Source organism: Sinorhizobium sp. BJ1, from assembly GCF_002531555.1.
Classification (GTDB): Bacteria; Pseudomonadota; Alphaproteobacteria; order Rhizobiales; family Rhizobiaceae; genus Sinorhizobium; species Sinorhizobium fredii_B.
Genome location: NZ_NWTH01000028.1, coordinates 1 through 55,235 on the forward strand (window position 1 = coordinate 1; position 55,235 = coordinate 55,235).

At 62.0% G+C, this 55,235-nt stretch carries 60 protein-coding genes, 3 tRNA genes and 1 pseudogene (1 of these 64 running past the window's edge); 16 read left to right on the top strand and 48 right to left on the bottom strand.

Going from position 1 to position 55,235, the window contains the following annotated elements:
• The 3 genes and pseudogenes from CO676_RS35760 to CO676_RS26500 all read right to left on the bottom strand — a co-directional run.
• Window positions 1-61 (bottom strand): annotated as a pseudogene (locus tag CO676_RS35760) (elongation factor Tu); the annotation flags it as partial.
• 261 nt (window positions 62-322) lie between these two features.
• Window positions 323-396 (bottom strand) — tRNA-Gly (locus tag CO676_RS26495).
• A gap of 23 nt (window positions 397-419) precedes the next feature.
• A tRNA-Tyr gene (locus CO676_RS26500) sits at window positions 420-504 on the bottom strand.
• Between the two features lie 216 nt (window positions 505-720).
• Between CO676_RS26500 and CO676_RS26505 the strand changes: the two genes are divergently transcribed.
• Window positions 721-1,596, top strand: a complete 876-nt coding sequence (locus tag CO676_RS26505; protein WP_097523263.1) for an RNA methyltransferase — start codon at window positions 721-723, stop codon at window positions 1,594-1,596.
• A gap of 4 nt (window positions 1,597-1,600) precedes the next feature.
• Here the strand turns inward: CO676_RS26505 and CO676_RS26510 are convergent, their stop codons facing one another.
• A complete protein-coding gene (locus tag CO676_RS26510; RefSeq protein ID WP_041415341.1) occupies window positions 1,601-1,876 on the bottom strand; it encodes a hypothetical protein in 276 nt (91 codons plus the stop codon).
• Between the two features lie 152 nt (window positions 1,877-2,028).
• Window positions 2,029-2,649, bottom strand: coding sequence for an FMN-dependent NADH-azoreductase (locus tag CO676_RS26515; protein ID WP_097523264.1), 621 nt, complete (start codon window positions 2,647-2,649; stop codon window positions 2,029-2,031).
• Window positions 2,650-2,809: 160 nt separating this feature from the next.
• Between CO676_RS26515 and CO676_RS26520 the strand changes: the two genes are divergently transcribed.
• On the top strand, window positions 2,810-3,751 hold the full coding sequence (locus CO676_RS26520; protein WP_097523265.1) for a LysR family transcriptional regulator: 942 nt from the start codon (window positions 2,810-2,812) through the stop codon (window positions 3,749-3,751).
• Window positions 3,752-3,965: 214 nt separating this feature from the next.
• Here CO676_RS26520 and CO676_RS26525 read toward each other — a convergent pair whose 3' ends face one another.
• The 6 genes from CO676_RS26525 to CO676_RS26550 all read right to left on the bottom strand — a co-directional run bounded on the left by CO676_RS26525 (window position 3,966) and on the right by CO676_RS26550 (window position 9,618).
• On the bottom strand, window positions 3,966-4,241 hold the full coding sequence (locus tag CO676_RS26525; RefSeq protein ID WP_245424478.1) for a hypothetical protein: 276 nt from the start codon (window positions 4,239-4,241) through the stop codon (window positions 3,966-3,968).
• A gap of 19 nt (window positions 4,242-4,260) precedes the next feature.
• The gene (locus CO676_RS26530) at window positions 4,261-4,560 is read right to left on the bottom strand and encodes a hypothetical protein (protein ID WP_097523267.1); all 300 of its coding nucleotides are present in this window, start codon (window positions 4,558-4,560) and stop codon (window positions 4,261-4,263) included.
• A 142-nt stretch (window positions 4,561-4,702) separates the two neighbouring features.
• A complete protein-coding gene (locus CO676_RS26535) occupies window positions 4,703-4,942 on the bottom strand; it encodes a hypothetical protein (protein ID WP_097523268.1) in 240 nt (79 codons plus the stop codon).
• Complete coding sequence (locus CO676_RS26540; RefSeq protein WP_097523269.1) at window positions 4,939-5,175, bottom strand: hypothetical protein; 237 nt, start codon at window positions 5,173-5,175, stop codon at window positions 4,939-4,941. Before CO676_RS26540 ends, CO676_RS26535 begins: the two co-directional genes overlap by 4 nt.
• On the bottom strand, window positions 5,172-5,843 hold the full coding sequence (locus tag CO676_RS26545; RefSeq protein WP_245424482.1) for a hypothetical protein: 672 nt from the start codon (window positions 5,841-5,843) through the stop codon (window positions 5,172-5,174). Before CO676_RS26545 ends, CO676_RS26540 begins: the two co-directional genes overlap by 4 nt.
• Before the next feature lie 259 nt (window positions 5,844-6,102).
• The gene (locus tag CO676_RS26550) at window positions 6,103-9,618 is read right to left on the bottom strand and encodes a hypothetical protein (protein ID WP_144340200.1); all 3,516 of its coding nucleotides are present in this window, start codon (window positions 9,616-9,618) and stop codon (window positions 6,103-6,105) included.
• Window positions 9,619-9,785: 167 nt separating this feature from the next.
• Between CO676_RS26550 and CO676_RS26555 the strand changes: the two genes are divergently transcribed.
• The gene (locus CO676_RS26555; RefSeq protein WP_097523272.1) at window positions 9,786-10,007 is read left to right on the top strand and encodes a hypothetical protein; all 222 of its coding nucleotides are present in this window, start codon (window positions 9,786-9,788) and stop codon (window positions 10,005-10,007) included.
• A 9-nt stretch (window positions 10,008-10,016) separates the two neighbouring features.
• On the opposite strand, the gene CO676_RS26560 is transcribed toward CO676_RS26555, so the two are convergent.
• The 18 genes from CO676_RS26560 to CO676_RS26640 form a co-directional block, all read right to left on the bottom strand.
• On the bottom strand, window positions 10,017-10,256 hold the full coding sequence (locus CO676_RS26560) for a hypothetical protein (protein WP_097523273.1): 240 nt from the start codon (window positions 10,254-10,256) through the stop codon (window positions 10,017-10,019).
• 12 nt (window positions 10,257-10,268) lie between these two features.
• Complete coding sequence (locus CO676_RS26565; RefSeq protein WP_097523274.1) at window positions 10,269-13,103, bottom strand: hypothetical protein; 2,835 nt, start codon at window positions 13,101-13,103, stop codon at window positions 10,269-10,271.
• Window positions 13,104-13,168: 65 nt separating this feature from the next.
• Complete coding sequence (locus CO676_RS26570; protein ID WP_097523275.1) at window positions 13,169-15,670, bottom strand: hypothetical protein; 2,502 nt, start codon at window positions 15,668-15,670, stop codon at window positions 13,169-13,171.
• The gene (locus CO676_RS26575) at window positions 15,667-17,352 is read right to left on the bottom strand and encodes a hypothetical protein (protein WP_097523276.1); all 1,686 of its coding nucleotides are present in this window, start codon (window positions 17,350-17,352) and stop codon (window positions 15,667-15,669) included. The genes CO676_RS26570 and CO676_RS26575 overlap by 4 nt, the downstream gene beginning before the upstream one ends.
• Window positions 17,349-20,147 (bottom strand): hypothetical protein, encoded by a 2,799-nt coding sequence (locus tag CO676_RS26580; protein WP_097523277.1) that lies wholly within the window; start codon window positions 20,145-20,147, stop codon window positions 17,349-17,351. The genes CO676_RS26575 and CO676_RS26580 overlap by 4 nt, the downstream gene beginning before the upstream one ends.
• A 1-nt stretch (window position 20,148) precedes the next feature.
• Window positions 20,149-20,706: a hypothetical protein gene (locus CO676_RS26585; protein WP_097523278.1), complete on the bottom strand. Its 558-nt coding sequence runs from the start codon at window positions 20,704-20,706 to the stop codon at window positions 20,149-20,151.
• Complete coding sequence (locus CO676_RS26590) at window positions 20,703-22,793, bottom strand: hypothetical protein (protein ID WP_097523279.1); 2,091 nt, start codon at window positions 22,791-22,793, stop codon at window positions 20,703-20,705. The genes CO676_RS26585 and CO676_RS26590 overlap by 4 nt, the downstream gene beginning before the upstream one ends.
• Window positions 22,790-23,440 (bottom strand): hypothetical protein, encoded by a 651-nt coding sequence (locus tag CO676_RS26595; RefSeq protein ID WP_097523280.1) that lies wholly within the window; start codon window positions 23,438-23,440, stop codon window positions 22,790-22,792. Before CO676_RS26595 ends, CO676_RS26590 begins: the two co-directional genes overlap by 4 nt.
• A gap of 75 nt (window positions 23,441-23,515) precedes the next feature.
• Window positions 23,516-23,797: a hypothetical protein gene (locus CO676_RS26600; RefSeq protein ID WP_097523281.1), complete on the bottom strand. Its 282-nt coding sequence runs from the start codon at window positions 23,795-23,797 to the stop codon at window positions 23,516-23,518.
• Between the two features lie 69 nt (window positions 23,798-23,866).
• Entirely contained in the window at window positions 23,867-24,802 is a 936-nt protein-coding gene (locus CO676_RS26605) for a phage capsid protein (RefSeq protein ID WP_097523282.1), read from the bottom strand.
• Between the two features lie 164 nt (window positions 24,803-24,966).
• A complete protein-coding gene (locus tag CO676_RS26610; protein WP_097523283.1) occupies window positions 24,967-25,881 on the bottom strand; it encodes a hypothetical protein in 915 nt (304 codons plus the stop codon).
• Window positions 25,878-26,258 (bottom strand): hypothetical protein, encoded by a 381-nt coding sequence (locus CO676_RS26615; RefSeq protein ID WP_097523284.1) that lies wholly within the window; start codon window positions 26,256-26,258, stop codon window positions 25,878-25,880. The genes CO676_RS26610 and CO676_RS26615 overlap by 4 nt, the downstream gene beginning before the upstream one ends.
• Window positions 26,259-27,878 (bottom strand): portal protein, encoded by a 1,620-nt coding sequence (locus tag CO676_RS26620; RefSeq protein ID WP_097523285.1) that lies wholly within the window; start codon window positions 27,876-27,878, stop codon window positions 26,259-26,261. It abuts the gene before it with no gap.
• Window positions 27,878-28,006, bottom strand: coding sequence for a hypothetical protein (locus tag CO676_RS36850; protein ID WP_268812398.1), 129 nt, complete (start codon window positions 28,004-28,006; stop codon window positions 27,878-27,880). The genes CO676_RS26620 and CO676_RS36850 overlap by 1 nt, the downstream gene beginning before the upstream one ends.
• Entirely contained in the window at window positions 27,996-28,478 is a 483-nt protein-coding gene (locus CO676_RS26625; RefSeq protein WP_097523286.1) for a hypothetical protein, read from the bottom strand. The genes CO676_RS36850 and CO676_RS26625 overlap by 11 nt, the downstream gene beginning before the upstream one ends.
• The gene (locus CO676_RS26630) at window positions 28,466-30,088 is read right to left on the bottom strand and encodes a hypothetical protein (protein WP_097523287.1); all 1,623 of its coding nucleotides are present in this window, start codon (window positions 30,086-30,088) and stop codon (window positions 28,466-28,468) included. Before CO676_RS26630 ends, CO676_RS26625 begins: the two co-directional genes overlap by 13 nt.
• 368 nt (window positions 30,089-30,456) lie before the next feature.
• Window positions 30,457-31,131 (bottom strand): hypothetical protein, encoded by a 675-nt coding sequence (locus CO676_RS26635; protein ID WP_097523288.1) that lies wholly within the window; start codon window positions 31,129-31,131, stop codon window positions 30,457-30,459.
• Between the two features lie 540 nt (window positions 31,132-31,671).
• Entirely contained in the window at window positions 31,672-31,911 is a 240-nt protein-coding gene (locus tag CO676_RS26640) for a hypothetical protein (protein WP_097523289.1), read from the bottom strand.
• A 140-nt stretch (window positions 31,912-32,051) separates the two neighbouring features.
• On the opposite strand from CO676_RS26640, the gene CO676_RS26645 reads away from it, so the two are divergent.
• Window positions 32,052-32,258: a hypothetical protein gene (locus CO676_RS26645; RefSeq protein WP_097523290.1), complete on the top strand. Its 207-nt coding sequence runs from the start codon at window positions 32,052-32,054 to the stop codon at window positions 32,256-32,258.
• Here CO676_RS26645 and CO676_RS26650 read toward each other — a convergent pair whose 3' ends face one another.
• From CO676_RS26650 to CO676_RS34805, 14 genes are all read right to left on the bottom strand, one after another.
• The gene (locus tag CO676_RS26650; protein ID WP_245424480.1) at window positions 32,259-32,960 is read right to left on the bottom strand and encodes a hypothetical protein; all 702 of its coding nucleotides are present in this window, start codon (window positions 32,958-32,960) and stop codon (window positions 32,259-32,261) included.
• Window positions 32,961-32,989: 29 nt separating this feature from the next.
• The gene (locus CO676_RS26655) at window positions 32,990-34,900 is read right to left on the bottom strand and encodes a hypothetical protein (protein ID WP_097523291.1); all 1,911 of its coding nucleotides are present in this window, start codon (window positions 34,898-34,900) and stop codon (window positions 32,990-32,992) included.
• A 67-nt stretch (window positions 34,901-34,967) separates the two neighbouring features.
• Window positions 34,968-35,201 carry a hypothetical protein gene (locus CO676_RS26660; RefSeq protein ID WP_097523292.1) on the bottom strand — a complete coding sequence of 78 codons (234 nt, stop codon included), beginning with the start codon at window positions 35,199-35,201 and terminating at the stop codon, window positions 34,968-34,970.
• A gap of 48 nt (window positions 35,202-35,249) precedes the next feature.
• Window positions 35,250-35,522 carry a DUF2158 domain-containing protein gene (locus CO676_RS26665; protein WP_097523293.1) on the bottom strand — a complete coding sequence of 91 codons (273 nt, stop codon included), beginning with the start codon at window positions 35,520-35,522 and terminating at the stop codon, window positions 35,250-35,252.
• Entirely contained in the window at window positions 35,522-35,938 is a 417-nt protein-coding gene (locus CO676_RS26670; protein ID WP_097523294.1) for a hypothetical protein, read from the bottom strand. The genes CO676_RS26665 and CO676_RS26670 overlap by 1 nt, the downstream gene beginning before the upstream one ends.
• 35 nt (window positions 35,939-35,973) lie before the next feature.
• Window positions 35,974-36,471, bottom strand: coding sequence for a hypothetical protein (locus CO676_RS26675; protein ID WP_097523295.1), 498 nt, complete (start codon window positions 36,469-36,471; stop codon window positions 35,974-35,976).
• 3 nt (window positions 36,472-36,474) lie between these two features.
• Window positions 36,475-36,666, bottom strand: coding sequence for a hypothetical protein (locus CO676_RS26680; RefSeq protein ID WP_097523296.1), 192 nt, complete (start codon window positions 36,664-36,666; stop codon window positions 36,475-36,477).
• Between the two features lie 27 nt (window positions 36,667-36,693).
• A complete protein-coding gene (locus CO676_RS26685; RefSeq protein WP_097523297.1) occupies window positions 36,694-36,978 on the bottom strand; it encodes a DUF2312 domain-containing protein in 285 nt (94 codons plus the stop codon).
• The gene (locus CO676_RS26690) at window positions 36,975-37,304 is read right to left on the bottom strand and encodes a hypothetical protein (protein WP_097523298.1); all 330 of its coding nucleotides are present in this window, start codon (window positions 37,302-37,304) and stop codon (window positions 36,975-36,977) included. The genes CO676_RS26685 and CO676_RS26690 overlap by 4 nt, the downstream gene beginning before the upstream one ends.
• Before the next feature lie 5 nt (window positions 37,305-37,309).
• Complete coding sequence (locus CO676_RS26695; protein ID WP_097523299.1) at window positions 37,310-38,428, bottom strand: toprim domain-containing protein; 1,119 nt, start codon at window positions 38,426-38,428, stop codon at window positions 37,310-37,312.
• Window positions 38,425-38,898, bottom strand: coding sequence for a hypothetical protein (locus CO676_RS26700; protein ID WP_144340201.1), 474 nt, complete (start codon window positions 38,896-38,898; stop codon window positions 38,425-38,427). The genes CO676_RS26695 and CO676_RS26700 overlap by 4 nt, the downstream gene beginning before the upstream one ends.
• 134 nt (window positions 38,899-39,032) lie before the next feature.
• Window positions 39,033-39,965 carry a phage Gp37/Gp68 family protein gene (locus tag CO676_RS26705; protein ID WP_097523301.1) on the bottom strand — a complete coding sequence of 311 codons (933 nt, stop codon included), beginning with the start codon at window positions 39,963-39,965 and terminating at the stop codon, window positions 39,033-39,035.
• Window positions 39,958-40,185 carry a hypothetical protein gene (locus CO676_RS34800; protein WP_144340202.1) on the bottom strand — a complete coding sequence of 76 codons (228 nt, stop codon included), beginning with the start codon at window positions 40,183-40,185 and terminating at the stop codon, window positions 39,958-39,960. Before CO676_RS34800 ends, CO676_RS26705 begins: the two co-directional genes overlap by 8 nt.
• Window positions 40,178-40,387 (bottom strand): hypothetical protein, encoded by a 210-nt coding sequence (locus CO676_RS34805; protein ID WP_127630048.1) that lies wholly within the window; start codon window positions 40,385-40,387, stop codon window positions 40,178-40,180. The genes CO676_RS34800 and CO676_RS34805 overlap by 8 nt, the downstream gene beginning before the upstream one ends.
• A gap of 172 nt (window positions 40,388-40,559) precedes the next feature.
• Between CO676_RS34805 and CO676_RS26710 the strand changes: the two genes are divergently transcribed.
• The 9 genes from CO676_RS26710 (at window position 40,560) to CO676_RS26735 (ending at window position 44,385) form a co-directional block, all read left to right on the top strand.
• Window positions 40,560-41,102: a hypothetical protein gene (locus CO676_RS26710; protein WP_097523302.1), complete on the top strand. Its 543-nt coding sequence runs from the start codon at window positions 40,560-40,562 to the stop codon at window positions 41,100-41,102.
• Window positions 41,103-41,409: 307 nt separating this feature from the next.
• Window positions 41,410-41,712: a hypothetical protein gene (locus CO676_RS26715; RefSeq protein WP_097523303.1), complete on the top strand. Its 303-nt coding sequence runs from the start codon at window positions 41,410-41,412 to the stop codon at window positions 41,710-41,712.
• Entirely contained in the window at window positions 41,709-41,870 is a 162-nt protein-coding gene (locus tag CO676_RS35450) for a hypothetical protein (protein ID WP_179875654.1), read from the top strand. The genes CO676_RS26715 and CO676_RS35450 overlap by 4 nt, the downstream gene beginning before the upstream one ends.
• Window positions 41,870-42,133 carry a hypothetical protein gene (locus CO676_RS26720; protein WP_097523304.1) on the top strand — a complete coding sequence of 88 codons (264 nt, stop codon included), beginning with the start codon at window positions 41,870-41,872 and terminating at the stop codon, window positions 42,131-42,133. The genes CO676_RS35450 and CO676_RS26720 overlap by 1 nt, the downstream gene beginning before the upstream one ends.
• Window positions 42,130-42,405 (top strand): hypothetical protein, encoded by a 276-nt coding sequence (locus tag CO676_RS26725; protein WP_097523305.1) that lies wholly within the window; start codon window positions 42,130-42,132, stop codon window positions 42,403-42,405. Before CO676_RS26720 ends, CO676_RS26725 begins: the two co-directional genes overlap by 4 nt.
• Entirely contained in the window at window positions 42,402-42,548 is a 147-nt protein-coding gene (locus CO676_RS35455; RefSeq protein WP_179875655.1) for a hypothetical protein, read from the top strand. The genes CO676_RS26725 and CO676_RS35455 overlap by 4 nt, the downstream gene beginning before the upstream one ends.
• Before the next feature lie 129 nt (window positions 42,549-42,677).
• Window positions 42,678-43,868: a hypothetical protein gene (locus CO676_RS26730; protein WP_097523306.1), complete on the top strand. Its 1,191-nt coding sequence runs from the start codon at window positions 42,678-42,680 to the stop codon at window positions 43,866-43,868.
• Window positions 43,865-44,038: a hypothetical protein gene (locus CO676_RS35460; RefSeq protein WP_179875656.1), complete on the top strand. Its 174-nt coding sequence runs from the start codon at window positions 43,865-43,867 to the stop codon at window positions 44,036-44,038. The genes CO676_RS26730 and CO676_RS35460 overlap by 4 nt, the downstream gene beginning before the upstream one ends.
• An 89-nt stretch (window positions 44,039-44,127) precedes the next feature.
• On the top strand, window positions 44,128-44,385 hold the full coding sequence (locus tag CO676_RS26735; RefSeq protein WP_097523307.1) for a hypothetical protein: 258 nt from the start codon (window positions 44,128-44,130) through the stop codon (window positions 44,383-44,385).
• Window positions 44,386-44,408: 23 nt separating this feature from the next.
• Here the strand turns inward: CO676_RS26735 and CO676_RS26740 are convergent.
• Window positions 44,409-44,484: transfer RNA gene (locus tag CO676_RS26740), tRNA-Thr, on the bottom strand.
• A gap of 155 nt (window positions 44,485-44,639) precedes the next feature.
• On the opposite strand from CO676_RS26740, the gene CO676_RS26745 reads away from it, so the two are divergent.
• Complete coding sequence (locus tag CO676_RS26745) at window positions 44,640-45,410, top strand: NAD kinase (RefSeq protein WP_097523308.1); 771 nt, start codon at window positions 44,640-44,642, stop codon at window positions 45,408-45,410.
• A gap of 100 nt (window positions 45,411-45,510) precedes the next feature.
• Window positions 45,511-45,999 (top strand): hypothetical protein, encoded by a 489-nt coding sequence (locus CO676_RS26750; RefSeq protein WP_014764085.1) that lies wholly within the window; start codon window positions 45,511-45,513, stop codon window positions 45,997-45,999.
• 62 nt (window positions 46,000-46,061) lie between these two features.
• On the opposite strand, the gene prfB is transcribed toward CO676_RS26750, so the two are convergent.
• The 3 genes from prfB to CO676_RS26765 all read right to left on the bottom strand — a co-directional run bounded on the left by prfB (window position 46,062) and on the right by CO676_RS26765 (window position 51,299).
• Window positions 46,062-47,193 (bottom strand): peptide chain release factor 2 gene (gene prfB / locus CO676_RS26755; RefSeq protein ID WP_097523309.1). Its coding sequence is split into 2 segments (ribosomal slippage): window positions 46,062-47,123 and window positions 47,125-47,193, totalling 1,131 coding nucleotides; the frame shifts between segments, so codons are not numbered across the junction.
• 108 nt (window positions 47,194-47,301) lie between these two features.
• Window positions 47,302-49,755, bottom strand: coding sequence for a penicillin-binding protein 1A (locus tag CO676_RS26760; protein ID WP_097523310.1), 2,454 nt, complete (start codon window positions 49,753-49,755; stop codon window positions 47,302-47,304).
• 326 nt (window positions 49,756-50,081) lie between these two features.
• Entirely contained in the window at window positions 50,082-51,299 is a 1,218-nt protein-coding gene (locus CO676_RS26765; RefSeq protein ID WP_179875657.1) for an N-acetylmuramoyl-L-alanine amidase, read from the bottom strand.
• Window positions 51,300-52,080: 781 nt separating this feature from the next.
• Here CO676_RS26765 and CO676_RS26775 point away from each other — a divergent pair.
• Window positions 52,081-54,858 (top strand): ribonuclease E/G, encoded by a 2,778-nt coding sequence (locus tag CO676_RS26775; RefSeq protein WP_014764081.1) that lies wholly within the window; start codon window positions 52,081-52,083, stop codon window positions 54,856-54,858.
• 86 nt (window positions 54,859-54,944) lie between these two features.
• Here the strand turns inward: CO676_RS26775 and CO676_RS26780 are convergent, their stop codons facing one another.
• Window positions 54,945-55,235: the end of an aminotransferase class I/II-fold pyridoxal phosphate-dependent enzyme gene (locus CO676_RS26780; protein WP_097523312.1), read on the bottom strand. 867 nt of this gene lie beyond the right edge of the window; the window shows 291 of its 1,158 coding nt (coding positions 868-1,158); its start codon lies beyond the right edge, outside the window; its stop codon occupies window positions 54,945-54,947.

The window sequence follows — 55,235 nt, forward strand, 5'->3', positions numbered from 1 at the left end:
CGTGGCCAATCGTGCCGATGTTGACGTGCGGCTTGTTGCGCTCGAATTTGCTCTTTGCCATGGGTACGCTTCCTGTGGTCAAATACGATGGATCAGCCGGCTGGACCGGTTTGTGCAGCCGTTTAAGGGTTTCGCGGCATTTGCGCAAGACTTAATTGCGTCCGCCGAAACGGCAAGATCCAGGCTGTTCGAAAGGCCGTCGCAAAGAATCCCCGAACCTTCGCGAACAGACTTTACGAAAACCGGAATCGTAGCGCCGCCAAGTGCATACAGGACTTCTTTAAAGTCGCGTGCCAATAGTTGCCGATATGAAAAAAGAAGTTGGAGCGGGTAGCGGGAATCGAACCCGCGTATTCAGCTTGGAAGGCTGCTGCTCTACCATTGAGCTATACCCGCGGGCCTTCGATCCTGAAGCAGAATGGTGGAGGGAGTTGGATTTGAACCAACGTAGGCTGAGCCAACGGATTTACAGTCCGTCCCCTTTAACCACTCGGGCATCCCTCCATTATCCTGTCGGGATCAATCGACCAAGCTTTTGAGATCGTAGAAGAACCGGCGCCGTTCGTGCCGCCTCGCGATCTGCGCCGGGTATATGACCGCCCACATTCTTCCTGTCAACAGGAGCGAAACGGAAAATTTCAGAAATTCTCCACAGGCACGGACGACCACGGATTTGCGAAACCATTTCCAAGACAGCACGAACCTTACTATAAGGTGCGCATGAGCAAGGACAAGACCGGCGACAAGAGCGCCAAAGACAGCCATTACGCCACTCTCCGGCGCGCGCACCGCGACGCCCGCCGCGAACGTGGCGAGATTCCGACACCCCGCCCCGACAAGCGCCGGAAGCTGCCGGTCGACTGGAAGTCACCGGCGCTCGCGCCCGATGAGGTGCTCCTCTATGGGCTGCACACGGTCCGCGCCGCTCTCGACAATCCGGAGCGCACGATCATCCGCCTCAGCGTGACGCAGAACGCGGCAACACGGCTGGAACTCGGCGAACTTTCCGCACTCCCCTTCCCGGCCGAGACCGTCACGCCGCAGGATCTCGACCGGGTCCTCGGGCCGGATGCCATCCACCAGGGCGTGATGCTTGAGACGCGGCCGCTGCCGCACCGAAAGCTCGAGGCGCTCAGCGAGTGCCCGTTGATCCTCCTGCTCGACCAGGTGACCGATCCGCACAATGTCGGCGCCATCATGCGCTCGGCAGTCGCCTTCGAGGCTGGCGCGCTGATTACCACCATGCGCCACAGCCCGACGGAATCGGGCGTGCTGGCCAAGTCGGCGTCGGGTGCGCTGGAACTCATCCCGTATATTCAGATCACCAATCTCGCCGATACGATCGATGCGTTGCACAAGCTCGGCTTCCAGACGATCGGCCTCGATTCGGAGGGTCCGCAGCCGCTGGAGGACACCTTCTCGGGCGAAAAGATCGCTCTCGTACTGGGGTCGGAAGGCAAGGGGCTGCGTCAGAAGACGCGGCAGACCGTCACGGCGCTGGCGCGACTCGAGATGCCGGGCGCCATCAAGTCGCTCAACGTCTCGAACGCCGCCGCGATCGCCATGTACGCGGCGAGGCAGCATCTGAAAGCCTGACACTTCAGTCTATTGCAGCGCCGGTCGTCGTGAGGTGAGCCGTGGGACAGCCGTCGCGCACCTTCTTCCAGGTCGTTACGTTGAGATTCATCTCGCAACGCGCCAGATAGGCGATGCCGTCGACCCGGATGCACGCGACCTGGCCGAGCTCATATTTCGCCCCGTCGCGATTGCGACAGGTGCAGCGCCGGTCCGGCGGGGACGCAGCCACACTTTCGGCGACCATGGCGACAGCTGCCAGCGACAATGCCAGAACGCGCAGAGCAATCGGGCTTTTCATTCCGCCAGAATAGCGCAAATCCAAGCAGAAACGAAGAATGCCGGCCGCTTGCGCAGCCGGCATTCTTCCGCAACAGACCGGCACCTGATTGAAGCGGAATGCGGCAGAAACACCGCAAGCACACTCCGTTCCAGCGCCGGCCGACATAATCGTTAGCTGGCCAGCCGCAGAACGTTGCCTTCAGCGATCGTCTTTTCAGCTTCGGCAATGGCGAACTGCTTCTGGTCGGCGCCAAGGTTCAGGCCTTCGGCGCGGACGAACTCGACGTCGGTGATTCCGAAGAAGCCGAAGACGGTGCGCAGATAGCTTTCCTGGTGGTCCATGGCCGCGGCCGGACCGGCCGAGTAGTGTCCGCCGCGCGTCGAGGCGACGATGACCTTCTTGCCCTTGGCAAGACCCTCCGGACCGGCTTCGGTGTAGCGGAAGGTCTTGCCGGCGACGGCCAGGCGATCGATCCAGGCTTTCAACTGGCTCGGGATCGAGAAGTTGTACATCGGCGCGCCGACAACGATGGTGTCGGCGGCAAGGAACTCCTCGAGCATCTCGCGTCCGGCTCGGACATCCGAAGCCAGCGCTGGGTCGACGCCATTGAGGTCGGCAGGCGCCATGATCTGTGCGCCGGTCAGATGCTGCAATCGCTCAGAGACGAGGTCGCGATAAGTAACTTTCGCATCGGCCCGATCGGCCTTGATCTGCGAGACGATCGCCGCCGTCAGGCGACGGGAAACCGAATGTTCGCCGAGAATGCCGGAGTCGATATGGAGGACGTTCATGGGAGGCACCTTTGTTTCGAGTTGCGGTGCACAACATATGATTTGAAAACAATCGCCGGATAAGAGAGGGAATGTTTGACATTCCGTTTCCTGAGGGAAACAATCAATGCATGCCAGAGCGGTTGCGAGTGCCTCTTCGTCCGCTCTGATGGAGGTTGGGATGCAGGACCTGAACGATATCGCCCTTTTTGCCGCCGTCGTGAAGAACAACGGCTTCAGCGCCGCGGCGCGCGATCTGAATATCCCGAAATCCAAGCTTAGCAAGCACGTGGCGCGACTTGAAGATCAACTGGGTGTCCGCCTTCTCGAGCGCTCCACCCGCAAGCTGCGCGTGACGGAAATCGGCCGCGTTTTCTACGAACATGCGCAGGGGCTGCTCGATGGCGTCGCTGCGGCCGAAGCCGAAGTCGCCGCCGTGCGGGCAGAACCGAGTGGCGTGGTGCGGCTCGGCTGCCCGCTCGGCTTCGCGCCGATGTTGGCCGATATCCTCCCCGGCTTTCACCGCCGCTATCCCGGTGTGCGGCTGCTGATCACCGCGACGAATCGCCGTCTCGACCTGATCGAAGAAAGATTCGACGTGGCGCTTCGGGCTCGCGACCAGCTCGATACCGACAGCCAACTGATCGTGCGCAAGTTCGGCGAGGTGCGATCGCGGCTGGCCGTGAGCCCAACGCTTCTCGCCCGGCTCGGAGAAATCACGACCTCCAATCTCTCCGAGATGCCGACACTTTCCATGAACGAGCAACATCCGAGTGACGTTTGGCGCCTCTTCCACGCCGATGGGGGATCGATCGAGATCGCACACCGGCCGGTGATCGGCTGCAGCGACTTTGTCATCCTCGAACGCGCCGCGATCGAGGGCATGGGCATTGCTCTGCTGCCGGACCACATCTGCGAACGTGCCTTCCGCACCGGCGTGCTGGTTCCGGTGCTTCCCGAGTGGACGTCCGGCAACGTCATGGTCCACCTCGTCTTCCCCTCCCGCCAGGGCATGTTGCCGGCAACGCGCGCGCTGATCGACTACCTTGCGGAAAACCTGATCAAAGCTATGCAACGCTGCCGTGAGGTCGATCCGAGGCCGGCACAATCATTCGATATTTGAGGGAAGCGCAAAGCGCCGACCAGCCGTGTCCGGCGCCGTGACAGATGTTCCGAAGGCTTGGAGAAATGGTGCCCCCAGAGAGACTCGAACTCCCGACCTACTGATTACAAATTATATCAAATTCGAGACTTAACAACCACTTAGCTGCAATGCCTTGTCCGACTTTGCGGCTGCAGATGGGATCGTTGACGATAGAGTATCGGGCCGGACGAGATTAACTAGCCGGCCCTCCCTTAAACCATCCGAGCACTTTCAGCAGGTTCTCATAGAGTGATACGGCGGCGACGAAAACCGCGAGTATCGACAGGATCAGCAAGCGCATGAAGCGGCCCACGGTGCGCAAATCCCGCACGAGCTTGAAGCCGTCGCGCACGTCCTCTGCCGGTAGCTCGACGACAGCCTTGAGCGTTTCAAGTTCGTCCTCCCGAAGGGTCGCCAGCCATTCGCGAGCGTCATGGGGCAGCTCAATAAGTTTGGTGGGCGCGCTCACGTGATCATCCATCCTTCGGCTACAGCACCGAGACTTTGCAATTAGGCGCCGTCGCTCCTGTCAGGGAGACGAAGACGTTACCGGCGGACGTGAACACCAGCTGCTGCTTAACGTCGCTGTCTCCGTCAACATCGGCGGCCGCCAGCTTACTGTCGGGCACAGGCACGATCTCGCCGCCGTCGACCTGCGTATGGACGCGCAGTGTGCCGCCGCCAAGGCTGCCGCTGTAGCTCAAGACGCGGTAGCCAGCATCGCTTCGGGCGTCGATCCCGAAGCTCTCCGGCGCAGCCGTATCGGCAGTGAATGTCTTGGTAGGCATCGTGGCCTCCTATTTGCGGCAGCCGGGATCCTGCCGGCATTGCCTGTTGTTGGACGAGATTGCCGGCCCGGCCGTTGCATCCTGGGACGCCGCCCTGGCCGCTTCCGCGCTAGTGAAGCGAATGAACTGGTAGCCGGAGCCCTCAGTCGCAGGCACTGTCTGGCAGGCCGCTGTCGCGCATGAACACAAGGCAACGATCGCGATCCGAAAGCTTCCTGAAATCCGCATTGCTCTTCTCCAGATGCTGGATCCGCTCCAGCGCGTTCTTGCCGGCCTCAATGGCGAGCGCCTGGCGCTCAACGCGCTGGCCGTACATGCAGGACGGCACGGCCATCAGGGCCGCGCCGACGATCGCTCCAATACCGCCGGTGACCCACTTCATCGCCGCTCCTCCTGACGCATGACCTCTGGGTCACTCGGTAGGACGGCCGGCCGCGGCCGCATCCAGATGTTGATAAGGAAGGCGCCGGCGATCACCCAGCGCTGATACTCGGCCGGGATAAGCGCCAGCAGCTCGGGCGAATTCAGGAGATCCGGCGCGACGATCGCCAACGTCAAGACGAGGTTAAGGATCCAGGTGCGGAAACGGAAGATGCGCTCAAACAGCTTTTTCATGCCCGCGCTCCGAAGAGCTTCGTCAGCAGCTGCGCGAGCCCAGCCCAGAGCGAGGGTCTTACGGCCGGGATAGGTACTGGGGCGGGCGCCGCGACCGGCGGCTTTGGCAGCGGCGTCAGAGGCTCAGCGTCCGCAGCCGCAAGAACCTGTCGGAGCACCGCCTCGACGCGCTCAGGCTTCACCAGCGCCTTGTTGAGCCCGTCGCCGGCGTAGTAGCTCTGGCCGCGCTTCAGATCGCGATGCGCACCCCTGCACGCTGCGAGGACAGGGAAGCTCGCCCATTCCTGTGCCAGCGCCTTTCCGAAGACGGAGATCGACATATCTCCGGCGATGAACTTGTCATACCCGCGGCGAAGCAGCAGGTAATATCCAAGCTTATCCTGCAGATCACTGTCGAAGAGGAGATCGCCCCGCAATGCCGGGATCTCCTGGGCGATGCCGATCAAGGTCGCGCGCATGAACTGATAGAAGCCGGCGGCGCTTGAAGCCGTCGAATAACCCCAGCTCCTTTTTACCCAGGCCTTGTTCCCCCAGTTCGCCTGGGCATCGACAATCTCACCATACGTCATGCTTGTGAGCGGCACGGGCAGCCGGTCCTGCCTATTGCCGAAAATCGTGTCGTACCCCATAGGCGCCTCGATACCGCCGACGAAGTCGAGCAGCAACATCGCCGGCGCCGGCACGATGGTCGGAAGTGTCTTGCGCATTTGAAAAGCTCCAGCATCCTCTATGCTGAAGTCTAATCGGGAGCAGGTAGGGTCAAATGGGATGGCGCGGACGCTTGGTCAGGCAGCTATCATTGATAGCTCCCGCCGCTTGTTTGCCTTGTTCGACGGCAGATGGAAGAAGGCAGCGCACGGTAAAAAGCAGGGGGCAAAGAAAAACCCCGCTCGATAGCGGGGCTCCCCAAGATGTGTGTCGCTGGGCTCACCCAGCCGCGACCAGATCAGCGCCCTGCTTGTCTCCCGAAAACACCAGTAGCGCACGGCTAAGCGCGCCGACGAGGGATCTTTTGTCTCCCCTAATATCACCCTCGATGTGGATCATGCTGTTGTGCCAGATATCTACAAGGCTGTCTTCGCTGACTTTTCGGCCGTCAAGTTCAACCGTATTGGACAGGAGCCACGTCGGCACGCCACAAGCTCCGGCCAGCTCGGCGACAGTGGTTGCCGGCGCAATAACCAGATCGAGTTCGGACATTAGCGCGGCCACGCCGTCAATGTCGTCGAACTGATCAAGATCCGAGAAGTTGATCAGCTTGCCGGGGAACCGTTCTTCCACCCACGCCAGTTCTTCGCTGCACTCGTCGTATTGTAGATTGACGAATTGCACGCCCTCGATCTCGAAGATAGGCGCGAGTTCCTCGACGTTCAGATAGTGAAGGTTTCGCGAGAACGTCGAGACGCTGCTGCGCCAGTTGATCCCGACGAGCAATCGGCCCTGCGGAAGCCTACGCCTGAAATCTTCCGCTCGTTTTGCGTCTTCGACCAGATACTTCTCGCCGTGGAAGTCCGGATAATCGCGGCGGTACTTCGCCAACAGGTCAACCGTGAGGATTGCGCGGTCGCTTTTCAGCAGATGCTCATGCCCGACATTGTCGAGGATGTAGCGCAAATCATACGCCGGAAGTTGCGAATAGAGGTTGATATCCCGCAACACGCCATGCCGAAGGACACGCGCTACCGGGATGAAATCCAGATCGGGAAACGACCTTTCCATGATCGATTGTAGCCGAGGATCACAGGCGATCGAGAAGCGTCCGAAATCAGGATCTTTGGCAATGTCCGAGTAGATTTGCGCCGCACGGATTTCGTCTCCAGGGCCAAATACGCTCAGGAAGAAGACGTTTTCTGAACTGAAATCACCATCAACGATCTCAGGGTCGGTGTAGTGCTGCGGATAATTCTTGCGAACATCCCTATGAGGCGAGATATCCCGCTGCGACAGCATCGCCTCATGTATCCTCCTCGCGCCGTTCAGGATTTTGCGCAGAGACATTTCGCCAACGTCAAGCTTTCTCTCGTTCGCAGCCTCAATAAGCTCTTCGCCCCATGCGATATTGCCGGATATAACCGCGACCCTCATAGCTTCGCGGTAGGCGTTAACGTGTTCGTATTTCGTGATGGCCCGGGTGCAGATATCACGCGCCTTGTCAAACTCGTCTTGATACGAATAGGCTTGGCTCAGCGCTACCAGTAGGGGCAGGCTTTCGCCCTTATCTTCGATTAGCTCTAGGATGATCGGAAGCGCCCTCTCTGGACGCTCCAGAATAATCCATGCCTTCGCCTTTTCGAGCGTTATGTCGTTGTCCAGAGACATGATCGAGAAAAAGATCTTCTCAAAACTGTCAACGCCGCATTGGTCCTCAAGCCGCTCCGCCAGCATCATCGTGTTTCCGAGGTTCTCCGGCGAGGCGACTGCGGACCCCATTGCCGCCCACAGAAACTTCTCGCGGTCAAACGGCTCGACGAAGCGGATGTCTTCCGCAATCCGGCTCAAATTTCTTCCCCTATTCCTCGGAAAGCCGGCTTTGAAGTCGAACTCAGCGAGCAGTACGGCGGACGAAAACTCAAATCTCAAGTTCGCCGCTCCGATAAGCAGTTGAATTGCCTCTTCGTAATACTGGTTGCTGGTCAGGAGTTGATAGCACCCGTCAAAAACGTCATTCAGCCTGCGAGTGCGGAAAGCGAACTGCAGGAGCGCCAATAAGGCGGAAGCTTCAGCATCGGTCATGCGGTGCGACTTAGGTTGCTCGCCATCCTCGGACTGCGCCGCCCGGCTCAGGGCTAATCCCTGCCTCAGTAGGTCGTATGCGTCCTGATCAACCTTGTTTTCTTCTAGATGCCATGAGAAGTGCTGCAACAACTTGTCACTAAATGCCCTCATCAGCGGCATGTTGAGGATGTACGCGAACACGTCGCTAGGCACCACAACACGGACCTTGCGCAGAAATTCCGATACCTCGTCCCAGTTAGACAGCAAGCCGACTATGCGGCAAATAAACGCAACCTGAAACACTCTCGCAGAATTGTCCGCGAGGATGACGTGAAGATTTAGATTTCGTACCACCACGAGAATATCTCGCGCGCTCAAGTGCGGCAGCACCTCTTGGCTAAGAGCCATCGGCCAATCGTCCGACTTAGATACTCTCCTCAGGAGGTTTTCCCTGTCCTTCTGGGCCTTCGGGACCGTCAACGGAGATCTACGCAGTTGCCGCTCTCCAATGATTCTCATGCACGCAGCCGCCAACCCCGCGTGACCGTCGGGACTGGCGAGGTATCTCGCGTACAGCAGATATGTGCCGGCAAAGACTTGCAAAGAGTTCAGCTTGGCGCGACGGCGCTGATAGACCTTCCAGCCCCTCCGCTCAGAACACCTATCGTCAGTAACACCCCACCCGGCATAAAACGGCAACCCGACAGTCGTCACCGGAATATTACGCATGACGGCTTCCATCCCGACCAGCGAAGAAATCGTGTACACGCGCTTCACCGATTTCATCAGATCCAGAAGGCCGACTGACGGCGGTACAATAATCGCCATCTTGGCTATCTGGCGGCGATTCTCTTTATATCGCTCCGGCTTGTTGTAAACGTCAGGATGAGGCCGATAGACAATGTCGCAGCCTGGATTTTCGCTTCTCGCCAAGGCAACCAATGATTCGGATGTCCATCTGTCAGGATTGCCGTAAACAATGGAGGCATCCCCGGGCACCTGGCCGATGACAAGCACAACCTCTCTGCGACGGATCGAAAGAAACTCCTCGGCCGCCCCACGCAAGCCGTTGTATTTGGTCAGGTTCGTTTCAAGGATGAAATCGAGATGCTTCCTCGCCAGCCGCAGGAACTCGGGATCGCGGAGCCGAGGATCGGAATTTAGAATATCCTCCAGCTCGGACGGTTGGCGCGGGTTGAAGTATAGCCCCTTGCTGTCGACGACCAGCGAGTAAGGCGTCGAATGGTTCGCGCCCAGTTCGACCGATCGGATAAAGCCATCTTCCATCCGGTAGATGTTATATCCGAGCCGCCTGGCCAGGCGCGTTACCGCGGGGCTTGCGTCGTTGTACCCCCAGATCATCAGGTCTCGCGATAAATTCCGGCACTCCCAAAGCAATTTCGCTGCGCTTGCCGGGTTCATTTTCCTTGGGAGGTACGCAGTCCGGAACTCGCTCATGTAGTCGCTGACGAATCCAAACTTCCAATGATTGAAGCCCATCATCAGCATGATCGGAGGGCCGGCATTCTCACGGGCGACCTCCCAATTCTTGCCAACGAAGGTTGTTCGCCGTAATGCATTTTCGTCAGCAAAAACCTCATCGTGAGGCACAACCCTGTAGGGATATGCCGGCGCGGCTTTCTTTGGCGCAGCCTTTTTCGGAACTCGCTTTGTGAGCTTCGATAGACCCTTGGCAAGGGCTACGACGTGTGAGAAAACCGCTGGCACTTCAACCCCGAACGCTTGAAAGTTTAAGGATTGCGGGGTTTAAACAAGGATACTCTTCTTTGTCAAACGCGAGATACAGGCGAACGCCACATACAACGACTGCGAGAATTATCCCGGTACGGTATTCGCGCTGGAAGCCTCCATTCGAGGAGGATGAAGGGATAGAGGTGATCGAGGCGCTTGAAGACTACCGCAACGACGCCCGATGGGACGAACCGGTGGCCGACCGCGAGCCCCGATTGCTGCCAGCCGGCACAAACTCGCATCTGGGCGAGTATGCGGACAGAGAGCCTGACGACGACATTGACGATAGCTTTGACAAGGAAATGGAACTCCTGAAGGAGGCGGACACCAGGGACGCTTTCGTATCCATGGTGCACCAGGATTAGCCCCCCCCTCTATACGTCTTTTCCACCTGCAAACAGTTCGCTGCGGTCGATTTGGGTTTTCGCGGCGTTCTCAATGGCAGTATCCCGGACGGCTTCAAGCTTGGCAAGCGTTGCTAGGTGATCACCCAGTACCTGCTCCATCTTATCGTCCGGTTGCGCGATAAGCTGCGTATGGAGGCGCTCGGTTTCTTTCGCGATCTCATCACACAAAGCCGAGATGTTGGCGAGAACTTCAGAGTCGATAGCCATGTTGTTTTCTCCTTACGGTGCTGTTGCGAGGACCACCCAGGCACCGGCGCTCTTGCGCCAACGCTCTGGCTGCCCGCTGACGATGGTTTCGAGGATTGCTTCGTCGCCATCTCTCCCGAGGGAAGCGGTGGGGGCGGAAGTTACGAAGTACCTCTGCTTGTCGCCTATGGTCGCGCCCTTCGCCACGCCGGTCCCGGTAATCCGGTTTGGCAGGAGCTGCCCGAAGTATGCGCCGACAAACGAAGGCTGCATTTCTCCCGATACGGACGGTGAGAAATAGTTCACCGCCGAAAGCTGGGCGTTGAAGAACGAAGGCGCGATCACCCTGACGGCAACTGCGTCGCCGAACAGGTAGAAGTTACGGCGAGCCTTGGTCGATGCGTCGTCGTTATCTTCGAAGGAGGGCTCCTTTAAGACGACATCGACACAGCCATTGATGATGCGAATGTTATCGCCATTAGCATCATCAAGCTGGTTTCCTTCCTTGAACGATCCGTCAACATGCAAACCACGCACCGCACGGCCGTAAATGTCGTATATACCAGAGCGACGGAAGTTCCTGCTGGAGACGACACCCTTGGCGCGGCCGGATGACGCGTTGTTGCAAAGCAACCCGACGTAAAAGCCTTCGGCATACCCGTTGAGATCGATGTCACCTGTGTATTTCTCAACGGTTGCCAGAGTTCCCGAGGCGGCAGCCACAAAGCTTGGCGTTATCGACAGAACGACAGTCGTCGCCGATTGCGCCGCAGCCTTCGTCAGCACCATCGTGCGTCCGCCAACCGTAATAGTCGATCCAGCTACGACATCGAAAGCCAGGCTTTGCAGGGTCACGGTCTGATCACCGATCGAAAGGGTAGCACCAAGAGTGTGCGAACCGCTCTGGCCAGTAAGGCGCGTTGCATAGCAGGACGTGTTGTAGTCGGTACGCAAGCACGTATCGACAGTGTCGATTTTAATTTTCTTGCCGCATCCGACGAGTTCCGTAGCGAACGGAACCTTCGTTCTGCCGGTAATTTCAACGTCGTCGCAGGCCTGCAGGAAGATCGCAGGCGTGAGAATGTCCTGAAAGCCATCATTCTCGTGCGTGATGTCGACCCCGTTGACGCGAAGGCCTGTCATCAGCCTCGCATCGATCGCGCGGGCCGAGGCACTCAACGCTCCGCGGCGGATAACGAGGTTGCTGAATGTGACCAGGGAACCTTCGTTGATCGCAATCCAGAGACCACCCGCGCGGGTTCCAGATAGCCCCGACATGAGAACGCCGGCAATCTGATAGTTCAGCAGTGTGCAGTTGTCGAAGCTGATGTTCTTCAGGATTTGGCCCGCGCTATCCCCCTGTGCCACCAGACCCCCGACGTCGCCAGCCGCCACGACGATCGGCGTCCTTACGCCATTAATGAAGACATTCCGGATGTCATAATCGTGGACACCAGAGAGGTATATGCAACCCAATCCGGCGTCTGGAGCGGGATTCTCCATGAAGACGCCGTCGATCTTGATGCGGCGGGGATGCCAAGACGCGGTGACGGCTGACGTGTCCGGAGCCGCCGGGTCAAAGTTTCCGCCCCAATGGTTCATGAATGCATAGGATATAAAGCCTCTGAACTTGAAGTTCTTGAAAGTGCAATCATGAACATTTCCGTAGAGGCCGAAGATGCTTCGACGACCCACACCAGCATCCACACCGATCATCGTGATGTTGCTCATATGGATGTTTGAGTATTCAGTACCGAGCGTGTAGTACTCGCCGATTACAACGGCATTATTGAATTCACCACTTATGGAGCCGGCTGTAACGCCTCGCTCAAATATAATGTTATGCATCTGACCCTTGTCTTTGAGCCAGAAGCCGCGATCCGAGTTCATATCGGAGCCGCCGTTCACGGTGACTTTGAACCAAACGTCACCAACGACTCCGACAAATCCATTGTTGACCGGCAAAGTGCCCTGTACTACGCAGGTTTTAGGGGGAAACCGGATTTCCTTCCCGGCGAATGTCGGTGATCCGGCCTTCACCACAGCTTCCGTGTCGTCTGTGACACCGTCAAGTTTTGCTCCGAAAGAGCGGATATTCAGGACGTCACCTACGATGTACCAAGCTCTGGCCGTGGTCCCACCGCTGCTGAAAAGCGTAGAGGTTCCATTGCTGGTCTGGGTGAACTCACCGCCGCCGCCGTCACCTTCCTCATAGTACCCGTTGACGCGAATAGTCTTGATACCTGCAGGGACTTCGACTGTCGGCATGCTGACGATTGTCGCATAGATCGGTACGCTGCCCTGACTGACAGCATTCGACGCCGCGGCAACAGCTATATCGCGTGCAGCCTCGGCCTCGGCTACAGCGTCCAAGAAGTTCGGCCCTGTGACGAGCCGCAAGCCTTGCTTCATCAGCGTATCGCCATCATTCAGATCGCTCGCGATCGACAGCGGTAGAGCACCAAATTCGATCCTTGCGGCCCGATCGACGTCCCGCCGCAGTTCTTGGTTCGTCGTTGCTATCTTGGAAAGCTCTTTCTCCAGCGCCGTCATGTCGAGCATAGTGCCCTTCTTCACGCCGGCAGAGCGTTCGGCTACGCGCTCAGAGGAGACAACGAACTCTGTCGTCGAGGGCACGTTTTCAGCAAATTCGATGGTGAAGAAATCGAAGGAAAGCCCGCTCACCTTGACGACTGTGACGGCAACGGGCGTGAACGGCTGGCCGGCAGCCGTCCGCGTGTAGACCACCACGTCCTCGTTATCGAAAATCTGAAGGCCATCAAAAGGTCCATAGACCTTGCCGCCGTTGCCGACGAGGATGTCGGTCTGGCGGGTACTGCGCGGAACGGGATACGGAGTGGTGCTCATAACGGCCCTGCCCTGATTGTCAGATCAGAACAGAGCCTACGGGCGGGGCGGACCCGTTTAGTGCGTCACGGTTCGCCCAACGCCGCTTCCGGCGCCGGCAGGCGGCGGAACTGCAATTCTCCGGGCTCCCACCAGGAGCTGTTCGCCCGTTTCTGTGCCTGGAAGCTCCTGTCCGCGTCCGGATCCGTCAGCCACTGTAGCTGATCGACGAAGGCGCGGCGGTACCACATGCGCGTCGCCGGATGCGAGGCAAGGACCGGCGTGTAGCGGCCGACATATTTCGAGGCATTGCGGCCGAGCTTCTGATCCTCGCCGCCCGGAATAAGCGCACGGATGGTGCGCAGCGTCAGATCCAGCGTGTCGCCGATAAAGGCGGCACCTGGTCCCGGCAGCGTCTCGGCGAAGCTTTGCCCGAAGCGGTTTTCAGCCCGGTTGACGAAGTCGGCGAAGAGACCGCCGCCGCCGCCCTTGACGAAGGCGCGCCCCCAGAAATCGAACGTGGTCATATCCTCCGGATCCTTGCCGTTGAGCACGTTCAAAACCTGCTGGTAGAAGGCAGCGCCGATCGTCAGCGGGATCGCCATGGCTGCAAAGTACCAGGCGCCGCGGGCGAGCTTGCCGCGGCTCGATCGAGCGAGCATCGAATAGAGGTAGACTGCCTCGAGCTGGCGGGCCGTGAAGCTCATGCCGAAGGACAGGAACTGCGAGCCGAACTCGCCGATCTCGCCGAGGATGGTGCCGCGTGGCACGCCGCCGGTCAGCACGCTCTTGATGCGCGGATCCCCGGCGGGCACCGATCGCTCCGACCATTGCAGGATCATCTCGGCATATTTCTCGGCGAGAGCGCGATCGCCGGTTTTGGCGAAGACGCCTCCCGGGTCGAGGAAGCCCATGTCGTCGACGCCGGCTCGCATCTTGTGCCAGTCGTCGGCCGTGATGCCAAAACCTTCCATCGCATTCTTCAGCAGCGGATGAAGCTCGATCCAATCGGTGTTCTTCTCGGCAAAACCGCCTAGCGTCTCATGCCAGGCGCCAGCCTCGACACGCTTGCGCGCATCGGTGAGCGGCGAAAGGCCGTTCCACGTCAGCGAACGATCGACCAGATACCGGCTCCATTCATGCCCGAACATCTGGTCGACGAAGCGGGCGTTTTCGTTCATCGTGTGCAGGTAATCTTCCCAGATCACCGCACGACGAGCCATTGCGCGCCGATCGCCGTCGCGGGCGAAGCGCTTCAGCATAGGTCCAAGCGTCGAGGTCACCGGCAGGCCGGCGAGACGCCGCGCGGCAGCCGAGACGAAAGGATCCGTCGAGGCGGCGAGAATACCCGTGGATCCCAGCATGGCCGACGTCGCGAGGTTGCGGACGTCGCCAGCTATCTTCGCCGGAGCATCGAGCACCGTTTCCCGGCCACGCAGCGCCCGCCAGAGGCTGTCGATGCGATATCCGGCCCACTTCACGGCCGACATGCCCGGCGGCTTTCCTTGCGTGTCTATGGCGCCCGCCTGGCGCTTGCCGATATCGACCTGCACCGCCTGCTTAAGCCATTCCATAGTAGCGTCCGGATTTGGGCCGAAACGCTCCATGGAGGCGATATCACGGGCAATGCCGTTGATGTGGTTGAAGATCGAGCCGATGGCGTCCTGGTTGCCGAAGCGCTCGTTATAGGCGAGCCAGCTTTGCGCATCACGGAAGATGAGGAAGCGGCTGTCCTGGTACCGGCTCGCCGTCTTGCCCTGACCGAAGCGCCGCGCCTCCGGCCGGCGATGCGCCCAGCCGTCCGACGTGATCGTCTCGAACACATAATCGAGCGAGGCATCGAGGCCGTCAGCGCCGATCACTTCTCCTGTGTTCGGATTGGTCATCTGCTCGGGATCGAGCAGCGGCCGGATGAAATCTTTCCAGCGCGCTCGCGCCTCTTCCGGCGTGCGGCCGAGCTTACGGATCTCGCGGCGGTTATGGCTATGCACGATGCCCCAGTCCTGCCGCTTCGGAATGTTGCCCCCGGCAGCATTGAAGCGGAGCCGCAGATCTTCGAGCACCCCGGAAAGCGCGCCCGCCAGCGCCTTGGCGGTGGCGTTGCTGGTCGGTTCGCCGTGCATGGCCTTGATCAGGTCCGGCAGGTCCGCCTTGTTCTGCCGGAGGCCAAGGCCCTTCGAGCGCCGGAAATGATACATCACTTCCGACAGATCCCGATGCGCCATAGCAATGATCGCATTGGCCTTGCCGGCCATCGACTGAGTGCCCTTAAAGCCGTTGTGGATCATCAGGGACATCACCGCATCGAGCTGATTGGGATTGCCGTTGCGGTCGCGATAGTTCTCGATGAATTCGGCGATCTCCTTGCGCCGCGCCTCATTCAGCTTCACCTGGCGGCGCAGTTCCTTCGCCTCTTCTCGCAAAGCGTCGACGACTTCGGCCCGTGCGGCCGCGGCGGCTTCCCGCTCCGTCATGCCGGCGCGCTTGCGACGGAACCGCGCATCGTAATAGCGATGCAGCTCTTCCGCTTGGCGGGAGTTAATGGCGCCCTGCTCGACGGCGGAATTCAGGCAATCGCGTAGGCTCATAGTTTGCAGGCCTCCAGAAGGTCGGCGAAGAAATCGGGCTCATCGGCCATGGCAAGCGCCTCGGCCGTCGACATGATCTTGACGTTGCCGTCGCCGTCCTCGACGCCGACGAAGTCAAGGAAGTTTTCCGGGTTGCCGTTGACGTCGCGGGCGGGCTCGACGATATCGCCGGCCTGCACGTCGGCATTCTGCTCGGCCGCATCGTCGAGCGGTTCCGGCGTCTGGCGTGGGCGTATCGTCTGGCCTTGGATGGGGTCCAGCGACGCGCGATTATTCGCAGGAGCACGCTGATCCCCCGCTACTAGATCGCGCGCCGCTGGACGAGCCGAACCCGCCGATGGGCGAACGGGCTCGACCGGTGCAGGACTATCGGAGAATTCCGGCACCCGCTCGACGACGGCGGCGTCCGCATCCGCAACCGTGCGAGATCCCGCGGCCGGGCCGATCTGGTCGACGGGCCCGGCGAGTGCATCCCCCCGATCGGCAACGGCATCGATGCGCCGCGCCGCGTCGTCGATCGTGTCCACCATGAACGTATCGGCGATGTCGTCGATAGCGTTCTGGTCGCCGGCGAACATTCGCTCGTACTGGTCCGGCGAAAACCGAGTGCGCAGCGCCTCTTCGTCCGCCACCAGGCGCTCGATCAGCTCCGGCGGCGGATTGTTGTCGGGATCGTCGGCATAGCGTTGCGCTGCCTCGAAGACGCGCATCTGCGCGACGTCGGCATCCGCCGGCACCATCACGTCATCGAGGACCCGTTCTTCGAAAGAACGGTTCAAGAGGTCGAGCCTTTCGGGCGTAATCTCGACATTCATGGCCTTGGCAACCGCCTCGACGTCGCCCGGTTCCGGGCGGCCCTCGATGACGCGCGCCGCGCGTTCGGCCCCACCCTCGCCGAGATCGAGGATCCGCGCCAGCTCGGCGCCACCTTGTACCGCGCCACCGAAGAGCGCACCGAAGGTGCCGGCGATGCCAACATTCGCGAGAATGTCCTGCAGCCCATGATCGAGGCCGGCCGCGCGCTTACGCTCCTGGCTGGCGATCTGCAGCACGGCCTCCTGGCCGCCATTGAGCAGGAATTCCGTCATCATGGTCTGGCCGATGCGGCCGGCGACCGTCTTGCCGGCCGTGGATATTCCACCATAGGCCGCCATCTGCCACTGGTTTGGGTCCCGCGCGGCGCCTGCCAGGCCACCCGCTAGATGCGCGGTGAAACGGCCGAGGGCGCCCAGCTCCGGAGCTTCCGCGGCGCGAGCCGCTGCCGCCTGGCTCTCGCGACGCCGCCTCCCCATTTCGGCCTCGATTGTTTCCCCGACAATGCTTTCGATCTGCGGAAACCCACTGGCTAGCTCGGCGGTCCGGCGGTCAAACTCCTCGATCGTGCTTGTCGGGTCGATCTCCGGAACGGTCGCCGCCATGCTTCGGCCGAGATTGAACATTGGCCGCCTTGCTTGGGGCGCGATCTCGATCGGGTTTGCCAGCCGGGTCCCCGTCAAGCTTTCAATCCGCTCGATGCGGTCGGCGTAGATTTCGCTCATGAGAACCTGATCCGAATTCAGGTTCTCGATGATACGGCCCGCATCCGCATCTCCGGCAGCAAGCCGCGTCCACGCTTCACCCCACGTCTCGGGGCCATCGGATATGTCCTTCGGTAAAGCCGACGGCTCGATCAGGTCGATCATCGATATGCTCCGGGCACGCGCGGCTCAAGCACGGGCCGCATGGCTTCGAGATTGAGCACGAGGGGATTACCGTTTTCGTCCGCGATGAACATCGGCGCGGATCCGTCGACATCGCCGAGGGCGAAGGCAAAGCCGCCCTTAACTGCAACCGGCATAGCCTTCTGAAAATCCCTTGCGGTCCAGACGCGGCCGTTCTTCGCCTTCACCTGGCCGACGTCCTGGTCGGTCAGCGCACCCATCAGCTGCGGGAAGCGATCGGCTCGGATCGATGGCGGCAACAGCACCTTTTGTGGGCTGTACCAGGCGCCGCGATCGTAATCGGCGATGCCGCCGAACTGTACGCCGTTGGCGAAGGTGGCTCCGGCAGCCTCCTGATAGGCGCGTTCATAGACCGGTTTCGCATCCTCCTTTTTCGGGTCGATGCCTGCATCATAGAGCCGCTTGCGGGCGATAGAGGCCGCGGCTTGGTCGAGGCGGTTGACCTGGTCGGGCGTGAAGGCAAGCGCCGTGCCCGTCACCGCCTGCGCCGCGGGCAAGCGTTTCGTGTTCGGAATGTCGGCATAGGCTTTGCCGTCCGGCGACTTGCCGAAACCGGCGATCAGGTCCAGAGCGGCCTGGCGGTTGCCACCGGAAGCGATCAACCCGCCGGAGAGCGCGACGGCCGGCGCGGCGTCGCCCAGCTCGCGGAACACCTTATCCGTATCGCCACCGGCAGCGCTCACCAGGCCGGCCGCAATATCGAGCCCGCGCTGGGGATCTGCCTTCACGGCCGCCTCGATCGCTTCCGCCTCGCCCGGCCGGAAGAACCTCGGCTGCACCCCGAAATGCTTGGCGGCCGCATTGGCGGCATTGATCCGCTCCGCGAAGGCGCCGGCAACGCCGTCCGGATCGATATCGCCGTCGAGCGGCAGGCCCGGAGAAATCGGCAGGACGCCGAAACGCTCCGCAACCCCGAGCGGATCCGTCTGCAGATCCTTGCGGTGCTCGGCGATCGTACGCCGTGCGAAATCGACGTCCTCGCTCGTAGCCCCCTCACCGAGGAGCGTTTTTACGTTGCGCTCGACAGCGCCGATCGGCTGCGTCCGGATCGCTTCGGAGACGCGCATGCGGGCAAGCGTCGAGGAGGCGATCTCTTTGCCTTTCGGCGCGGTACCGGCGTCGAGCTGGAAACGGGCCAGCTCCTCGGCGGTCACCGGGAGGCCGCGCGCCACCCTTTTCGCCAGATCCTCGCCGCGCTTGGCGAAATCGGCATTGGCCTTCTCGTCCTGCGTTCGACGCGCGCTTTCGGCGCCGGCAAGCCCCTTTTCAATCTTGTCCCAGTCGTCGGCCGTCACGCCGGCCAGGTCGCCCGCGGCATAGTCTTCAGTCATTTTGGCGCGCAACGTTTTGATGTCGTCGGCCGGCATCGTCAGCGCCTGCCTGACGTAAAAACCCACCGTCGCGTCGGAACGGCTTTGCCGCTTGAATTTTTCCGCGTCGTCGAGATCGATGATGCCGCGCGAAACCGCGCTGTCCCAATGCGCGTCGATCGAGCTTTGCAGATCCGCAACTGATGCGCCGGCGGACGGGTCGTTGAAATCCAGTCCGGCCAGCTGCTGGCTTTTCCGGTTTTCCAGCTCCTCGACACGGCCGAGGAAGTCCACCTTGTTCTGCATCAGCTCGCGTTCGCGCCGCGCGCTGTCCGCCTTGTCAAGGAGGCTGGTCGCCCGCTTGCGATACGCGACGGAGTATTCCGGTGCAATTTCTTCGAAAACGTTGTCGCGCAGATCCGCTTCGAGGCCTTCGTCGAGGGCCTTGCGCAACATCGCCGGGTCGTCCTTGTACGTCTCGTAAATGGCGCGCTGGTTTTCAACCATCGCGAGATCGGCCATTTCGAGATAGGTGCGCGTGCCGGCCACGTCGTAGGCGCGGCCGTAGACCGTGTCTCGCCCCGTCGGCCGGAAGGTGCCGGCAGTGCCCGGCGTCACCGTCACCGGGTCGCTAATGGGCGTTACAGAGATCGGCGCTACCGAGGAAGGAGATGGCAGGCGGGAATAGGCCTCCCCTGGCGCACCACCGCCCGCGCGGATGAGCGCCGCTTCCCGCTGCCGCCGCTCCGGGTTCGACGACAGGCCGGCGACCGCCGAAGCGATCGCATCGATGCCGCTGCTCGCGGCCGAAACGACGGCGTCCGGCAGGGAACCGTAGTTATAAGCTACCGAGAGGAGGCCGGCCTGCACGTTTGCCGGCAACGTATTCCAGAGGTCGCCAAGCTGCTGGCGCGCGCGGGCGCCCTCGACATTCGAAAGGCGATGGTCCAGATCGCGCTCGGCATCGTCGCGCGTGATCCGCATTCCCGGTTTTACCGGCACGACGCGGCCGTCGGCAAGAACCGTCGTGTCAGAGCCGTATCCGACGCGGTGTGCGTTGACATCATAGTAGGGTGTTTCCCGGAAGCCCTCTTCCTTCCGCAGCACCGATTTCGCCAGATCTGCAACCGAACCGGACGCCGTCGTCACCACACCGCTCGGCGCGGCCGTGACGCTTCCCGTCGCGGCGGGATCAGTTGCGCCCCTGCTCACCGTCGCACCCGTCGGAGCACCCGCTAACGCATCGCGCGCGCCAGCCAGCTCGCCGGCGCGCTGCGCTTGCCGATCGGCACGTCGGCCGAACTCGTCGGCGGCGCGAGCAAGGCCCATGGCGACTTTGCGTTCAAGGTCGCCATTGTCGCGGGCAACGGAAAGCAGGCCTTCGGCGAGCAGCGGCTGCGCTTCAAACCGACGGTAGGAAACGGGATCAAGTCGACGATTAGCCATGTCAGTACCTGTCTGCCAGAGATGTCGCGCCCTTCAGGCCAATGGTAAGCGCATCGAGCATGCCGGCCGAGCGGGCTCGCTTCGCCCGCTTGCGGTAATTGGCCTCGCGTTCGGTCAGGCGCGCGATGCGCGTCTGCTCAGTGCCAACATCGGTCGCGACCGCCAGATCGCCCTGGCGGAAGGCATCCTGCCGCGCCTGCATCGGGGTTCCGAACGACAGATCGACGCCGGAGGCGGCGTTCGCGACGTCCTGCTCGGCGATGCGGTTCATCATTTCTGCCTTGATGCCGCTCCGCCGGTTGATGCCCTGCAGCGTTTCGAGCGGCTTCTCGCGAGCCGCATCGTCGGCCGCCAGCTCGAACTGCTCGGCATCGGCCTCTCCCGCCCCGAGCGCGCTGAACGCCGAGAAGACGGTGGCCGTTCCTTGCAACAGCGACGAAAGCGAAAACCCGCCGGCAGCCGCGCCCCCAGCCGCCGAGGCCCCCGCGGTCGCCGCCGACGTTGCTGCAGGAGCTGAAGATGCAAAAAGGCTCGTCAGAGCCGCAGCAATCTCTGTCACAGTTTCACCCCCGGAATATAATCGCGCACTCGCAGCCGCCCCGGCCGGACCTGGCTGATCGTCAAAGTCGGATCCATGCAGGCGCCGACCAGGCCGGCAACCGGCTTGTGCCCCGTAAAATTCTTCTTCGGCTGGTCGAGATCGGCACTCGCCAATGTCAAAGAGACGTCGCGCGGCTGCCGCCCGTTGGCGCCGATCGCGATCGAGGCAGTATCTTCTAGATAGAGCCGGACGGAGCCAACCTTGCCCGGCCGACGCACCACGTCATCGTTCTGCAGAACCTGCACATAGGGCATGCTTTCATAGATCGGCGCGGCCCAGATGCCGATCTTCGCCGGCCGCGAGGCGACACCCGTCTGAACGGCGCCGGCGGAGACGGTGAAGGGACCGTATATGTCGTTGTCGATCAGAGCCCAGACAGTGCGCCCGTTCAGAGCCGACAAGCCACTGGCTTGCCCGGCGAGATCCGTCGTCACGCTGAAGGCCATCTGGAAGAGATTGACGCTTTCCTCTTCGAGCACTTCCTGCACGATCGTTCCGTTGCGGTCGATTGTCAGCCAAACCTGTTCCTGCCCGTCGACCGAAAGCCCGTGCGCCACGCCTCCGCCGGCGATCGGCCACTCGCAGGCGGCCATGATCTCCTGCGTCTTATTGATAACGCAGACGACGACGCGGCCGTCCTCGCGCAGAAGCCAAAGCCGGTCGCTCACCATGCTGCCCGTCTTGTGCTGCACCCACATCGTCTTGATGTCGCGCACCAGGTCATCCGGGTCTACACCGTTGAGGTCGTTCTCGGGCAGTGGCGCAAACATTTCGCTCACTGCATCGTAAGTGATCGAATAGAGCCGCCCGCCGTCATTGGCGACGAAATAGACCTTGCCTTCGAGCTTTACAGGCTGGCAGTTCTGCTTGATGCCGAACTCGCTCGCGTTGACCCAGTTGAGCGGCTTGTTCCGCTCGATCGTCCGGTTCGAGGCGAAGTAGACCCCCTTGTTCGTAAAGGCGATCAGATAGGTCGCGTCCATCAAATAGAGGATCTTCTCGCTGGTCTGCGAGCGCAACGCTTCGAGCCGGGCCGCATTTTCCTGCTGCGCGGCAATGTTCAGATCGAAATACTCGCCGATCCGCGACATGCCGATCGCGGCCGTCTTCGCCTTCGGGGCGAAGTAGCAGGCCCTATCCTGAAACAGCGACATGCCGGCAAAACCGCCCTGGGCGGCGGAAATCAGCGGCTCGCCTTCGGTCTTGCCCACTTGCGCGTGGCTGGTCAAAGCCGACCCGCTGGAGGTGTTGGTGATCTGCGCATCGAATTGATATTGCGATCCGGAGAGCACGCCGCCGAAGGTGACCTCAAATTCTGCATACTCGCCGGCCTGGCGGATGAACTGGACGTCCACGCCAGAAGAAAATCCGGGCAAGGTCGAGATCTCGGCCTCTATGTCCGCCGCGATCTGGGCGAAGCCGCCGACACTGTCGAAGAGGTCGATCGCATTCGTCGTGGTTCCTTCCACCGTGAACGCGCCGACCAGTTCGGCGAGGCCCTCGGACCATCGCAAATACAGCGTCCAGACGTCGTCGGTTTTCGTGTAAGTGCCGCCGAGGTCGACTTCCGGCAGCTCGCCATAGGGCCAGGCCGACACCGTCCAGTTCGTGTCGTCGGCCGGGTTGCGCAAGAGGCGGATGCCATCCCACAGATCGACGTGCCAAATACCAACCGTGTTCGCCTCCCCGTAGAAGCGAAGATCCGGAACCATGGCGGCGGTGATCCCAGCAACCGCGCCCGTCGTCACGGTCGCGACCTTCACGACGTCGTTGCGCCAGATCTCGACACGCCCGGGCGTGACGATCAGCGTGTAGGAGAGCGTATCCGAAAAGCGGAGAACGGTCTGGTTGCAGACCGATGATGCGCCCGCGCCGGCATAGCGGGAACTCGGCAGGAGCGTGAAGCCAGATTGCGGGATCGGCTCGACGCCAAGCATGCGCTTTGCGCCCGAATAATATTGCTTCAGGTTGACCTTGCCGAGCAGGCTTTTCGACAGCTGGCCGGCATTGGCGCTGCTCTTCAGCGGTCCGGAGATCCTGGTCATTCAGCGTACCTCCCGGCCCAGTGATCGCGGGAACTGTTGAACCGAGCGTTCGAAAGTGGATCGTCCCAAGTCTGCGGATCGCCGACCGGTTGGCTTGCTGCGTCCTGCGCCATCAACCGGCCGAACACGCCGCCCGTGCCGTCGCGCGACGTCGTTCCGAACGCCTCGACCAGCATGTCGTCGCGCATCTGCCTGTCCTGCCAGACAGGCACGGCAAGGTATGCTCCAAGTGCGGTAATGAATGCCGCGCGCCATTCCGGCGGCCACACCGTCGGCGAGACGTAGACCCGGCAGAGAGCCCAGGCGTCGGGCTGGTCACAGAAGAATTGACCGGCTTCGAGGGCGAAATCACGGATCGGCGAGCGGCAACGCGCGTCGGCAGAATATTTAAGCGGATTGCCGATTCTGCCGCCGGGCAGCTCAAAGCCATAAGCAAAGCCGTTTTCCGGCGTGGCCGCAAGCCGCGTGAGACGGTATGTCTTTCTGGCGAAGCTCCAGTAGTGCATGCCGAAGGTGCGATCGATGACAGGCTGCCAGACATGCTGGATCTGCTCGGCGAGCTCGCTGTCATCGTCGATCGAGAACATCGGCCCGGCGCCGATATCGGTCAGCGCATAATTGATGATCGTAGCTTCGTCTTCCGTCATCGCCACCGCCCAAAAAAGAAGAACCGCGGCCAGATTACCGGCCGCGGCCCCGCGTTGAGTGCGAAGCAGACGTGATCAGTCGGGCGTGGTATCGCCGGTGACGTCGGTCACCGTCACGTTGCCTGTCGCCGGCACGGTGGCGAACATGATCCGGACATACTCGGAAGTGCCGTCGATATCGACGACCGCGTCGATGATGCTGCCGACAGTGACGTTGTCGCGGCTGTCGTTGAAGAAGCCGGCCGCCAGTACTTCGGCCTTGGTGTGCGTGGTGGCATAATCGGAGAAGGTGATCTGCCGCTGACCGGGAATGCTGATCGTGGTGCGGCGGCGGAGATCGCGAACGCGATGGGCCATAGTCGTTGCCTTTCGAAGGATTGAAGGTCAAGAAGGACCCTCCCGCCGAAGCGGGAGGATTGATACGCATCAGCTCGGGCGAACGGTGTCGTTGATCGCAAGGAAGCGCAGCCGCTTGACGCCCTCCGGCAGGAGACCGACCGCGGCGCCGGAAAGCGCCGTGTCGCAAAGCAGCGGCTTGCCGGCCTTGCCGACCCACTCGTTGATGTCCATCTGCTCTTTCGACCAGAAAGTTTCGCAACCGACAGCGGACTTCGTCCACATGAAGGTGTCGATGTAACCGGCGGACCATTCCTCCTGGCCTTGAACCCAGGGGGCGGTCCCATAGGTGAAGTGCTCATCCGGCAGCGCCATGATGTGCACGCCCTTCCAGGTCTTCTTGTCGACGACACCGGACTGCGCAAACGGCAGATCCTTGTCGCCCTGGTAATCCTTGCTGGCGAATTCCTTATACCAGCAAAGCTGCTCGAACCACATGAACGGTATCGGCCAGTAGACCTCTTCGTCGCTGCCGACGCCACGGATCTGCGCGGACGCTTTGTTCACGTCCGTAAGATCGATGCGCGCCGTACCGTCGCCGATCGTCTTCGGCGTGGTCGGCCCGCCACCGGGAATATTGGCGTTGCCCGTGTTGCAGAATGCGTTGAGGGCGTCGAACTTGAGGCCGTCTCGCTTCATCCGCACGGATTTCGCCATCGCGCCGGCCACTTCCGCCTGATAGGACGGCGTCTGGCGCATGCTGTCCTGGTTGCGGATCGTCGCTTCAGCGGTGTAATCGGTGGCCTGCAGCGACACGACATCAATGTCGAGGCCCTGCGGACGAACTTCCTCGATCGCGCCCGAAAGCTTGTACATTACGATCCGACCGCCAGCGATCGGGAACTTGACCGTGCCGGCGATGTTCTCGCCGGTCTTCATGGTGCCGTCGAGCAAACCGCCCCTGGACTGCAGGCGGGTGGCGACGTCGTCTCGGATTTTCTCTTTGAACCAGGCTTCAACAGGCATGGGGAGTGACCCTCGTGTGAGTGTGATGGACGAAATCACCGAGAGGGCCGATTAGCCGGAGCCGACGGGTCCGGTGAAGGATAGCCGTCGGTTGGTCCAGGTCGCTCCCGTCCGGTAGCGCTTTGAATGCTGCCACCGGCCGGGAGCCGTTCAGTGCGGAAGGGTCAGCTACCGTAGACGCGCTTGTAATCGGCCTGCAGCTGATCGTAGGACTTGCGATCGAAATCCTTGTGACCGACAGTATTCTGCGGCAGCGCACCACGTGCCACGAGATCTGCTTTCGGATCTGCGCCGGCCGGCTGGTGATGACCCAGCGCAGGACCGCCGCCGGCGCCGCCACCGGCGAGCTGGCGCATGGCCTCGAAGAAGCGATGACCCTTTGCGCTGTCGCCGAGCATCGCCTTTGCGAACTCGGCATCCTCTTTCGCGAGGCCCTTCGCGATCATTCCGTCGACGAAAGCATAGTTGTCGCTCATGCGCTGTTCGCGCGCCCGCTGCTGTTCCGGCGCCGGCAGGTGTCTGGCAGCGTCCGGCGTCAGCGCTTCCCGCTCGGCCTTCTCGTCCACAATGGGCTCCATGATACCCATCTCATGGGCCACCGACAGGAACTCCTGTGTCAGAGCCTGGTAGGCGGCAACCGGCACCTTCATTTCAAGCGCCTTGGAGGCGACGCGGCCGAAGAGCGGATCGCCCTTCAGCGTGTCGAGATGCGGCTTGATCGTCTCCGGGATCTCGCCGGCGAACTCCCCATAGGCTTCCGGCTTGTCAGGCACGCCGTTCTGGGCATCGCGTGCGCGATAGCCTTCGAGCGCCTTCGCCATCTTGTCCATCGTCTCGTTCTGGTCGGTACCGAGCAAATGCTCGGCGAGGCCCTGCGGACGATAGAATTCCCCTCCGGCGGGCGGATCGCCGGCGCCCGCCGGAGGAGCTTCACCCGCCGATGGAGCCGGCGGGTTTTCCGTGCCAGCGGGAGGAAGAGGACTGGCATCGGAAGGAGTCGCGCCTGCAGCAGGGGCCGGCGGAGCACCGCCGCCGCTATCGGGCGCGTTGAAGGTCAAGCGATCAAGGAAAGTCTTCATTCTCCAGCTCCATTCTGGGGTTTTGCTTGCATGAGCAGTTTTTCGCCGTGGGCGATGGCGTTCAGGATCGCCTCGGCAAAACCATTGATGCCCTGCCGCGCCGCCGCCTGCAGGGCCGTCTGTTCAATACTGGTGCCGGTGACGCGCAGCGGCTGGCGAATGGAGATGTCCATCATCCATTCGAACATTTCCCGCCCCTCCGGGGTGTGCCGGAGCGCCGCCATGAACCTCGCCAGGTTGTCCTTCGGCTGTAGCTCCGACGTCTGCAGGAACGGCTTGAACAGCTCCTCGACGCCATCCCAGCCATTGCCGGCCGCGCCTTGTTCGAGCAGGTCGAGCGGCTGCCCGGCTCGGGACGGAATGAAGGGACCGGACATTTACGCGGCCCTCCGCATTTCGGCGACGGCGACATCCTTGATCGCGCCCGGCGCCTGCTTGGCCGCCTCGGCCGCCATCATCATCGCCATCTGCTGCTGCCGGCGCTCTTCGATCTGCACCACGATCGCCGCGCGTTCTTGATCATCGGGCACCAGGTCCTTGTCGATCTGGAAGCCCTCGGCGACACGATCGAGCACCGCATCCTGTTTGATGTAGAGTTCCTTCGCTTCAGGCCCGGCAAAGGCCAGAATGAAATCGTGGTAATTGGCGATCGCCGCGATGCGGTCGGCGTTCAATGCCGCCTGCATCGGCGATTTGACCTTCACCGACACGAGGAGATCGTCGACCTCGCGGATCATCGGCAACATGTTGAACTCGTAAAGGATCTCGGCGACGCGCGGCACGACGATCGGCATGATCTCGTTGACCAGGCGGCCGAAAGCGCCGATGTGGATGTTCGCTCGCTGCTGCAGCCGCGCGGCCATCTCGGAGGCGGAGCGCGGCGTGCCCTCATAATCCGGCAGGCGCGTGTCGAACATCGCCGCCTTGATTTGGTTCTGCAGGTCGCCGATCAAGAGCTGCGCGACGTTGAGATTGCCGCTCGCCGTGTCGAGGCGCGAAACATCCGGCCCCAGCATGCCGCCGGTCGACTGCATCGCCCAGAATTCCCCGGGGCCCAAACGCACCGTGTTCGGATTGAAGGTGCCGCCGGCGCGATAACCCCAGATGCCAAGCATCGAGATCGCGGCGCTCTTCAGTGCCAGTTCCTGTGCCTTGTTGACGGTCTTGATCGACGGCAGGGCCGTCAGCACGACACCGCGGCCATAGGCCTCGCCGGGCACGCGATAGTAGCGCGGGATGGCTATCGGCTGCGTTCGGTACCGCTCGTGCCACAGAAGCTCTGTCGAGGTTTCGAGAAGCACGCCGAAATGCCAGCCAGCGCCCTGCCGATCCTTCCACCAGGTCTGATGAACCGTGTAAAGCTCCGACGGCTTGGTGACCGCCTTTTCCTTGAAGTCGGCAGGGAAACGACCCTCCGGCCATGCCTCGACGATCTGGTCGGCGCGCATTTGCGTCCGCCAGTCGACCAGGTCGACCGCACCGAACCCGTCAGCCGATATAGCCAGTTCATCGAACGGAAGGCAGGCAAATCGGATAGGCTCGTTTGCCGACTTTCCCTTGACCGGCAGCAAAGCGCCGGTCCCGACGGCAAGATCGACGCACATTTCGTGAATTGCCGTATCCCAGTCGCCGGCCAGGAAGAACGGATGGATCAGCGTCGAGGTGCGCGCCAGCTCGCGGTCGAAGGCCTTCTTGTCGGCCGACGAAAGCACCATGGCAGCAAGCGGGCCGGTCTCCAACTCGAAAGCAGGCTGGCCGGCCGGGAAGAGATCGCGCTGCAGGTTGCCGGCGAAGTACATCGCCGACATGGGCGCCGTCATGTCAAACAGCCGATCGGGCTGCTGCGGACGGCCGTTGAGCCCGCCCGAGGGGCGGCGCATGGGGATCGCGTAATCGTAGGCATCCTGGTAGATCTTGGTCCAGCCCGATCGGGCGCCCCAGGTGTTGCTGACCCGCGTCCGGTGTTGCCTGATGTCGACGCGATAATCGCCCTGCATCAGGCGAGCTTTCCGGCAAGCGCCTCGGAACCATCCTCGAAAAGCCGACGCCCGCGGGGCGCGCGGCGGGTGGCCGCAACGGCCTTGTCATTGCGGTTCAGCTCGGCGAGCTGGCGATCATTCGCCACCTGCTGCAACTGCCGGCTCTTCTCCGCTTCCTGCTTCGCGCCGTTGTCGCCGCCGCCGAACAGGTTTTTCACGACACCGCTCATCGCCTTCCCCTTCGAAAATCCATTCCTCGCCCGCGGGCGTGAAGCCCGTCAGGTGCGCCATCCGCGTTCCCGTCCGGTTGCCCGGCATCACGCGGCAGAACACCACGACACCATGATCGGCGATGGCCTTGAGCGTTGAGTGCGCCAGCCTGCAGAGCTTGCGGATATGCGCGCGGGCGGCCGGCCGAACGACCAGGCAGAATTCCCGACGCCCATCCCGATCGGGCACCAGGTAGACGACGGCCAGCAGCTCGCCCTCGTGGAAGATCGCGACACTGTCGCCGTTGTTGCGCATCCAGATCGCCGCCTTACGCGCGAGCGCGCGCCCGCCCGCGCACGTGAGGCAGTCGGAATAATCTGCAGGCGATTGAACCGTCAGACGTCCCATACGTTGAAATCACCCGGCCGCTGCCGCGCCTCGACCTGGCGACCGCGTGGATGCCCGCCGATCACGTTCTGCGGGGCTGTCGCCTCGACAGCCTTGGAGACCAGCGCCGCCAGCCCCAGCTGACCGAGGCACCGATATTGCTCGGCATCGTGCGGATGCGAATGACCGTTCTTGACGGCCTCGCCCTTGTCGGTCTCGGAAGACGACGTTTTCTTCGAGAACTTGTAGTGCGCCTCATAGCCGCCGATGATCCATTTGCAGCTGGGATCGACGATGTAACCCGGCGTCACGTTGTCGATCGTCAGCGACAAATAGTGCTTCACCGCCTCCTGGCGGATCGACGGTTCGTTCGAGGGCGCCGGCATGATCGGAAAGCGGACGATCGCGGCCAAGGTGTTGATCCAGTGGAATTCGCCCGTCTGCGTATCGGCGCCGTACCAAGCGGAGGGATCTGCCCAGGCGCCGATAATGGGGATGTTCGGGAAGCGGTTCATCAACAGGGAAATCATCATCTGGCCGAAGCGCGTCGGCCCGGTACCGGGATCCGCCACCAGCTCAGCCAGGCAGCGGTTTTGCCCGCTCGGCGAGACCTGCCCGAAGGTTGCGGCCGGCGAGCCGCCGGCATCGATGCCGATCGTCAGGCCAAGTTGGGGAATGGGCGTGATCGCCTGATCGGCCTTGTGGACGTCCGGGTTGAAATAATCCTCGTATACCGGCGTGCCATCCTTCGCGTAGGCCGGCAGTGAGTGGACCATGCGCCGCACCAGGCGCTTGTCCTTCGTGGTGGCCGCCTCAAGCTCATAGGAGCTGCGCGGTTTCCCGACCCGGTTTTCGGCGTGCGGCGAAAGGCCGCCCGGTTGCCAGAAGCCATTCCAGCCAGGCGTGACGTTGCTGTAGACGCCGCCAGGCTTCGAGACCTCCCCGTAAGGCGTGGTATAGGCCGGATGATCGATGTCGGGCGGGTTCATGTCGCCCCAGACGATGCGAGGCAACACCGGCTCGCTGTCATCGACCGTGAGCCCCATCAGCCGCATCGCCTGGCGGCCGTCGCGCGATACGCGCTCCAGCTCCGAAGGCGCGATCATCTCCACGGGCGGGAAACGGCCGCAGCGCTGAAAGAACACCGGCAGCGTGTTTTCCGGCATCAAGTCGTATTCGTTGCCCCAGGCTAGCGAGATTTCGTAGCCCTTAGCAAACGCTTCGAGATCGTTGTCGCCGATCGCGCCCGTTTCCATCGTGTATTCGATCTTGACCTTGTCCGCGCCGCGCCAGGCCTCCCAGCACAGCGTATGGACCACAGGCCGATCCTGGCCGCCCTCGTGGCTGACCGTCCAGGGGTGCTTTTCGGGAAACGTGTTGTACCAGCTGGCGAGCGCCGTGCGGGCGAAGCTGCGATAGGTGTCGCGAACGCAGAGCGTTTTGACGCGCACCCATCCATCCTTGCAAACCGGCATGTATTCGGCCGCATGCATCGGCCCCTTGATCACAGAGCAGACCGTCTTACCGGATCCGCCAGGCCCCATGATCGTGTCGATCGGCCCCCGCGATTTGATGAAGGCGGCGCCGACCGGCCCCGGCGGCATGTACCGCTGAATGTCGATATTTCCCATAAACCCGTTACCCTTGCGATCGCCGGAGCCCCGCGCCCGCGCCCCTCCGGTCCAAGGAAGTTTAGGTTCGCCCGCCAATGGGTTCAGTCAGGCATGCCTGAAGGGCCGGTGTGTGTGACAACCGACCCTGGTACAGGGGGCTCGGCTGCGAGTTTTTCAAACCGCTCGGCCGCGCTCGCGCGCCCGCCCGCGAGGGCACCCCCTCCTGGTGGCGGTAGGCCAGCCGATTTTCCGCCGGGAAACGACCACAGCCGGAACGCGGCCAATGATTTAGCATCATTCGCGGCCTTGGAAATTCAACGGGTTACGGGCTGAAATGTCGGAAGGCCAAATGTCGGACGGATCGACGTTGATTTCATTGCGCTTTTTCAGTCGGGCCGGTCGACCTTCGTCAGGCTCAAGAACCGGCCGTCGTCTGGCTTCTCGGCTTTGACTTCGCCGATCACCATGACGCCGAGGCGGGTCTCGTTGACCTCGATCTGCTGCGGCCGCTTGCTCTCGAAGTACGGCATCAGCTCGGCATTGGCCTTCAGGATCAGCGCCATCGCGTCCGCTGGGCTGCAGGCTGCCTCGACCAGCTGGCCCGCATGCGGCCCCCTCGTCGGACGATAAGGCTCCGATAGTTCCGCCGCAAGATCCAGCGGGTTGGCGTTCGCCAGGGCGGCGAGGTTGAGGCCTGGATGCCGGTATCCCATGCGCATCAAGGTCTCAGCGAATTGGCGGCTTGCCCTGTTCTGGCTGCCCTTTGGCCTCCCGCGCCCGGCTCGGGCTGCGGATATGGTATCGGCCACGTGCCGCACGGGGCCGGCGAAGAGCGACTGCTGTTCGTCGATCTCATCGAGCATGAGCGATGGCTGCTCGGGCTCCGCCTCGGCCGTCACCAGCTCGGCGGCGAGGCTCGACATGGCAGCTTCGGCCGTTGCCCTGGTCGAACCGACCTTCGCGGCGCGCTCCGGATCGGCCTCGATCGACATCTCGCCGGAAAAATCGCGCGGTGGGTGTGCCTCTCGAAGCCCCTGATTTTGCTCGTTTTCGTCGCTCACCGGTATTTCCCTATTTGTTTATTCCGGTTACCGGCGATCGATCCCGCCGGTCACCGCCAACCTATGCGCCAACCGCATATCTCCAAGGAAATCAGGTATTTATATCTATCGGTTACCGGGTTACCAGTTTCCCCTTTCACGCGTATCACACACACGCGCGCGTGAAAAAGCCTATATTCATCGCCAACCCGGTAACCGCCACAACAAACCCCTGATTTCCTTGATGTATCCCGGTTACCGCTCTGGCAACCGATGGGCAACTGGCGGTAACCACCCGCACCCGTCACGGCAGACGAACCGCCACGCCCCATGCTGCACACGGTCCCGGCCGGGTTAAGTGCCCGCGCCTCAGTTCGTTGACATCACGTGGCGAGCCCGCAAGGCGGACGCGACTAGCGGTCGCCGAAAGCCGCTCGCTGGCTCCGGCGCTGGCGCGGGCTCCGCTTTTCTCCCCTCCGGGGCGGGGGAAGAGGGTTAAGTGCGATGAGGTTTTCTGGCGGAAACAGCGCCGCAATCAGAACAGGGCGTCGGCGCTAAGCTCTACGGTTTGGGCCCGGGAGCCTGGAGACGCAGCTCGATGTTCTTGCCGCCGCATTTGCTGCATTTGATGTGGTCGGCGACATAAAGCTCGTGATCGCGGCCGAGCTTGTCGACGAATGGCTGCACCGGCAGAAGGCGGCCGCGCTTGCACTTCAGGCACCACACGTTGAACCGGTAGCCGTCATCGAGCATGTCGCCCAGGGTCTCAATGGCGACGGTCCCGTTTGGATAGACGGTCATCTGTTACCTTCCTAAATGCAGCACCGGCGGCACATAGGCGCGCCGCGGGGCGCGGGCAAGGGCAGGCAATGAAAAGCCCGCCGGAACGCTCTGGCGGGCTGCTGTGTTAGAATGATGCGCGTTCGATCGTGGTGGTTTTAATGCCAAGGCAAATCAAGAAGGGCGATGCCGTGAAGCTTTCGGGCAAGGTCGCACGGCGCTGGGATAACGGGCAGGTAACGGTGCATCTGCGCGGCCTCGACTATCCCGTGACGCTTCATGAAAGCGACATCGACGAGATCATCCCTCAATTGCCGGAACCAAGGCCAAGGAACCGCAGAAAGCCGCTGTACGACAAGCCAACATGATCAGGCCCGTCGCACTAGACGATCGAACACATAGCCGCCCCATTGGTCGGCCATTGCCTCGGCAATGCCGACGAACGTCTCAGACCGGATTTTCCAGCGGTCAGGCCCCGGCGGCGCTCGGTGAACCTTCGCCCATCTCTTGTGCTCTTCGGTGCCGGCCTTCGGCGGGATCAAACGTTTGGTCTCGATCAGCCGCGGCAAGCCGCGCAGATAGAACGATGTTGCCTTGAAAGCCTCCTCGCCAAACCACCAAGGCTGGACAGTCTGCGCCGGCGGCTCATAGTTCCGGATCCGCTCCTTAGCGTATCGGTGCATGACCGGGTTCTCTAGAGCAATGCGCGGGATCGGCGCATTCCAGCACTCAGAGAACAGCGCGGCGCCGGCGTCGAGCTCTTCCCACATCTCTGGAAGCGTTCGACCAGGCGGCGGCATTTTAAGCCACCGGACGCCAGAATTGCAAAGCCGCGTGCACGGCGGATGCATGACGGCGAGCATGTCCCAACCGTCGCCGAGGAGCTCGCGGATATCGCAGACGATGTGCCTGTTGCTGCGGTCGTCGGCCGGCAACAGATCGCAGGACCATGCATCATGGCCACGCGCAGCGAATGCCCGGCGGACAATGCCGGACGTTTCGCACCCAACCAGCACCTTAAGCGGCCGATCGGGCAGCGCATATTGAGGTGGAGGAAGATCGAATGCCAATTGGTTCGCTGTTCCGCGCGGGTGGCCCATCACGCTCGATCCACCCATTCGTCATAGGCCTGCAGGTCGACGAGCGTGCATGTCTTCGCCGCCCGGTTGATCTTCACTGTCTTCATCGCCTTCGCCAGGCCGCGCGGAACGATCTCTTCCGGACCGAGCTGCAGCGCGTCGGTCCATCCGCCTCTCGCGAACTCGCTATCGCCGAACAGCCTGTTCAGATTGTCGTCGCTCATCGGAACGGCCAGCGCATATCCCGTGCAGGGATTGTTCGGATCATCCTTCGGCCGATCGCGCACGCCGAGGCCGAGCAGCGCCAGGCGGGCGCGGGCCTCGACAATGTCCATGTCGCTCCTGTCTTTATTCTCTAGCGCCTCGATCACGCCGCCGACGGTCAGCCGCTCGCCGCTCTTGTAGGCATCGAGCTTGCAGCCCAGCAGCCGCTCGATGACGTCCTGCCATTTCGGCGTCTGGTTGGCGCGCTCGGCGGCGGTAGCAAACTCGAGCGTATCTTTCAGCACCTCGATATCAAGCTCGCTGCTGCCGGCGGATTTCGCCATCAGACCGCCGTCGATCATACCCTGCTCGCCGACCGCCAGTTCCGCGCAGGCGAGCAGCGTGCCATAGGTGTCGATCGCGCGGCTGTCGAAGTGCAGCCGATCGTCGGAGAGGATCTGCCGCCATTTCGGCAGGATCCGCGCAACGAAGTCATGATAGCCGTCCATCACCTGGCGAAGCAGCTGCCGGCCCCAGTAGTCCTGCACCACCGGCCGCTCGCCGTGCGCCTTCAGCGGGTTCAGCTGCATGATGGCCATGCGGGTCTTGTCCTGCTGCTCCATATGGGGCTTGAGGATCGCGGTGAACATGAAGGCATTGTGCAGTTCGAACTGGCTGGAAGCGCCATCGGAGCCGCCGCGGTAGCCCTTGTCGCCGGAATAGGCCTGGCGCGCGATTTCGATAATGGCCGTTTCCTTCGTCGCATTGGCCTTGCGCTCGAATTCGTCGACCGCGATCGGCCGGCTGTCATGGCCCATCGTCTGGTAGATGCCGGCGGCCGTCGTGTTCGAGGTCGCGAAGATCGTGTTCTCGAAAAGCGATCGAACATAGCGCTGCAGTGCCGATTTACCGGTACCAGGTCCGCCCGTGACGAAGATGATCGGTCGCTGTTCGAGCGCGCCGGAGAGGAAGGCTGCAATGATCCAGCCGAGTGTGAAGATCGGATCGATGTAGCCGCGCTCCCAATTCCACGTCTTGAGGTCCTGCAGGATCTGATGGGCCGGGCTCTCGCCGGCGTCGATCGGCGTCTGCCACGGGCGCATCGTGTCGCTGTCCTGGGCATAGAAATAGCCGTCGTGTTCGCCTGGGCGCATCCGGAGAATATCGGGCTTCACCGGCAGCCCAGGCTTGATGTCCGTCGAGAACAGATATTTGCCGGAGTGCCAGACGAAATTGTCGCCGCTCTTCCAACCGCCGCGGCCGCGCACATTTTCCGAAGGGTCGAAGGTGCCGCGCCGGCCGGCCTCGGCAATGATAGCCTCGACAGCCTTGTCGCGCGCAACGCGGTCAACCTTCGGCGGAATAATGTTGCCGTCCTCGTCTTCCTTTGCCTTGGTGAAGGCCGGCCAGGCCCACTTCAGATAGTTGACATAGGGCGAGAATAGCTTGACCAGCGTCGGGTGATCCCAGCGCGAAACCTCATAGAGAAAGCCGGTCGCCGAGATCACATAAACCGTCTCGCCCTTCATGCCGAGCACGGTGATCGGGCACCCAGGCGGCATCTTGTCGTGGGGAAAGCCGTCCCATTGGCCGGCCTTGACGCCGTTGCGCAGCAGGTTGGCATCGGGATCTGAGAGGTCCCTCGCCTCTTCGAGATCCGTGAGGCCGTCGAGCACCTTGGCACGGACGGCCGCGAGGCCGCGTTGTTCTTTCAGTTTCCTGGTCATTTTCCGCCCGCATCTGGAATGTGAACCGCCGCGCCACCTGCCTGGCGCGGCGGGCATGGGTCCGGCGCTAGGCCGTGACGTGCTTCACCGCCCACATGACGGCTTCCTCGGTTTTGGTCTTGGCGATCGACAGCTCACGGCTCGAACCGCAGCTCTCGATCAGGGCGAGCAGCTCGGCGCCCTTATCCTTGATGGCGGACATGCGCGCCTTCTCTTCGTCGGACAGCACGCGGTACTGATGCCGCATCGTGTTATTCGCGGTGCGCTGATCGCTGCCGCTGTCCACCATTTGGTCTTTCATGCTCTTCTCCTCGTACTGCGGTCAGGCGGGATTGCCAGGCCGGGTTGGTCAAAACGGAATGTCACGTGCCCAGTCGAGATGTGGCTCGTAGGTCTGTAGGCACGCGAGCGGGATCTGGTTTTCCTCGATCGTCGAACCGGAGCAGAAGAGGCAGCAAGCAAAGAACCCGCTGCACGAAATGCTATGAACGACCATCCGGAAACCGCCCGACTTTAGCTGCACCACATCACCGATCTTAAAGGGCAACGGATCCGGCTCGGGCGCTGGCGGAAATGGCTGCGTTTTCGCGACAGCCGCGCGCACAGTTTGAGCATTGGCCATCAGCCCTGCCCTCCGAACGTATCGAGCGTGTCGTCGACCAGCTCCATCGTGGTTTCGTGGATCGGGATCGGCTTGCGCTCCTCGGGCACGCCGGCCGCCGCCGCCAGGCGCGCAACTTCGGCCCTCTCGAAAGCCTCGATCCCGGCCAGCACGTCAATGAAGGTCCCAACGATCAGCGTTTCGACGTCGGAAAGCTCAGGATCGTCGATCAGCTTGAGGATCTTCAGCTGCTGGGCGCAAACGGCCGGCGTGGCGCGTTGCTTGCCGATCCGGCGCACCAGCTCGGCGATCGCGTTCGTCGCCTTCGAGTTTTCGGCGCCGGCAAGGATCGCCAGCCGGGCCAGCTTCTCCTGGTCGAACTCCCAGAACTCGGTCAGATAATAGATGACGGAGGCGCAGGCCTCCTCGCCCGCCACGACAATGCCGTCGATCGGCGACAGGGTCGGATCGTCTACGTGAGTTTGCCCGTCAGTACTGCCTGCGGCTTCACCACCATCACCGCCGTTCCATAGATTGAGGCTAATATCGCCAGTTCCTGCGGCGTCGTCGCTACCGGCAGTTCCTTCAGCGCCTGGTACTCCGCTTCCGTCACCTCGATCGGCTCCCGCCTCGGTGCCGGCGTTCCCTTGACCAGATCCACAATCGCCAACAGCGCTTCCGCCGTCAGCGCCTGCGGTGTTTCCGAGTTGGTGGACATCACCGAGCCCGACAGAAAGAACGCCTCCATTGTCTCCGCCCGCGCCTGCTGCATCGATGTCTGCAGGGTCAGCAACTCCTCCCCCAGAGGATAAAGCCCCTTCGCCAGCGCCAGCCGATACTCCTCCTTCTGCCGACGCTCCTCCGCCGATCTCGGCCGCGGTCCCGGTATCGCCTGCACCGGCGTCCGTCCCCTCGGCACTGGCTTCAGGTTCTTTCCCCCTGGCCAGGCCCTTTTGTGCACCTTCCCCATCGCTCACGCCTCCAAGATGCCCAGCGGTATCGACAGCCGTCGCAGCATGCGATGCTGTCTGGTGTTCAAGCCCTCCCGCTGCAGCGGCACCACGATCACCGAGTACCAGTGCCGTTTCAGTTTCCGGTGCCACTGCTGCCGGCGGAACCGCCGTGCTGACAGTCTGCGGCTGGTTTTCTGCTGGATTTTCCGCATTTCCCTTCCCTTTCTTTGACATGCTCATCACTCCTCTTCTGCCGCCGGCACCATGCCGAGGGCCTGCAGGTACGTGTCTAGAAGCGCCTCCTCTTCCATGCGCTGGTCATGGTCCTGGCGACGGATCGCGATCACCTTTTTCAGGATCTTGGTGTCGAACCCCATGGATTTGGCCTCGCCGTAGACGTCCTTGCGATCGTCGTTGAGGGCCTTCGCCTCTTCGTCCAGGCGCTCGATGCGCTCGATGAAGGCGCGCAGCTGGTCACGCGCAATGCCGTGCGTGTCGGTTCCGCTGTTGCTGGGATAGGTCATGGGCGTATCTCCGCCCGATCTCGCCGTTCGATCTCGGCGATGATCAGGGCGGCGGCCTTCACCAGCATTCGTCGGATCGATCCGGGCTTGAACCAGTCCAATGACCACGGCCACCACGCATACGCAGCGTTGGGGTTCACGGCCGCCATGAGATAGGCAATCCCCGCGAACGCCAGTTCGCCCTTGTTGTGGGCATCATCATGCTGATAGTCGAAGCCCTCGGCCTCGATCTGCCGCCGGCGCTCGGCGCCAACGTCGAGAAACGCCTTCGAAAACCAGACATGTTCGGCCGGCTCTGGCTGCTCGGCTGGCTGCGCTTGATGCATCGCCCCTATTCCTCCTGTATCAGGTCGTTGAAATCCTTGCCGACATGGCTCTCGATGATTGTCATCGGCTTGCCGGCCTTCGACAGTGCTTCCCACACCTGGTCGAACTGCTTGATCGCGGTCGCCTTCTCCCAGTCGTTGTCGCGGGAGATCACCACGGCCGAGATGCAGGGAAGGTCGATCGGCGCCGAGCCCATGGCAGACAGGCTGCCGGCGGCCCAGACGCGGGCCTCGGGACAGGCGCGCGCCAGCGAAAGCCCGTCCTCGATCCCCTCGCAGAGGATGAGCGGGTGCGGCCTGGTCGCCGTTTCCGGCGGCTCGCCTTCCGGGCCGTGGGAAATCCGGATCATCGCGCCGCGCGCCTCGCCGAACATGATCTTGGCGTTTTCGTTCTTGCTGACGGGCAGCTTCTGCGGCCCGAGCGGCGAAAGGAATGTCATGTGCACGGCGGCCACCTGCCCTGTCGGCAGGCGCATGGCCGAAAGCACGGCCGGGAAGCGCGGCCCGGCCTGTACTTTGATCCGGCGGCCGTTCTCGTGACGGAATTGCGCCCTTGGCCAGAACTCTTGGCCCGCCGAGAAACGAAACGTCGCCAGATCGCGGTTATCAATGCCTTCGAGCGGGCAGTGCCTGGTCGCGAAGTAACGGCGGGCATGGGTTTCGGCCGTCGAGGCAGAGCCGTCTTGGTAGCCGCCCATCCAGATCTTCTCGGCGTCGGCCATGCGCTTCAACCGCCGCTGCTCGGCCGTGTCGTCGGCCCGCTTGCGCTCTGCCTTGGCGCGATCGGCGAGCTCGCGCCGCTGCGCCGGCGACATGTTGCGCATGCCGAGGAAATCGCGAGCCCAGTCGAGCGCTTCCTTGAAGTCGCAACGGTTGACGTATTCGATCAGACGGATGACATCGCCCTTTTCGCCCGTGCGCCAATCGACCCAGGCGCCGACGTCGCGATTGAGCGGCACCTTGAATTCCGGGCTTTGGGAATAGTCGCCGGTCACCGGATTGTGCGCGACCCATAGCCGCCCCTGCCGACGCCCGTCCGGCAAAAGCTTAGAGCAAAGGCCCTCGATCCGGCGCTTCAGCTCTTCCTTCACCAGGGCGGTGTCGTTGTCGCGCGCCGAGTTCATCCCTCGAAAGCCCCCTCCACTGCGGTAACGATGGCCTCGATCTCGGGATCGCTTTGCCGATCGTCCTCAACCTGTTTCATGGTGATCGAAACATTCGCCTTGCTCATGCTCGCGGCCCGCGCGAGATCGGCCTGGTCGACATGCAGATATTGGTTAGCGATGTAGAGCGCGATCCGACGTAGGCGGGCTGCGCGCAGCCATTGCGGATCCGCCGTCGCCCGCCTCGATGGCTCGGCGTCGAGGATGAAGGCAGGCTTTACGCCGGCGGCCAAAGCAACGAAGGATACCGCGATCCGATACTGCGCCGCCGATCGGCTCTCCCACGGGCGCTTGCCGTCGGTCGCCTTTTCCTTTTCCACCATCCGCCGCTGGCGCTTCAGCTCGGAGACTGCAAGCTTGATGCGCGCCGTCGTCTTGCTGGTGAGCGGCTTTCGGCCGGTTCGGATCAAATAGAGGTATCGGGGGGCCATCTGCGCGGCCCGTAAAACTTCGTCTTCGGATAACCCGGCGGCTTTGATGGCCGCATCAATGTCGGCAATACAATTCATTTTCAGCCCACTTGAGTGGCCGAACGCTGTACAAATCGGCGGAAGAGAAAACATTGCTACGGCAACGGGTGCCGGAGCGAGCCGCCTGCCACGGCGGGAATAATCGGAAAGGCATTGTGCTCGATACCGTCGAGCAGTCGGCCTGACTTGCGCTTACCGACGCGCGTGCTGATCACGCCGCCGAAACAGTCTCCCGACCACCAATGATCAGGCTGGCCGGTGTGAACGTTCTCGGTCCCGTCCATATGACGGCAAAATCCACCGCGATCGCCGATGCTGTAGACTTCACCGGCCAGCCACTCTCCGTTCTGTTTGAGATGGAAGGGCTTGCCGGCAGCTGCTGCCTGGTCGCGCAAGCTGCGGAACCAATCGGGATGAGTAGGCCGTGCTTTGTGGTCGAGCTGGTCAGTCTCGCCGCCTACGATGATCCAGTCAGGCATGAGGGCCGGCGGGATCACGACGCGGCCGAGAAGCGGCTCGAACGAACCGAACGTGAAGAGAGGCCGAAGCTCGATCTTCGCGACTTCCAAGGCGAGCAGGTTGATATCCGCCCGCTTCTGATCCTCGACCGACGTTCCGATCGCCGCATTTTCCGGCAGTCCGCCGGCGGCATCAGCCAGTTTGACGATATTCTGCGGCCGCTTCGTCAGCAGCAGATAGACGAGGTTTGGCGTCCGCCGCATGACGCCGAAGGCATCGGCGCGCCATGAGGGCGGCACCTGGTTGTCGAAGATGTCGGCGAGGCTGGCACAGAAGACGAACGGCGTGGTGCCATCCACCTCGGCGCGCCGCTGCCACCGCAACGGCTCGTTCCAGTTATGGACGCTTGTCCGCACACGCTCGCCGTGGGGGCCCCACTGCACCTTGCCATAGCGCCTGTCCATCAGCGCCTCGGCATAGCATCCGTCGCACGCGGGAGAGACTTTCGTGCAGCCCATCCACGGGTTCCATGTGTGATGGGTCCAGGAGATCGCCGAGTTCTCAGCCATGATCTTCCTCGTCTTGTTGATCGCCGCCGCGAACCGCGTCCAGCCCCTCACGGAGATCGACCACGGTCAGGTCATCGTCGACGTTCTCCAGGAACCGGACGATAAGCCGGCGAACACGCGCCACATGCCCATCGCTGACGGTGCGCCGCTCGAAGCTGCCGTATGACAGCTCCGAACCGGCTGCGACTTCCAAAGCCTCGGCAAGGGTGTTCTCAGCCATCGCGCCGAACCTCTCCCCTGTCGTCGAACTTCTCTGGGAAGATCGACTGCATGATCTTCGTGGTTGCAGCCTGCAGGCGGGAATTCTTCCGAAGTCCGGCGTAGATCGTCCGCTCCGGAATGCCGGCGATGCGGGCCAGCTCGGAACGCTGCATTCCCCGCTGCTCACGCCAGTTGTCGATAACTTTCCATGTCAGAGTCATGGCGGATTCCCTTTTCACTTAATTCATGAAAAGAGTGATTTGCGTGATTTCGTCAAGTGAAGGTTGCGCGATTTTTTAGTGAACGGCCTCACCTTAGTTTTGCGTTGTGGAAAACGGTCGTAGACAACAGCTGCAGTGGTTCAACTTCGTCCTTGAAGCCAAGGGATGGAGAGTGGCGGAGCTTGCGCGTCGCACGAAGACCAACCCCTCGACCTTCGCGAAATTCCGCAACGATCCCGACAACAAGGCGATGCTTGAAGACGCGACGATCGCGCGCATCGAGGAGGCGACGGGGATCAAGGCCTACGAGCATTCCGTCTCGGGGAAGCCCCGCGGCCTGGCCGAGCAGGAAAGCTCCCGTTACGACGCCGAGCCCATGCAATCGATCGACGGCGCCGTCCAGGCTCTGAAGGCCGGGCGGAACGGCGTCGATCCATGGATCCTGCGCTCGCGCTGCCTTGAGCACGTCGGCTACTTGCCTGGCGACGTTATGATGGTTGACCTGAATGCCCGGCCCGAAGTAGGTGACGTCGTCTGCGCGCAGGTCTATGACCGCACGGGACGCGCCGAGACCGTCTTTCGGATCTTCGAGGATCCTTTCCTGGTCGCCGCGACCATGGACCCGAACCTGATGAAGCCCCTCCTGATCGACAACGACCGCGTGATCGTCAGCGGCGTCGTCGTCGCCTCGTTCCGCGAGCGCCGCGCCGCCTGATCCATTTGCGACGCGATGCACTGAATTCAGGAACGTTTCCGGTTTACCCCACCACATTGAATTGAGGAACGTTCCCGGCGCTTTCGGCGGCACTGAACTCAGGAACGTTCCTTAACCCGTTGCTAACACTGAACTCAGGAACGTTCCTTTTTCGCGGTTATCCCCAGCTTTGAACCCTGCAGTTGTCCGCAGCTTCACTAATACAAAGTCATCAGTTTCACTCTTTTCATGAATTAAAGATTGCGAAATCACTTTTTCAGTGACATTTTCATCAGCGTAGTGATTTGGGCTGATGGAGACGCGAAGCATGATTTCAGCAATGAAGGAATTGGACCCGACGATGACGCAGCGCGAAGTCGCCACCATCATCGGCTGGACGCCGGAGACCTTCTCCCGGCACAAGAAGCGGCTGATTGCCTCCGAAGGTTTTCCGGCGCCGCTGCCCTCCGGCCTTTACTGGCGGGCAGCGGTCATGCGCTGGCTCGAAACCTACGGCGACAAAAAGGCCGCCGCGACCGCGTCTGCAATGGGTAAAAGTATCGCGTCCATCCGTGTGCATGACGATCGCCAGGCGCTCACCGCCAAGTATGTCGGGAGCAACGCGGCATGAGCGTCAAAATCGCCTGCCGCTGCGGTCAGCACCGGATCGACTACACCGCCTATTTGCTGATGTCCGCTGGCGCGCGAAACGCCTTCCGGACGGAAATCGAAACCTGCCGTGGCTGCGACGATGCCGACAGCAAGGCACCGCCAGCGGAGGCGCGCTGATGAGCACGCCTCTCTCCGAAAACCCGGCCGTGCTAAACCCGCGCAAGACGCTGTCCCAGGCTGAACAAAACGCACTCGGCGCGATCAACTTCTTCAAGCACCAGGCGCCCGAGGCCGGCGGCTGGCGCATCGGCAACAAGCGGGTTCACATTCGCACCATCGCCGGGCTGCAGCGTCACGAGCTGGTGAAGGTCAGCGGCCGCATTTCCCTCACACAGGCAGGCATGGTCGCAGCCGAACGGCTGAAAGGCGGCGGGCGATGACGGCCGTCCCCGAAGATCCGCACGCGCTGCTGCGCGCACTCGAGGAGCAGGCCAGCGACCACGAGATCATGAGCCGGATGGTCGAGTATCTGCGCGACCTGGTCAGGGCCCGTGAAGATATGGAAAGCCTCATTCGCCTGCAGACGATCGCGAGCGCTGCCCGCGCTGCCTTTATAGTGGAGGCGGCATCACTCCTGGTCGAGCACGAGACCGGCGCCGAGATCATGTCGCTCTGCCGCCATCGCCGGCCGCGACTGAGGCTCGTGCAATGACGCCCTCGTCGCTGATCCTCCTTGCGCCGATCGCCGTTCTCGCCGGCCAAGCACTCGGCTTTGGCTTCGTTTACCTGGTCATCCAGCTCGACGCGGCGTCCCGCATCCGACGGCCGTCGAGGGTCGCTCCGCCCGCCGCCTGACGGGGCGACCACCCTTCCCTGCCCTGACCGCGCCCCCAGTTCGCCCAGCGGTCAGATTGAACCCGGCGGTCTTTGTTTCGCGTGGCCGCCGGGTTTTCCTTTTGTTCAACGCGTATGGAGCACGCGCATATGAGTACCAATCCCAAGATCAAACATGTCGCCTGGCGAGACGGTCGCCCGCGCTTCGAGCCTTCGCCGACGTTGCGCAAGCTCGGCTACAAGGGCGAGGATCTGAAAACGGCCGACGGCCGCTGGATGACCGCTGGCGAGGCGCTGGACTGGTCGAATGCTTTCGCCAAGCAGCTCGCCGGCGAGAAGCGCAAGGCCCGCATGAGAAAGACAGGCCGGCACGAGCCGACGCAGGTCCCTGCCTCGCCGGCGCTCAAGCCTACCTATCCCGTCCGCCAGCTCTTCGACGATTGGCTGAACGTGTCGAAAAACCCGTCGATCGCCGACCGCGCCGACAACACGATGCGCGACTACCGACAGAAGGCGAAGGTATTCGAAAACCATCTGCCGGACGTCTATGCGGCCGAGGCCGAGGCGCTGACGAAGCCGATCTGCATCGGCCTCTATGATGTGCTACGCACCAAGGCGGGCATAGCGACGGCGGCTGGCGCGATGCGGATCCTCGGCATTGCCCTGCAATGGGCAATGGATCGCGGCAAGTTTCCGGATATGCACGTCAACCCGGCGCACAAGCTCCGGATGAAGGTGCCGGATCCGCGCATCCGGTTCGCCACGAAGCAGGAAATGAAGGTGCTGGTCGAGACGGCCGACGCCATGGGCGCCCACGAAATGGGCGACATGTACACGCTCGCCGTATGGTCCGGCCAGCGCCAGGCCGACCGCCTCGAATTCCAGCTCGCCGGCCGTGAACGTGGCCGCATCACATTTCGCCAGGGAAAGACGAAAGTCATCGTCTCCATGCCGGAGGCCCCGGAGCTGCGCAAACGCCTCCTGGCGGCCGAGCAGCGGCGAAAGACGGCCGAGGTGATCTCCCCCTACGTCATCCTCAACGAGGAGGACTGGAAGCCCTTCAAGGCCGATCGCTACCGCCGCCGATACGAAGACATTCGCCGCGCGGCCGCCAGGCAGTTGCCGAGCCTCAAAACGCTCCGCGACCAGGACTTCCGCGACACCGCCGTCACTTGGCTTGCGATGGCAGATTGCACCATCCCGCAGATCTGCGCGATCACCGGTCACAGCTTCAAGACGGCCAACGACATCCTGAAACACTACCTCGCCATGAACCCGGATCTTGCGGACAGCGCGATGGCGAAGATGATCACATGGTTCGAGAAGGAGGAAACGAATTGACCGAGAGACCGAAACCGCTCGCGATCGCCGCCACCTATTGCGATGCACTGGCGAGCGTCCACAACAGCATGCACGGCACCAACGAGGACGTCGCGGTCGGCCTGATGCTGTTCTTCGACACCATCCACAAGCGCGACCCGCGCATGATGCCGATCGTCATCGCCGCCTGACAGAAACACACCGGCATTCAGGCAACGAGGGAAGTCGAGCTTGAGCACGCCCGGATGCTCTCAGAGAAACTGGCCGAGGGGAGGCTGCCATGATCAACGTCACGATCGAAGACGAGCTGATCGGCCATATCGAGAAGTTCCCTGGCAACCTGCCGGCAGAGCGCTGGGCGGCCTACCTGCCCCGCCAGGCGGGCGACGTCGGGACTTATCCCGCACGCCGTCTCAGCTTTCCGACGAGGAAGGCGGCTGTCGCTTGGCTGCTGGAAAATCACGCGTCCGACACGTCCGACCAAAGAGCGTCGGAAAAGTCGGAAGGCATGTCGGAAGAAAAGTCGGAAATTCAGTGAAGCCGTTACGCCGCAAGGCGTGGTGGTGCCCCCAGAGAGACTCGAACTCCCGACCTACTGATTACAAATCAGCCGCTCTACCAACTGAGCTATAAGGGCACATTTGCCCACGGGAGTTACCATATTCCTTCCCGGTGTAAAGCAAAAATGCGGCTCCCCTAAAAATTTCGGGTGCACTCGCCGCAGGGGCGTGACAGAAAAACAGGCATGGCATCGATCCCCTTCGCCGCCGCAACGACAAACGGACTGAATGCATGACCCAGTTCAGCACACTCGCCTTCATAGCCTCGACGGCCGAAGATGCGCAAAAGGCGGCAAAGGAACTCAAGGCATTGTACGGAGATCACGATCCGGAGGAGGCGGACGTGATCGTCGCCCTTGGCGGCGACGGTTTCATGCTGCACACGCTGCACAGGACGATGAACACCGGTAAGCGCGTCTACGGCATGAATCGCGGCTCGGTCGGTTTCCTGATGAACCGTTACAGCACCAAGAACCTGCGCGAGCGCATTGCCAGCGCCGTCGACAACGCCTTCCACCCCCTGGAAATGCGTACGGTTGACGCCAACGGCAATGAATTCACCGCTCTGGCGATCAACGAGGTCTATCTTTTCCGGCAGTCCTACCAAGCCGCGAAGCTCAAGGTCATTGTCGACGGCAAGGTGCGGCTCGATGAACTGACCTGCGACGGGCTGCTCCTGGCAACACCGGCCGGCTCGACCGCTTACAACCTTTCCGCGCACGGGCCGATTCTGCCGCTGGAGGCCCCTCTTCTCGCGCTTACCCCGGTCAGTCCGTTCCGGCCGCGCCGCTGGCGCGGCGCCCTGCTTCCCAATCGGGTCACCGTCGAGATCGAGATCATCGAGGCCGAAAAGCGGCCGGTCAATGCCGTCGCGGACCACCAGGAGGTCAAGTCCGTCGTCCGGGTGCGCATCGCCGAATCGGAAAAGCTCACGGCCCGCATTCTTTCCGATCCGGACCATTCGTGGTCCGACCGCATCCTGGCCGAACAGTTCTCCAATTGAAATCACACGTTGCAGACCAATATGGTATTCTGCAGAAGCGGTTGTCATCCGTGCTGCATCGCGGCGATGAACACCAGACATTCATGAGGGACCCTCGACGATGTACAAGCCCCTGTCGATCGCGCTTTGCCTGGTTTTGGCTGCCGGCGCTCTACGGGCGCAGGACGGCGAGATCGTTCCGTCGAACGTCACCTTCGTGACCAGTACAGGCTATTGGGAGGCCGGGGCCGGCCCGGAGCCGTCGGACGATCCGGCCGGCAGCCCGCAAGGGTCGGCTGCCGCACAGCGCGGCTATTATAAGCTGCTTGCCGTCCGGCAGACGGACGGCACCGCACGCATCCATCTCCAGCAGATCGCCTCGACGCCGTCCGGTCCCGAAGTAATCTCTTCCGCCGAACTCGAGGAATTCTCGGCGATGAAGCCCTTCGTCACCGACATTCGGCCCGAAACCTCGACAGGCATCACGCGGCAGCCGGGAATGTTCGCGACCGTTTATCTGAAGACGGACCCATCCGCCAGCGAACCGGAATCCTGGACGGTGCTGATCGACGAAGTCGGCGACATCAAGATAGAGCGGGCGACCAACTGAGCCTCAGAATAGAAACGGCCGGGGAGCACCCGGCCGATTGTCGCATATCCCGTTCGGAACGTTCAGCCCAGGTCCTCGACGACCGCATCCGCCCCGCCGCTGACGCGGTGGGCAAGGGCCGCCTCCATGAAGTCGTTGAGCTCGCCGTCGAGCACGTCGCCAGGGCTCGTGCTTTCGACGCCGGTCCTCAAGTCCTTCACCAACTGATAGGGCTGCAGGACATAGGAGCGAATCTGATGACCCCAGCCGATCTCGGTCTTCGAAGCGGCTTCGGCATTGGCCGCTTCCTCGCGCTTCTTGAGCTCGGCTTCGTAGAGCCGCGCCCGCAGCATGTCCCAGGCCTTGGCGCGGTTCTTGTGCTGCGAACGCTCCTGCTGGCACTGTACGACGATGCCGCTCGGCATATGCGTGATGCGCACCGCCGAGTCGGTGGTGTTGACGTGCTGGCCGCCGGCGCCCGACGAACGATAGGTGTCGATGCGGCAATCGCTTTCGTTGACGTCGATCTGAATCGAATCGTCGACGACCGGATAGACCCAGATAGACGAAAACGAGGTGTGACGGCGCGCGTTGCTGTCATAGGGCGAGATGCGGACGAGCCGATGGACGCCCGATTCCGTCTTCAGCCAGCCATAGGCGTTGTGGCCCTTGACGAGGAGCGTCGCCGACTTGATACCGGCCTCTTCGCCGTCCTGGATTTCCAGGAGTTCCACCTTGTAGCCCTGGCGCTCGGCCCAGCGGGAATACATGCGAAGCAGCATGTTTGCCCAGTCCTGGCTTTCGGTGCCGCCGGCGCCCGAATGGACTTCGAGATAGGTGTCATTCTGGTCCGCCTCGCCCGAAAGCATGGCCTCGACCTGTTTCTTCGCAGCCTCGTTGCGAAGCTCGCGGAGCGCTTCCTCGGCCTCGGTGACGATTGCCGAATCGCCTTCCTCTTCACCGAGTTCGATGAGCTCGATATTATCGTTGAGCTGCCGCTCGAAACGGCGCAGACCGGTGATGCTGTCGTCGAGCTGCTGGCGCTCGCGCATCAGTTTCTGGGCCTCGGCGGCATCGTTCCAGAGCGACGGATCCTCCGCCTTGTTGTTCAACCAGTCCAGTCGTCTTACCGCCTGGTCCCAGTCAAAGATGCCTCCTCAGCAGGCTTATGGCCTGCTTGATTTCGTCGACAATGTTCTCGATTTCGCTGCGCATGTTCCTGCTTCTTGTGTGGCTTCTTGGTGTGGCTTCACAAATGTGAGGGTCAAATAGCGATGCCCGCCGCCAATGTAAAGGCGACGGGCATCGTATTGGAGGGAGCGCTTAGAAGAGGCCGTTGGAGCCGGAGGTAACCGCCTGATTGGCCTGCGGGGAGTTCTTCAGGATCTCCTCCGGGGGCGCATATTCATCGAGATCGCCGATGACCGAGAAGGTTTCGGCCGGACCGGTCCCGGGCTTGAAGGCTTCGATGATCGTGTCCGGCTCGCCTTCGACCGCCGCCATGCCGGTCTTGCGGTTGACCGGGATCAGGTTCATGCCTTCCGGCACCACGAACTTGCCGGGCTGCGTTCCCTTGACAGCCTCCTGCATGAAGGCGTTGAAGATCGGCGCCGACAGGCTGCCGCCCGTCGCACCGCGGCCGAGCGGTGCCGGATCGTCGAAGCCGAGATAAAGTCCGGCGACGAGATCGGGCGTATAGCCAACGAACCAGGCATCCTTTTCGTCATTGGTCGTGCCGGTTTTGCCGGCGACCGGGCGATCAAGCTGGATCTTGCCCGCCGCCGTACCCCGGGTGATGACGCCCTCCATCATCGAGGTGATCTGATAGGACGTCATCGGGTCAAGCACCTGCAGGCGGTTGTCGGTCAAGACCGGCTCTTCCTGCTCGGTCCAATCGTCCGCGTTGCAATTGTCGCAGGTGCGGTCCTCGTGCCGGAAAATGGTCTTGCCGTAGCGGTCTTGGATCCGGTCGATCAGCGACGGTTTGATTTGCTTGCCGCCATTGGCGATGACGGCGTAGGCGGAAACCATGCGCAGCACGGTCGTCTCACCGGAGCCGAGCGACATTGAAAGAAGCGGCGGCATCTTGTCGTAGATGCCGAAGCGCTCGGCATATTCGGCGACGAGGTTCATGCCCATGTCGTTGGCAAGCCGCACCGTCATGAGGTTGCGCGACTTCTCGATGCCGAGGCGCAGCGTCGAGGGACCGGCGGAGCCGCCGCCGTAATTCTCCGGCCGCCACACCTGACCGCCGGCGACGATCTCGATCGGCGCATCGAGAATGACCGAGGCGGGGGTGTAGCCGCTGTCGAGGGCTGCCGCATAGACGAAGGGCTTGAAGGAGGAACCGGGCTGGCGCATCGCCTGCGTGGCGCGGTTGAACTCCGACTGGCCATAGGAGAAGCCGCCGACCATTGCCAGGACGCGGCCCGTATGCGGGTCCATCGCCACCAGGCCGCCCTGAACCTTCGGCGGCTGGCGAAGTCGGTACTGGCCCTGCTGATCGAGCGGCTCGACATAGACGACATCGCCGGGGCCGACGACGCCTTCAGGGGACTTCGCGCTCTTGCGCTGGCCGCCGGCGGCGCGATAGGCCCATTGCATGTTCTCTGCGGAAATGCGTCCGGTGACGCGTTCCGCAACGATCTTGCCGGACGCTTCCTTCTCCGGCTGGATGCCGATTTCTGCCCCTTCGCTGTCGACGGCGAGCACGACGGCGAGTTTCCATTCCGGCACGTCGTTCAATACCGGGATCTTGCTCAGAGGCTCGCCCCAGTCGCCGCCGATTTCGATCGTCTTGACCGGTCCGTGAAAACCGCGGCGCTCGTCATAGCCCAACAGCCCATGTTGCAGCGCCTTGCGCGCAATGATCTGCAGGTGCGGATCGAGCGACGTGCGCACCGAGAGACCACCTTCGTAAAGGGCATTGTCGCCATATTTCTGGATGATCTGCCGACGCACCTCTTCGGCGAAGTAGTCGGACGCGAAAAGATGGGCGCCGCCGCGGCGCGGCATCACGCCGAGAGGCTGTTTCTTCGCCTCCTCGCCATCCGGCTTGGTCACGTAACCGTTTTCGACCATGCGATCGATCACCCAGTTGCGGCGTTCGATCGCCGCTTCGGTCTTGCGGAACGGGTGATAGTTGGCGGGTCCCTTCGGAAGCGCCGCAAGATAGGCGGCCTCGGCGACGGTCAGTTCCGTCACGGACTTGTCGAAGTAGGTAAGCGACGCACCAGCAACGCCGTAGGAATTAAGACCGAAGAAGATCTCGTTCAGATAGAGTTCGAGAATTCGATCCTTGCTGTAGGCCTGCTCGATGCGGAAGGAGAGGATCGCCTCCTTGATCTTGCGGTCGATCGTCTGATCGGCAGAGAGCAGGAAGTTCTTCGCCACCTGCTGGGTGATCGTCGAGGCACCCACCGGACGGCGGCCCGAGCCATAATTCTGGATGTTGACGGCGATGGCACGCACGAGGCCGGTCACGTCGACGCCCGGATGCTGGTAGAAGTTCTTGTCCTCGGCGGAGATGAAGGCCGCCTTGACGCGATCCGGTATGGTCTGGATCGGCAGGTAGAGGCGGCGCTCGCGCGCATATTCGGCGATCAGCGCCCCGTTTCCGGCGTGAAAGCGGGTCGTGACCGGCGGCGCATATTTGGCCAGCACCTCATAGTCAGGCAAATCCTTGGTGATCGCCCCGAGATAGATCGCAACGGCCGCGGCGACGCCGAGCAGCAGAAACGCACCAATCCCGAAAAAATATCCTATCAGTCTGATCATCAGCCAGATACCGGTACCTTATTGTCCCATTGCCGGGTCGCCATTCGAAAGACCCACTGTCCAAAGCCAAGCGACCGCGCCAAGCTCTTTCGTCAGAAATCGCCTGGCACGAAAGCCACACGCTTCGCCGGTTCCCTCATATGGCGAGGAAACTCAAGCTTCAACATCGTTTCCCAACAAATCGGGATGCCCTTCCCCCAAAAGGCCCGGATTGTGAGTAAAATAGGGCTGGTTTTCGGTTATACCGTGCGCATCTCGCTGAAAAGCATATCGCTGTTACGCCGGCGACACAAATCACTTCCCGCTTGTGTAGGGGAGGCAGCCGCTCATCCGCCGTTCGCAACCCCCGCCTGGCGGTAGCGTCGGACGGCAACGGCCAGCAGTTCCGAGACCTTCTTGCGCCACACCGGATCGAGCAATTGCTTCTCGTCCTCCTTGTTCGACATGAAGCCGAGTTCGAGCAAGATCGAAGGGACGTCCGGCGCCTGCAGGACGCGGAAGCCGGCATGGCGGTGGGGATTGTTGATCAGTCCGATCTGCCCTTCGAAGGAGGAGACGACGCTCCGTGCCAGATTGACCGAAAAGGCCTGAGTTTCGCGGCGGGTGAGATCGATGAGAATGTCGGCAACCTCCGCCGGTTCGCTTTCCAGCGGTATGCCGGCGATCTCATCGGAGAGGTTTTCGCGCGCCGCGAGATCGGCCGCGAGATGGTCGGACGCCTTGTCCGAGATCGTGTAGACGGTGGCGCCGCGAATGTCCTTCTGCTTCAGCGTATCGGCATGGACCGAAATGAACAGGTTGGCGCTTTTCTGACGGGCGATCTGGACACGCTGCGGCAAAGACAGAAATTCGTCGGCATCCCGCGTCAGAAAGGCCTCGATGCCGGCCTCGCGATTGAGCGTCGCCACCAGATCCCGTGCAAAGTCGAGCGTGACGTGCTTCTCCTCCGTCTTGGTGACGGTGCCGATGGCGCCGGTGTCGATGCCACCGTGTCCTGCATCCACGGCAATCACGAACGCTCCGGAAACCTTTGCCGGCGCGAGGGTCGGACGGTCGGTCTTGGCGGCGCGCACCGTTCCCGTCCACTGCTGATCGCCCAGAAGCTTGTCGAAGCGGGCCTGATCGATTCTCTCGGCATCGATGACCAGGCGGAAGCCCTTGCCGTCTTCCTCCGGCTTCACTTCCGCATGGGTCACTTCCGTCGGCCCTTTGGCGGATAGTACCAGCCGCGACGCCCCTTCCCCCATGCCGCCATAGCGAATTGCATCGAAGAGACCACGTGGTTCCAAGCTCTCCGGCTTAAGGCCGAAGGACGTCTCCGGCAGGTCGATGATGACGCGAACCGGATTTGCGACGTAATGAATGGAGTATTCGGGGTTGCGATCGAATTCGATCACGAGGCGCGTGCGCGCGTCGTCGCCGGCGACTCGCGCCCCATAAGCCAATAACGGCGCATTCCCATCGGCTGCCCAGCTCGCGACGGGCAGCAGGACGGCCACCGCCGCAAACAGGACGGCGGCCACGGACCGGGCGCGGCGCGACATCCTTTTCGCCTGCGGCCAATGCCGCTCTGTTGCGGAACGCTTCACCCGGGCTCCCCCATTGTCATTCGAAATCCGGCGCAAGTCCCCCAGGAACCGCGACCATGACCTGCCCACCAATGAACCGTCATGGTTAACCAAACCTTGACGCAAGGCCACCGAAAGCGACCAAATGCGACACGGTTCGAACCGATGCAAGGTTCATCGAACACCTGATTTCACCCGGGCAAGCGAATCGATCAATATTGTGGCGTCAAAGGCTTTTCCCTTGCCAATGTGACATAGAAAACATAAAAGCGTCACAAGGAGAAAGTGTTGACGGGATAGAATCGTCGGCCGGGCAGCCGGAGCTTTAGAGAAGCTTGGCGCCAGGGAAGTGATCGAGCCGGAACAGCCGGTTGCAACCGTATCAAGCTTCCGCGGCCGCAGGTATTCATCCGCCGTCGCTGCATTTCCTCCCGTACACTGGATCGCAATTTCCGGCGGTGGCCGGAGTTCTTGATGGTGATTTTCACCGACTGCCCGCATGCGGGCGTATTCATCGGGCCTCCCCTCGAGGTCCAGGACATTGGCATTCTTGTTTGGTCTTTGATGTGACTCAGCAGCATCGGTCAGAAGTAAAGAGGCCCCGGGACGGAATCGTTCCGGCCGCCGTCTGGCTGCTGCACCATCACCTGCGCCAAACAGGACCTTTCACATCCGGCGCAGTTTCCGACGTGTTCGACAGCCTTCAACGCGAAGTGCCTCTGTCTGCCGTTGCTCTGCGCCGAGGAGCAGAACTTAGATGGCAGAGAAAATGCTTATCGATGCGTCTCACTCAGAGGAGACGCGCGTCGTTGTCGTTCGCGGGAACCGCATAGAAGAATTCGATTTCGAATCGGAACATAAGAAGCAAATCCGCGGCAATATTTATCTGGCCAAGGTGACCAGAGTGGAGCCGTCGCTCCAGGCGGCCTTCGTGGATTACGGCGGCAATCGCCACGGCTTTCTGGCCTTCGCCGAAATTCACCCCGACTACTACCAGATCCCCCTCGCCGATCGTCAGGCCCTGTTGAAGGCCGAAGCCGAGGACGCCCGCCGCGAGGACGACATCGAGCCGGTCGAAACCGCAAACGATCATGCCGCGGCGCCGACAAAGGACGAGGTTCCGGCCGAGGCCGCCGAGACTGCAACCGAGACGCCGGAAGAGGCAACGGAAGTCGAGGCGGAGAAGCCCAAGGCCAAGCCGAAGCGCACGCGCCGGCCGAAAGCCAAGGCCAGCGAGCAGAAGGAAGAAGCTCCGGGCGACGCCGAAGCCAGCGAAGAGGGCAGCAGCGGTGAAATGGCCGCGATGGTCGATGTCGACTCGATTTCCGAGGACGTCGATGCGCGCCGTCGCCGCGACGACGATGATGATGACGATGACGACGGCCATGACGGCGAGAAGGAAATCATCGAGTCCGTCGGTGCCGAAGACGCGATGGAAGAAGTTCCGGACCGCCACGCCCGCAAGCCGCGCAAGCAGTATCGCATCCAGGAAGTGATCAAGCGTCGGCAGATCCTTCTTGTTCAGGTTGCCAAGGAAGAACGCGGCAACAAGGGCGCAGCGCTCACCACTTATCTTTCACTTGCCGGCCGCTATTCGGTGCTGATGCCGAACACGGCGCGTGGCGGTGGCATCTCCCGCAAGATCACCAACCTGCAGGATCGCAAGCGCCTGAAGGAAATCGCCCGCGGGCTCGACGTGCCGCAGGGCATGGGCGTGATCCTGCGCACGGCCGGCGCGAACCGCACGAAGGTCGAGGTCAAGCGCGACTTCGAATATCTGATGCGCCTGTGGGAGAACGTCCGCACGCTGACACTGAATTCGACCGCCCCCTGCCTCGTCTACGAGGAAGGCAGCCTGATCAAGCGCTCGATCCGCGATCTCTACAACAAAGACATCAGCGAGATCATCGTTTCCGGTGAAGAGGGATACAAGGAAGCCAAGAGCTTCATGAAGATGCTGATGCCGAGCCACGCGAAGGTCGTGCAGCCCTATCGCGACGTGCATCCGATCTTCTCGCGATCCGGCATCGAAGCCCAGCTCGATCGCATGCTGCAACCGCAGGTGACGCTGAAGTCGGGCGGCTACATCATCATGAACCAGACCGAAGCGCTAGTTTCGATCGACGTGAACTCCGGGCGCTCCACCCGCGAGCATTCGATCGAGGACACCGCGCTTCAGACCAATCTGGAGGCGGCCGAGGAGGTTGCGCGGCAGCTGCGTCTTCGCGACCTCGCCGGGCTTGTCGTCATCGACTTCATCGACATGGAAGAAAAGCGCAACAACCGCGCCGTCGAGAAGAAGCTCAAGGATTGCCTGAAGAACGACCGGGCGCGTATCCAGGTCGGCCGCATCTCGCATTTCGGTCTGCTTGAAATGTCGCGCCAGCGCATTCGCGCTTCGGTGCTCGAAAGCACGATGCAGTCCTGCCCGCATTGCAACGGCACGGGCCATGTCCGCTCGCAGTCGTCCGTCGCGCTGCATGTCCTGCGCGGTATCGAGGAGTATCTGCTCAAGAACACCACGCACGACATCACCGTCCGCACGATCCCGGAAATCGCGCTTTACCTGCTCAATCAGAAGCGCGGCACGATCACCGACTATGAACGGCGCTTCGGCGTCTCCATCATTATCGAAGCCGATGCCCATGTGGGCGCGCAGCACTTCGCGATCGACCGGGGCGAACCGGTCGAAAATCCGGTGAAGATCGAGCAGATCCTGCATTTCGCGCCTGAACCGGAAGACGAAGAAGACGTCGTCATCGAGGAAGATCTGGACGAAGAAGAAGCGGAAGAGATCACCGCCGAACGCCGGGAGCAGCCGAAGGCACAGCAGTCCGACGACCAGAATGGCCGCAAGCGCAAGCGCCGCCGCCGCCGCCGCGGCAAGGGCGCAGGCCAAACGCCGGAATCGGCCGCCGCCGAAGCCGGAGACATGGACGATGGCGCAGTTGACGAAGCCGACGATGCCGAGGACGAAGGCGAAGCCCAGGATGCTCTAACGGCAGACGGCGACCAGAAGCGCAAGCGCCGCCGTCGCGGCAAGCGGGGCGGCCGCCGCAACCGGCCGGAGCTGTCGGAAGCCGAGGGCGAATCCGCTCTTGCGGCGGAATCCGGTGAAGAACCGGCTGATGCCGAGGAAGCGGCGGAGGCGGAGGATGCGGATGTTGCTGCCGCCGCGGCCATCGAACAGGTCGTGGATGCCGCGCCTGTCGTCGCAGAGCCCCCGGCAGAGGAAGCAAAGCCGGCAAAGCCGAAGCGCAGCCGCAAGAAGGCCGTCGTGGCCGAGGCACCGGCGGAAAATGCCGACACAGCCGCCGAACAGGCTATCGAAGCGCAGCCGAACGAACCCGTCCCTGCTGCGGTGGAAGAAGCGGCCGCGGACCTGGAAGGCGCCAAGCCCGCACGCGCGAACCGCGATCTGACGACGATTGCCTCAGAGCCCGTCGTGACCTCGAACGTCGCCAAGGGCGAAGCCGAAGAAGAGCCGGCCAAGCCGAAAAAGGGCGGCTGGTGGCAGCGCCGCGGCTTTTTCTAAAGGAACCATGAGCTTACCAACAAGAAAGCCCGGATCGCTCCGGGCTTTTTTATTGCGACTATCGGCCGAGCAGCGCAGGAGGCCGGCTATTTCAACCAGCCTGCAATGCGGTCCATCGCTTCGGCCATGTCGGCGGCCGAACCCGCGTAGGAAAAGCGCATGGTGCGGTGCCCCTCGAGCGGATCGAAATCGAAGCCTGGTGTGGCGGCGACGTTGATCTCGGCCAGCATGCGACGGGCAAATGCCATGCTGTCATTGGTGAACCGGCGGGCGTCCACATAGGCATAGAAGGCGCCATCCATGGGCGATGCGATCGAAAAACCGATTTCGGGAAGGCGCTTCAGCAGGAGATCGCGGTTTGCGGCATAGGATCGCTT

Excerpts from the sequence above, each read along its gene's own strand:
- CO676_RS26745 (WP_097523308.1), top strand. The coding sequence starts at position 44,640 with ATGACCCAGTTCAGCACACTCGCCTTCATAGCCTCGACGGCCGAAGAT.
- CO676_RS26750 (WP_014764085.1), top strand. The coding sequence starts at position 45,511 with ATGTACAAGCCCCTGTCGATCGCGCTTTGCCTGGTTTTGGCTGCCGGC.
- CO676_RS26700 (WP_144340201.1), bottom strand. The coding sequence starts at position 38,898 with ATGGCCCCCCGATACCTCTATTTGATCCGAACCGGCCGAAAGCCGCTC.
- CO676_RS26505 (WP_097523263.1), top strand. The coding sequence starts at position 721 with ATGAGCAAGGACAAGACCGGCGACAAGAGCGCCAAAGACAGCCATTAC.
- CO676_RS26620 (WP_097523285.1), bottom strand. The coding sequence starts at position 27,878 with ATGCAGGGCGATTATCGCGTCGACATCAGGCAACACCGGACGCGGGTC.
- CO676_RS26735 (WP_097523307.1), top strand. The coding sequence starts at position 44,128 with ATGATCAACGTCACGATCGAAGACGAGCTGATCGGCCATATCGAGAAG.
- CO676_RS35455 (WP_179875655.1), top strand. The coding sequence starts at position 42,402 with ATGACGCCCTCGTCGCTGATCCTCCTTGCGCCGATCGCCGTTCTCGCC.
- CO676_RS26570 (WP_097523275.1), bottom strand. The coding sequence starts at position 15,670 with ATGAGCCTACGCGATTGCCTGAATTCCGCCGTCGAGCAGGGCGCCATT.
- CO676_RS26520 (WP_097523265.1), top strand. The coding sequence starts at position 2,810 with ATGCAGGACCTGAACGATATCGCCCTTTTTGCCGCCGTCGTGAAGAAC.
- CO676_RS26665 (WP_097523293.1), bottom strand. The coding sequence starts at position 35,522 with ATGGCCAATGCTCAAACTGTGCGCGCGGCTGTCGCGAAAACGCAGCCA.
- CO676_RS26725 (WP_097523305.1), top strand. The coding sequence starts at position 42,130 with ATGACGGCCGTCCCCGAAGATCCGCACGCGCTGCTGCGCGCACTCGAG.
- CO676_RS26540 (WP_097523269.1), bottom strand. The coding sequence starts at position 5,175 with ATGAAAAAGCTGTTTGAGCGCATCTTCCGTTTCCGCACCTGGATCCTT.
- CO676_RS26640 (WP_097523289.1), bottom strand. The coding sequence starts at position 31,911 with ATGACCGTCTATCCAAACGGGACCGTCGCCATTGAGACCCTGGGCGAC.
- CO676_RS26775 (WP_014764081.1), top strand. The coding sequence starts at position 52,081 with ATGGCAGAGAAAATGCTTATCGATGCGTCTCACTCAGAGGAGACGCGC.
- CO676_RS26675 (WP_097523295.1), bottom strand. The coding sequence starts at position 36,471 with ATGGGGAAGGTGCACAAAAGGGCCTGGCCAGGGGGAAAGAACCTGAAG.
- CO676_RS26715 (WP_097523303.1), top strand. The coding sequence starts at position 41,410 with ATGATTTCAGCAATGAAGGAATTGGACCCGACGATGACGCAGCGCGAA.
- CO676_RS26590 (WP_097523279.1), bottom strand. The coding sequence starts at position 22,793 with ATGACCAGGATCTCCGGACCGCTGAAGAGCAGCGCCAATGCCGGCCAG.
- CO676_RS26630 (WP_097523287.1), bottom strand. The coding sequence starts at position 30,088 with ATGGGAAATATCGACATTCAGCGGTACATGCCGCCGGGGCCGGTCGGC.
- CO676_RS26680 (WP_097523296.1), bottom strand. The coding sequence starts at position 36,666 with ATGCGGAAAATCCAGCAGAAAACCAGCCGCAGACTGTCAGCACGGCGG.
- CO676_RS26645 (WP_097523290.1), top strand. The coding sequence starts at position 32,052 with ATGCCAAGGCAAATCAAGAAGGGCGATGCCGTGAAGCTTTCGGGCAAG.
- CO676_RS26760 (WP_097523310.1), bottom strand. The coding sequence starts at position 49,755 with ATGATCAGACTGATAGGATATTTTTTCGGGATTGGTGCGTTTCTGCTG.
- CO676_RS26685 (WP_097523297.1), bottom strand. The coding sequence starts at position 36,978 with ATGACCTATCCCAGCAACAGCGGAACCGACACGCACGGCATTGCGCGT.
- CO676_RS26515 (WP_097523264.1), bottom strand. The coding sequence starts at position 2,649 with ATGAACGTCCTCCATATCGACTCCGGCATTCTCGGCGAACATTCGGTT.
- CO676_RS26695 (WP_097523299.1), bottom strand. The coding sequence starts at position 38,428 with ATGAACTCGGCGCGCGACAACGACACCGCCCTGGTGAAGGAAGAGCTG.
- CO676_RS26535 (WP_097523268.1), bottom strand. The coding sequence starts at position 4,942 with ATGAAGTGGGTCACCGGCGGTATTGGAGCGATCGTCGGCGCGGCCCTG.
- CO676_RS26625 (WP_097523286.1), bottom strand. The coding sequence starts at position 28,478 with ATGGGACGTCTGACGGTTCAATCGCCTGCAGATTATTCCGACTGCCTC.
- CO676_RS26605 (WP_097523282.1), bottom strand. The coding sequence starts at position 24,802 with ATGCCTGTTGAAGCCTGGTTCAAAGAGAAAATCCGAGACGACGTCGCC.
- CO676_RS26615 (WP_097523284.1), bottom strand. The coding sequence starts at position 26,258 with ATGTCCGGTCCCTTCATTCCGTCCCGAGCCGGGCAGCCGCTCGACCTG.
- CO676_RS26720 (WP_097523304.1), top strand. The coding sequence starts at position 41,870 with ATGAGCACGCCTCTCTCCGAAAACCCGGCCGTGCTAAACCCGCGCAAG.
- CO676_RS26580 (WP_097523277.1), bottom strand. The coding sequence starts at position 20,147 with ATGGCTAATCGTCGACTTGATCCCGTTTCCTACCGTCGGTTTGAAGCG.
- CO676_RS26530 (WP_097523267.1), bottom strand. The coding sequence starts at position 4,560 with ATGCCTACCAAGACATTCACTGCCGATACGGCTGCGCCGGAGAGCTTC.
- CO676_RS26510 (WP_041415341.1), bottom strand. The coding sequence starts at position 1,876 with ATGAAAAGCCCGATTGCTCTGCGCGTTCTGGCATTGTCGCTGGCAGCT.
- CO676_RS26610 (WP_097523283.1), bottom strand. The coding sequence starts at position 25,881 with ATGAAGACTTTCCTTGATCGCTTGACCTTCAACGCGCCCGATAGCGGC.
- CO676_RS26660 (WP_097523292.1), bottom strand. The coding sequence starts at position 35,201 with ATGAAAGACCAAATGGTGGACAGCGGCAGCGATCAGCGCACCGCGAAT.
- CO676_RS26655 (WP_097523291.1), bottom strand. The coding sequence starts at position 34,900 with ATGACCAGGAAACTGAAAGAACAACGCGGCCTCGCGGCCGTCCGTGCC.
- CO676_RS34800 (WP_144340202.1), bottom strand. The coding sequence starts at position 40,185 with ATGGCTGAGAACACCCTTGCCGAGGCTTTGGAAGTCGCAGCCGGTTCG.
- CO676_RS26690 (WP_097523298.1), bottom strand. The coding sequence starts at position 37,304 with ATGCATCAAGCGCAGCCAGCCGAGCAGCCAGAGCCGGCCGAACATGTC.
- CO676_RS26600 (WP_097523281.1), bottom strand. The coding sequence starts at position 23,797 with ATGGCCCATCGCGTTCGCGATCTCCGCCGCCGCACCACGATCAGCATT.
- CO676_RS26595 (WP_097523280.1), bottom strand. The coding sequence starts at position 23,440 with ATGACGGAAGACGAAGCTACGATCATCAATTATGCGCTGACCGATATC.
- CO676_RS26730 (WP_097523306.1), top strand. The coding sequence starts at position 42,678 with ATGAGTACCAATCCCAAGATCAAACATGTCGCCTGGCGAGACGGTCGC.
- CO676_RS26565 (WP_097523274.1), bottom strand. The coding sequence starts at position 13,103 with ATGAGCACCACTCCGTATCCCGTTCCGCGCAGTACCCGCCAGACCGAC.
- CO676_RS34805 (WP_127630048.1), bottom strand. The coding sequence starts at position 40,387 with ATGACTCTGACATGGAAAGTTATCGACAACTGGCGTGAGCAGCGGGGA.
- CO676_RS35450 (WP_179875654.1), top strand. The coding sequence starts at position 41,709 with ATGAGCGTCAAAATCGCCTGCCGCTGCGGTCAGCACCGGATCGACTAC.
- CO676_RS26575 (WP_097523276.1), bottom strand. The coding sequence starts at position 17,352 with ATGATCGACCTGATCGAGCCGTCGGCTTTACCGAAGGACATATCCGAT.
- CO676_RS26765 (WP_179875657.1), bottom strand. The coding sequence starts at position 51,299 with ATGTCGCGCCGCGCCCGGTCCGTGGCCGCCGTCCTGTTTGCGGCGGTG.
- CO676_RS26705 (WP_097523301.1), bottom strand. The coding sequence starts at position 39,965 with ATGGCTGAGAACTCGGCGATCTCCTGGACCCATCACACATGGAACCCG.
- CO676_RS26560 (WP_097523273.1), bottom strand. The coding sequence starts at position 10,256 with ATGGCTATCGACTCTGAAGTTCTCGCCAACATCTCGGCTTTGTGTGAT.
- CO676_RS26545 (WP_245424482.1), bottom strand. The coding sequence starts at position 5,843 with ATGTTGCTGCTCGACTTCGTCGGCGGTATCGAGGCGCCTATGGGGTAC.